At 59.6% G+C, this 57671-nt stretch carries 45 protein-coding genes; 26 read left to right on the forward strand and 19 right to left on the reverse strand.

The window, feature by feature from the left end; translation table 11 throughout:
• The first annotated feature begins 1781 nt into the window (after nucleotides 1-1781).
• The 15 genes from ACIOZM_RS06895 to ACIOZM_RS06965 all read left to right on the forward strand — a co-directional run bounded on the left by ACIOZM_RS06895 (nucleotide 1782) and on the right by ACIOZM_RS06965 (nucleotide 16648).
• Nucleotides 1782-2144 carry a c-type cytochrome gene (locus tag ACIOZM_RS06895; protein ID WP_401211104.1) on the forward strand — a complete coding sequence of 121 codons (363 nt, stop codon included), beginning with the start codon at nucleotides 1782-1784 and terminating at the stop codon, nucleotides 2142-2144.
• Between the two features lie 83 nt (nucleotides 2145-2227).
• Complete coding sequence (locus ACIOZM_RS06900) at nucleotides 2228-3556, forward strand: D-arabinono-1,4-lactone oxidase (RefSeq protein ID WP_401211414.1); 1329 nt, start codon at nucleotides 2228-2230, stop codon at nucleotides 3554-3556.
• 74 nt (nucleotides 3557-3630) lie between these two features.
• The gene (locus ACIOZM_RS06905) at nucleotides 3631-4839 is read left to right on the forward strand and encodes a DSD1 family PLP-dependent enzyme (protein ID WP_401211416.1); all 1209 of its coding nucleotides are present in this window, start codon (nucleotides 3631-3633) and stop codon (nucleotides 4837-4839) included.
• A gap of 232 nt (nucleotides 4840-5071) precedes the next feature.
• Nucleotides 5072-5485, forward strand: coding sequence for a hypothetical protein (locus ACIOZM_RS06910; RefSeq protein ID WP_401211106.1), 414 nt, complete (start codon nucleotides 5072-5074; stop codon nucleotides 5483-5485).
• A 274-nt stretch (nucleotides 5486-5759) separates the two neighbouring features.
• Nucleotides 5760-6386 carry a transposase gene (locus tag ACIOZM_RS06915; protein ID WP_401211109.1) on the forward strand — a complete coding sequence of 209 codons (627 nt, stop codon included), beginning with the start codon at nucleotides 5760-5762 and terminating at the stop codon, nucleotides 6384-6386.
• Nucleotides 6387-6439: 53 nt separating this feature from the next.
• On the forward strand, nucleotides 6440-8035 hold the full coding sequence (locus ACIOZM_RS06920) for a ShlB/FhaC/HecB family hemolysin secretion/activation protein (RefSeq protein ID WP_401211112.1): 1596 nt from the start codon (nucleotides 6440-6442) through the stop codon (nucleotides 8033-8035).
• Nucleotides 8036-8047: 12 nt separating this feature from the next.
• Nucleotides 8048-9847 (forward strand): DUF2341 domain-containing protein, encoded by a 1800-nt coding sequence (locus tag ACIOZM_RS06925; RefSeq protein WP_401211114.1) that lies wholly within the window; start codon nucleotides 8048-8050, stop codon nucleotides 9845-9847.
• 11 nt (nucleotides 9848-9858) lie between these two features.
• The gene (locus tag ACIOZM_RS06930; RefSeq protein ID WP_401211117.1) at nucleotides 9859-10284 is read left to right on the forward strand and encodes an ExbD/TolR family protein; all 426 of its coding nucleotides are present in this window, start codon (nucleotides 9859-9861) and stop codon (nucleotides 10282-10284) included.
• A gap of 2 nt (nucleotides 10285-10286) precedes the next feature.
• Nucleotides 10287-10991: an energy transducer TonB gene (locus ACIOZM_RS06935; RefSeq protein ID WP_401211119.1), complete on the forward strand. Its 705-nt coding sequence runs from the start codon at nucleotides 10287-10289 to the stop codon at nucleotides 10989-10991.
• 39 nt (nucleotides 10992-11030) lie between these two features.
• Nucleotides 11031-12728: a putative porin gene (locus tag ACIOZM_RS06940; RefSeq protein WP_401211121.1), complete on the forward strand. Its 1698-nt coding sequence runs from the start codon at nucleotides 11031-11033 to the stop codon at nucleotides 12726-12728.
• A gap of 17 nt (nucleotides 12729-12745) precedes the next feature.
• Nucleotides 12746-13375 carry a DNA repair protein gene (locus ACIOZM_RS06945; RefSeq protein ID WP_401211123.1) on the forward strand — a complete coding sequence of 210 codons (630 nt, stop codon included), beginning with the start codon at nucleotides 12746-12748 and terminating at the stop codon, nucleotides 13373-13375.
• 17 nt (nucleotides 13376-13392) lie between these two features.
• The gene (locus ACIOZM_RS06950) at nucleotides 13393-13866 is read left to right on the forward strand and encodes a YbjN domain-containing protein (RefSeq protein WP_201226102.1); all 474 of its coding nucleotides are present in this window, start codon (nucleotides 13393-13395) and stop codon (nucleotides 13864-13866) included.
• A complete protein-coding gene (locus ACIOZM_RS06955) occupies nucleotides 13863-14807 on the forward strand; it encodes a peptidylprolyl isomerase (protein WP_401211127.1) in 945 nt (314 codons plus the stop codon). The genes ACIOZM_RS06950 and ACIOZM_RS06955 overlap by 4 nt, the downstream gene beginning before the upstream one ends.
• Nucleotides 14808-14975: 168 nt before the next feature.
• Nucleotides 14976-15956: a LysR substrate-binding domain-containing protein gene (locus tag ACIOZM_RS06960; RefSeq protein ID WP_401211129.1), complete on the forward strand. Its 981-nt coding sequence runs from the start codon at nucleotides 14976-14978 to the stop codon at nucleotides 15954-15956.
• Between the two features lie 173 nt (nucleotides 15957-16129).
• Entirely contained in the window at nucleotides 16130-16648 is a 519-nt protein-coding gene (locus ACIOZM_RS06965) for a GNAT family N-acetyltransferase (RefSeq protein ID WP_401211132.1), read from the forward strand.
• A gap of 1 nt (nucleotide 16649) precedes the next feature.
• Here ACIOZM_RS06965 and ACIOZM_RS06970 read toward each other — a convergent pair whose 3' ends face one another.
• Nucleotides 16650-17342, reverse strand: coding sequence for an aspartate/glutamate racemase family protein (locus ACIOZM_RS06970; RefSeq protein WP_401211134.1), 693 nt, complete (start codon nucleotides 17340-17342; stop codon nucleotides 16650-16652).
• A 174-nt stretch (nucleotides 17343-17516) separates the two neighbouring features.
• Between ACIOZM_RS06970 and ACIOZM_RS06975 the strand changes: the two genes are divergently transcribed.
• Nucleotides 17517-18008, forward strand: coding sequence for a hypothetical protein (locus ACIOZM_RS06975; RefSeq protein ID WP_401211135.1), 492 nt, complete (start codon nucleotides 17517-17519; stop codon nucleotides 18006-18008).
• 117 nt (nucleotides 18009-18125) lie between these two features.
• Here ACIOZM_RS06975 and ACIOZM_RS06980 read toward each other — a convergent pair whose 3' ends face one another.
• Both ACIOZM_RS06980 and ccoN read right to left on the reverse strand, forming a co-directional pair.
• Complete coding sequence (locus ACIOZM_RS06980) at nucleotides 18126-18347, reverse strand: cbb3-type cytochrome c oxidase subunit 3 (RefSeq protein WP_401211138.1); 222 nt, start codon at nucleotides 18345-18347, stop codon at nucleotides 18126-18128.
• Between the two features lie 15 nt (nucleotides 18348-18362).
• Complete coding sequence (gene ccoN / locus ACIOZM_RS06985) at nucleotides 18363-19790, reverse strand: cytochrome-c oxidase, cbb3-type subunit I (RefSeq protein ID WP_401211140.1); 1428 nt, start codon at nucleotides 19788-19790, stop codon at nucleotides 18363-18365.
• A gap of 346 nt (nucleotides 19791-20136) precedes the next feature.
• On the opposite strand from ccoN, the gene ACIOZM_RS06990 reads away from it, so the two are divergent.
• The 3 genes from ACIOZM_RS06990 (at nucleotide 20137) to ACIOZM_RS07000 (ending at nucleotide 23419) form a co-directional block, all read left to right on the forward strand.
• Entirely contained in the window at nucleotides 20137-21810 is a 1674-nt protein-coding gene (locus ACIOZM_RS06990) for a nitrite/sulfite reductase (protein ID WP_401211143.1), read from the forward strand.
• On the forward strand, nucleotides 21807-22286 hold the full coding sequence (locus ACIOZM_RS06995) for a DUF934 domain-containing protein (RefSeq protein WP_401211145.1): 480 nt from the start codon (nucleotides 21807-21809) through the stop codon (nucleotides 22284-22286). The genes ACIOZM_RS06990 and ACIOZM_RS06995 overlap by 4 nt, the downstream gene beginning before the upstream one ends.
• Nucleotides 22287-22444: 158 nt before the next feature.
• Nucleotides 22445-23419 carry a hypothetical protein gene (locus ACIOZM_RS07000; RefSeq protein WP_401211148.1) on the forward strand — a complete coding sequence of 325 codons (975 nt, stop codon included), beginning with the start codon at nucleotides 22445-22447 and terminating at the stop codon, nucleotides 23417-23419.
• Nucleotides 23420-23543: 124 nt separating this feature from the next.
• Here ACIOZM_RS07000 and ACIOZM_RS07005 read toward each other — a convergent pair whose 3' ends face one another.
• Nucleotides 23544-25910: a multiheme c-type cytochrome gene (locus ACIOZM_RS07005; RefSeq protein ID WP_401211150.1), complete on the reverse strand. Its 2367-nt coding sequence runs from the start codon at nucleotides 25908-25910 to the stop codon at nucleotides 23544-23546.
• 216 nt (nucleotides 25911-26126) lie between these two features.
• Between ACIOZM_RS07005 and ACIOZM_RS07010 the strand changes: the two genes are divergently transcribed.
• Nucleotides 26127-26798, forward strand: a complete 672-nt coding sequence (locus tag ACIOZM_RS07010) for a DUF3313 domain-containing protein (RefSeq protein WP_401211152.1) — start codon at nucleotides 26127-26129, stop codon at nucleotides 26796-26798.
• Between the two features lie 116 nt (nucleotides 26799-26914).
• Here ACIOZM_RS07010 and ACIOZM_RS07015 read toward each other — a convergent pair whose 3' ends face one another.
• The 15 genes from ACIOZM_RS07015 to ACIOZM_RS07085 form a co-directional block, all read right to left on the reverse strand.
• The gene (locus tag ACIOZM_RS07015) at nucleotides 26915-29419 is read right to left on the reverse strand and encodes a fused MFS/spermidine synthase (protein ID WP_401211155.1); all 2505 of its coding nucleotides are present in this window, start codon (nucleotides 29417-29419) and stop codon (nucleotides 26915-26917) included.
• 190 nt (nucleotides 29420-29609) lie between these two features.
• On the reverse strand, nucleotides 29610-31199 hold the full coding sequence (locus ACIOZM_RS07020; RefSeq protein ID WP_401211157.1) for an arylsulfatase: 1590 nt from the start codon (nucleotides 31197-31199) through the stop codon (nucleotides 29610-29612).
• 75 nt (nucleotides 31200-31274) lie between these two features.
• The gene (locus ACIOZM_RS07025) at nucleotides 31275-32297 is read right to left on the reverse strand and encodes an HAD family hydrolase (protein WP_401211159.1); all 1023 of its coding nucleotides are present in this window, start codon (nucleotides 32295-32297) and stop codon (nucleotides 31275-31277) included.
• A complete protein-coding gene (locus ACIOZM_RS07030; RefSeq protein ID WP_401211162.1) occupies nucleotides 32294-33712 on the reverse strand; it encodes a hypothetical protein in 1419 nt (472 codons plus the stop codon). Before ACIOZM_RS07030 ends, ACIOZM_RS07025 begins: the two co-directional genes overlap by 4 nt.
• A complete protein-coding gene (locus tag ACIOZM_RS07035) occupies nucleotides 33709-35289 on the reverse strand; it encodes a VWA domain-containing protein (protein WP_401211165.1) in 1581 nt (526 codons plus the stop codon). Before ACIOZM_RS07035 ends, ACIOZM_RS07030 begins: the two co-directional genes overlap by 4 nt.
• A 1-nt stretch (nucleotide 35290) precedes the next feature.
• Nucleotides 35291-36283: a vWA domain-containing protein gene (locus ACIOZM_RS07040; protein WP_401211167.1), complete on the reverse strand. Its 993-nt coding sequence runs from the start codon at nucleotides 36281-36283 to the stop codon at nucleotides 35291-35293.
• Nucleotides 36270-36872, reverse strand: a complete 603-nt coding sequence (locus tag ACIOZM_RS07045) for a DUF4381 domain-containing protein (RefSeq protein WP_401211169.1) — start codon at nucleotides 36870-36872, stop codon at nucleotides 36270-36272. Before ACIOZM_RS07045 ends, ACIOZM_RS07040 begins: the two co-directional genes overlap by 14 nt.
• The gene (locus ACIOZM_RS07050; protein ID WP_401211172.1) at nucleotides 36869-37804 is read right to left on the reverse strand and encodes a DUF58 domain-containing protein; all 936 of its coding nucleotides are present in this window, start codon (nucleotides 37802-37804) and stop codon (nucleotides 36869-36871) included. The genes ACIOZM_RS07045 and ACIOZM_RS07050 overlap by 4 nt, the downstream gene beginning before the upstream one ends.
• The gene (locus ACIOZM_RS07055) at nucleotides 37801-38781 is read right to left on the reverse strand and encodes an AAA family ATPase (RefSeq protein WP_401211175.1); all 981 of its coding nucleotides are present in this window, start codon (nucleotides 38779-38781) and stop codon (nucleotides 37801-37803) included. The genes ACIOZM_RS07050 and ACIOZM_RS07055 overlap by 4 nt, the downstream gene beginning before the upstream one ends.
• Before the next feature lie 16 nt (nucleotides 38782-38797).
• The gene (locus tag ACIOZM_RS07060; protein WP_401211177.1) at nucleotides 38798-39841 is read right to left on the reverse strand and encodes a hypothetical protein; all 1044 of its coding nucleotides are present in this window, start codon (nucleotides 39839-39841) and stop codon (nucleotides 38798-38800) included.
• Between the two features lie 12 nt (nucleotides 39842-39853).
• Nucleotides 39854-40804: a transporter gene (locus ACIOZM_RS07065; protein WP_401211180.1), complete on the reverse strand. Its 951-nt coding sequence runs from the start codon at nucleotides 40802-40804 to the stop codon at nucleotides 39854-39856.
• 12 nt (nucleotides 40805-40816) lie between these two features.
• Nucleotides 40817-42220, reverse strand: coding sequence for a DUF1254 domain-containing protein (locus tag ACIOZM_RS07070; RefSeq protein WP_401211183.1), 1404 nt, complete (start codon nucleotides 42218-42220; stop codon nucleotides 40817-40819).
• 13 nt (nucleotides 42221-42233) lie between these two features.
• On the reverse strand, nucleotides 42234-43685 hold the full coding sequence (locus ACIOZM_RS07075; protein ID WP_401211186.1) for a DUF1254 domain-containing protein: 1452 nt from the start codon (nucleotides 43683-43685) through the stop codon (nucleotides 42234-42236).
• Nucleotides 43686-43695: 10 nt separating this feature from the next.
• Complete coding sequence (locus tag ACIOZM_RS07080; protein WP_401211189.1) at nucleotides 43696-44487, reverse strand: hypothetical protein; 792 nt, start codon at nucleotides 44485-44487, stop codon at nucleotides 43696-43698.
• A gap of 292 nt (nucleotides 44488-44779) precedes the next feature.
• A complete protein-coding gene (locus ACIOZM_RS07085) occupies nucleotides 44780-45208 on the reverse strand; it encodes a YciI family protein (RefSeq protein ID WP_401211191.1) in 429 nt (142 codons plus the stop codon).
• Nucleotides 45209-45437: 229 nt separating this feature from the next.
• On the opposite strand from ACIOZM_RS07085, the gene tpx reads away from it, so the two are divergent.
• From tpx to ACIOZM_RS07115, 6 genes are all read left to right on the forward strand, one after another.
• On the forward strand, nucleotides 45438-45938 hold the full coding sequence (tpx, locus tag ACIOZM_RS07090; RefSeq protein ID WP_075945110.1) for a thiol peroxidase: 501 nt from the start codon (nucleotides 45438-45440) through the stop codon (nucleotides 45936-45938).
• A 188-nt stretch (nucleotides 45939-46126) separates the two neighbouring features.
• Entirely contained in the window at nucleotides 46127-47434 is a 1308-nt protein-coding gene (locus ACIOZM_RS07095) for an MdtA/MuxA family multidrug efflux RND transporter periplasmic adaptor subunit (RefSeq protein WP_401211193.1), read from the forward strand.
• Nucleotides 47431-50526, forward strand: a complete 3096-nt coding sequence (locus tag ACIOZM_RS07100) for an MdtB/MuxB family multidrug efflux RND transporter permease subunit (protein ID WP_401211195.1) — start codon at nucleotides 47431-47433, stop codon at nucleotides 50524-50526. Before ACIOZM_RS07095 ends, ACIOZM_RS07100 begins: the two co-directional genes overlap by 4 nt.
• A 142-nt stretch (nucleotides 50527-50668) precedes the next feature.
• Complete coding sequence (locus tag ACIOZM_RS07105) at nucleotides 50669-53776, forward strand: efflux RND transporter permease subunit (protein ID WP_401211197.1); 3108 nt, start codon at nucleotides 50669-50671, stop codon at nucleotides 53774-53776.
• Nucleotides 53773-55233, forward strand: coding sequence for an efflux transporter outer membrane subunit (locus ACIOZM_RS07110; protein WP_401211198.1), 1461 nt, complete (start codon nucleotides 53773-53775; stop codon nucleotides 55231-55233). The genes ACIOZM_RS07105 and ACIOZM_RS07110 overlap by 4 nt, the downstream gene beginning before the upstream one ends.
• A 271-nt stretch (nucleotides 55234-55504) precedes the next feature.
• Complete coding sequence (locus ACIOZM_RS07115) at nucleotides 55505-57586, forward strand: putative bifunctional diguanylate cyclase/phosphodiesterase (protein WP_401211199.1); 2082 nt, start codon at nucleotides 55505-55507, stop codon at nucleotides 57584-57586.
• Nucleotides 57587-57671: the final 85 nt, after the last annotated feature.

Here is a 57671-nt window from a genome sequence, read left to right on the forward strand (position 1 = left end):
TCGTCTTAGTCGATACATCTGACGCCTGTCACTCCGCTATCGCTGGCAGGCCAGCTCCCACAGGATTTTGTGGTTGCTTACAGATTTGTGCCTCACCGCAGACACTGTGGGAGCGGGCTTGCCCGCGAAGGCGTCGCATCAGTCAATAAATCCGGCAACTGACCCACCGCTATCGCTGGCAAGCCAGCTCCCACAGGATTTTGGGTTGCTTACCGATTTGTGCCTCACCGCAGACACTGTGGGAACGGGCTTGCCCACGAAGGCGTCGTCTCAGCCGATACATCAGGCGCATGTCACTCCGCTATCGCTGGCAGGCCAGCTCCCACAGGAGCTTGGGTTGCTTACAGATTTGTGCCTCACCGCAGACACTGTGGGAGCGGGCTTGCCCGCGAAGGCGTCGTCTCAGTCGATACATCTGGCGCCTGACCCACCGCTATCGCTGGCAGGCCAGCTCCCACAGGATTTTGGGTTGCTCACAGATTTGTGCCTCACCGCAGACACTGTGGGAGCTGGCTTGCCCGCGAAGGCGTCGTATCAGTCGATATATCTGGTGCCTGTCACACCACTATCGCTGGCAGGCCAGCTCCCACAGGATTTGGGTTGCTTACCGATTTGTGCCTCACCGCAGACACTGTGGGAGCGGGCTTGCCCGCGAAGGCGTCGTCTCACTCGATACATCTGGCGCCTGACCCACCGCTATCGCTGGCAGGCCAGCTCCCACAGGATTTTGGGTTGCTCACAGATTTGTGCCTCACCGCAGACACTGTGGGAGCTGGCTTGCCCGCGAAGGCGTCGTATCAGTCGATATATCTGGTGCCTGTCACACCACTATCGCTGGCAGGCCAGCTCCCACAGGATTTGGGTTGCTTACCGATTTGTGCCTCACCGCAGACACTGTGGGAGCGGGCTTGCCCGCGAAGGCGTCGTCTCACTCGATACATCTGGCGCCTGACCCACCGCTATCGCTGGCAGGCCAGCTCCCACAGGATTTTGGGTTGCTCACAGATTTGTGCCTCACCGCAGACACTGTGGGAGCGGGCTTGCCCGCGAAGGCGTCGTCTCACTCGATACATCTGGCGCCTGACACACAGCTATCGCTGGCAGGCCAGCTCCCACAGGATTCTGGGTTGCTTACCGATTTGTGCCTCACCGCAGACACTGTGGGAGCGGGCTTGCCCGCGAAGGCGTCGTCTCAGCCGATACATCTGGCGCCTGTCACTCCGCTATCGCTGGCAGGCCAGCTCCCACAGGAGCTTGGGTTGCTTACAGATTTGTGCCTCACCGCAGACACTGTGGGAGCGGGCTTGCCCGCGAATGCGTCGTCTCAGTCGATACATCTGGCGCCTGACCCACCGCTATCGCTGGCAGGCCAGCTCCCACAGGATTTTGTGGTTGCTTACCGATTTGTGCCTCACCGCAGACACTGTGGGAGCGGGCTTGCCCGCGAAGGCGTCGTCTCAGTCGATACATCTGGTGCCTGACACACCGCTATCGCTGGCAAGCCATCTCCCACAGGATTTTGTGGTTGCTTACCGATTTGTGCCTCACCGCAGACACTGTGGGAACGGGCTTGCCCACGAAGGCGTCGTCACAGTCGATACATCTGGCGCCTGTCACTCCGCTATCGCTGGCAGGCCAGCTCCCACAGGTTTTGTGGTGTGACAGGTTCTTGAACTGTCCCCGGATGCCCCCTTCACTGGCCTGCAATGCCCTCAAGCCTCTGCCGTCGCTGCCTTACTGTGTGATCACAACAATAAGCGGCATCCCACGCGAGGATTGTTATGCGGGCCATCCGAATCTCTTTACTGCTGGCATTGGCCATGGCGTTGCCCGGTTGTGGCGACGAAGCCAAACCGGCGGCCGCCAACAGCAACGCCAGCCATGCCGTTCCTGAAGACCCGGCACTGGCGCAGATCTACGCCAACAGTTGCCAGCTCTGTCACGCCAATCCCGCTGCCAACGCACCGCTGACCGGTGATCGCAAGGCCTGGGAACCGCGCATCCAGCAGGGCACCGACACGCTGCTCGACCACGCCATCAACGGCTACAACGGCATGCCGCCGATGGGCCAGTGCGTGGAGTGCTCCGAAGAGCAATTCCTGCAACTGATCGGCTTCATGGCCGACCAACCCCTCCCACAATAAAAACAACAGGTGCTTGCATGACGATGGATCTGACACGGCGTCAGTTGTTGCAACGGGCCAGTATCGTCGGCGCATTCAGCGCGCTGGCGAGTAACCCGGCGTTGGGCCAATTGATGCGAGCGCCTCGGCTGATTCCGTGGCGCAACTGGTCGGGCGCGCAGAGCTGCCTGCCAGCGGCACGGTTGGCGCCGAAGGACCTCGATGAATTGACCCAGGTTATCCGCCAGGCCGAAGGCAAAATCCGTCCGGTCGGTTCGGCGCATTCATTCAGCGCATTGGTGCCTACCGACGGCACGCTGCTGTCGCTGAGCTATTTCACCGGGCTGCTCGACCACGACCCGAAAACCCTGCAAGCCGAATTTGCCGCTGGCACACCGATGTCGCGAATGGGCGTACCGCTGAAAGACGTCGGCCAAGCCCTGCAAAACATGGCCGACATCGATTACCAAACCCTCGCCGGCGCAATCTCGACTTCGACCCACGGCACCGGCAAAACCTTCCAGTCCTATTCCGCCCTAGTCTGCGGCATGCAACTGGTGACCGCCAGCGGCGAAGTGCTGGACTGCGACAGCCAGCGCCATCCAGAAGTGTTCAACGCGGCCCGCGTCTCCCTCGGTGCTCTCGGCGTGGCGACCAAGATCCGCCTGCAAAACCGCCCGGCCTATCGTCTGCGTGAGCGTCAGTGGATCGCCAAGACCGAAGAACTGCTCGAAGACATCGACAAAAACACCCGCGAAAACCAGCACTGGGAAATGCTCGTCGTCACCCATTCCGACTACGCCTTGTCCATCGCCCTCAACGAAACCGAGGACCCGGCCACACCGCCGATTCCGCCTGAAGAGGAGGGTGGCAACGAGTTCGTGACCCTGATCGAAAAGATCGACAAATACGGCAGTGATTTCCCTGACCTACGCAGTTCTTTGCTCAACAGCCTGCGCCATCTGGCGAATTTCGATGACCGCGTTGGCGACTCTTTCGACATCTACGCCAACGTGCGCACCGTACGTTTCAACGAGATGGAATATTCGGTGCCAGCGGAACACGGGCCGGCGTGCCTGCGTGAAATTCTTAAGCTGATCCGCGACAAGGATCTGCGCACCTGGTTTCCCATCGAATACCGCTACGTCAAGGCTGACGATATTCCGCTGAGCATGTTCGAGGGCCGCGATACCTGTTCGATCTCGGTGCATCAGCATTACCAAATGGATCACCACAACTTTTTCGCTGCCGTCGAGCCAATCTTCTGGAAGTACAACGGCCGGCCGCACTGGGGCAAGTTGCACACGCTGAACGCGAAAAACCTGCAACCGCTGTACCCGCGCTGGCGCGAATTTGTCGATGTGCGCCAGGCGCTCGACCCCAGCGGCAAGTTTTTGAATGCGCATCTGGCATCGATTCTGGGGGTGAACTGATGGCGGTCAATCGACGCAATTTCATGCTCGGCACACTGGGTGTCGGAGTCTTGCTGGCGGGGGTTGGCGCGTGGCTGCGACCGGGTGATCGCGGTGGGCCGTACAGTGATTATTTCCGGGCGCTGAATCGCGAACTGAAGGAGCACGGGCCGATGCGCCCGGTGCTGCTGATCGATCTGGATCGCCTCGATCGCAACATCGACGTTGTGGTGCAGTCGGTCAAACGCGGCGGCAAGCATCTGCGGCTGGTGGAGAAGTCCCTGCCGGCGCCGGGGCTGCTCAGTTACATCGGCCAGCGTGCCGGGACACAGCGTTTGATGTCGTTTCACCAGCCGTTTCTCAATCACGATGCGCAGGTTTATCCGCAATCCGACATCTTGCTCGGCAAGCCGCTGCCGGTTCGATCTGCGGAACTTTTCTACCAAACCCACAAAGGCCCGTTCGATCCGACGAAACAGCTGCAATGGCTGCTCGACGGTCCCGAGCGTTTGCAGCAATACCTGGCGCTGGCTCATGGGTTGAACACGCGGATGCGGGTCAACATCGAGCTGGATGTCGGCCTGCATCGCGGTGGCGTCATTGATTTACAGGTGCTGGGGCAGATGCTCACGCTGATCGGCGCCAACCCGCAGCATCTGGAGTTCGCCGGGTTCATGGGTTACGACCCGTTCGTGGGCATGGGCGTGCCGGGGATTCTCGGTTCGCCCGAAGAGCTGTTCGGCAAAGTGATGGTGATTTATCAGCGCTGCGTCGACTTCACCCGCCAGCAGTTTCCGGGTTTGTGGCACGAAGGCTTGTGCCTGAACACGGCGGGTAGCCCGAGCTATCGGATGCATGAAAACGAAAAACTGAGCACGGAAGTCTCGGTGGGCACGGCGATGCTCAAGCCGACTCACTATGACCTGCCGTCGCTGGTCGACCACGTTCCCGCGACCTACATCGCCACACCGGTATTGAAGAGCACGGGCGCGGTGAATATTCCGGCGCTGGATGACAAGTCGAAGCTGTTTTCGTGGTGGGACACCAATCAACGCCAGACGTTTTTCATCTACGGCGGCAACTGGATGGCCGAGTTCGAATCGCCGCCGGGGTTGCAGAGCAACGGGGTGTATGGCCGCAGCTCGAATCAGGAAATGGTCAACGGCTCGAATGCCGTTGGCCTGACCATCGAAGATCAGGTCTTCCTGCGCCCGACCCAGACCGAAGCGGTACTCCTGCAATTTGGCGACTTGCTGGCGGTGCGCGGCGGCAAAATCGTCGATACCTGGCCGGTTTACTCCTGAGGCTTAATCTTTACGATCAATTAAGTCATTCCATAATAAATGCCCAGCGCGAAGCCCAAGTTACCTCTTTGTCTACTGTCAGGTCTGACAGTAGACGGAGTAATTCTGGTAAGCGTAAAACATGCATTGATGTCGTGATATACGTCTCTGTCAATTGGATGTATTGCACGCTGTCAATGGGCTCTTTCAAGTTTGATTGATAGATGCAATCTATACAAAAAGGACTAGGCTAATGGCAAGTAACGCGAAAGTTAATACTGAAGGTACTTTTAAAGTAAAAACTGATCCTGGTGGAGCTCTGAGAGCTGACACTATCTCCTTTAAAACTGCCGGTTATGGGTTCGAGGTTTCTGTTGCCGAGGGGCGGGGTGGAAACATGGAGCCGAAAAAGTATTTTCGGTTGGTTTTCCCGAAAAGGGTTTCAGGAACCTACAAAGCTCAAGATTTAGAGGGTACCAAACTTCTGGATTACTCGGAAATTCACAGTTATGAATATGTTCCTGTATCCGGTTCTGTAGAAGTAACGTACGTAGATTCACCTGAGCGAACTCAAGGGAACTTCAACATGGAAATGAGGAATATCGGCGAACCCTCTGGTCCATCTGTGTTAAAAGTTGAAGGTTCTTTTGATTTGAAAAACGACTAGTTACCGTTGTTAAAGCTTGTTTTGGTTGCTATGTCGTTTTGTTCTAACAGGCGTCAGTTCGGACAATTTCCAAATTACCGGACGGCGCCTACACCAACACCCTCGTATTGCACCCGACCCAGCGTCACAGTTCAATCCTCGCTTAATCTTACATGAAGCTTTCATGACAAAAGTTCGGTAGCACATCGCCAGTCCGGTCATGCCTATGTAACGCGCTTGAGGGGCCTTTCGGGGCGCTTTTCACAAGCCGAGGCGGGACGCCGGGAGTGAGGCAATGGGGACTATGGAACGCTACTCGAAAGTGGGCATGCAGGAACTCGATCAGCGCCTGTCGAAGATCGTTGAAGCCGCGCGCAAGAAGCCGGTTTCGGTCTATCGCTATGGCGCGCCGTGGGTGTGGATCGTCTCGCAGGACGATTGGCAAGGCGCCTTGAAAGAGGTCTCCAGCTACATTCCGCCGGGCCACTCGCTGGTATTGCTGCGCCCGCAGATCGACGATTTGCTCGACGACCACCGCGACCTCCTGCGCGACCTCAATGCCGAGCCCGGCATGCTGATCCCTGCGCAAACGGTGATGCACATCCTGCTGTTGCAGCTTCTGTATTCAGTGCCCAGTGAGCAGCAACTGTTTGAACAGCTCAATTACAACCTGCTGTTTCGCTGGTTCGTCGGCCTGGGCCTGAATCAGAAAGTCTGGAGTTACAACGTCCTCAGTCGCGACATCGCCACGCTGCTGAATAACCCGCAGGCGGTGCAGTTGATTCAAAAAATCATCGGCGAAGTGTTCTGCGGTGCCTTGCTGCAAATGCCCGAGTTCTCCTTGAACTTCGCGTTGCTGCACACCTGGCTGGGCAAGCACGCCGGCTGCCTCGAAAACCAACCATCGACAGCCAGCAATTGACGCAAAAAACCGGCGCAGTGCGCCAACAGGTCATCGCGAATTCAGGGGGTAGTGTGGAGCATATTTTCACGTCACGGCTGGCGCTGTGGGGCTGGCTGCTGGTGACGGCGGGCGCGCAGCCGGCATTGGCCGAAGAGGCCGAAACCGCAGCGACGCAGCGTCTGGTGGACGTCAACGAATACTTCGTGCGCGGTAACACCGTGCTCGATGCGCGCGCCATTGAAGAGGCGGTGTACCCGTTTCTCGGCCCGCAAAAAGGCATGAATGATATCGAAGGCGCGCGAGACGCCTTGCAGAAGGTCTATCAGGCACGCGGCTATCAATCGGTGTTCGTCGAACTGCCGGAGCAAGCGGTCGCTGACGGCATCGTCTACCTGCAAGTCAGCGAAACCAAGGTCGGTCGGGTGCGTGTGGTCGGCGCCAAACACTATTCGCCGCTGGACATCCGCGACGAGGTCCCGGCATTGAAGGAAGGCGAGGTGCCGGACTTCGCCAAGGTTCAGGGTGAGCTGGCGCAACTGAACAAGACCCCGGGCCGCCAGGTCATGCCGCTGGTTCGCGAAGGTCAGCGCCCCGGCACCATGGACGTCGATTTGCAGGTCGAAGACCAGAATCCGTGGACTGCCAGCGTCGGCCTCAACAACGACTACAGCGCCGACACCGAAAAGCTGCGCGCCGTCACCAGCCTTGGCTACAACAACCTTTGGCAGCTTGGGCACAGCGTCAATCTGACCTTCTTTACCGCGCCGCAAGACACCGACAACGCCAAGGTCTGGTCGGGTTCCTACACTGCGCCGCTGACCGATCGCTGGAGCGTGCAGTTCTCCGGTTACCAGTCCGACAGCAACGTCGCGACCATCGGCGGCAGCAACGTGTTGGGCAAGGGGCATTCCTACGGGGTTTCGGCGATTTACACGATTCCGTCCAGCGGCAACTGGTCGAACTCGCTGTCGGCAGGTATCGACTTCAAGGACTTCGACGAGCGCCTGACCCTGTCCGGCGAGAGCGACAAGGTCCCGCTCAAGTACGCGCCGTTCACCTTCGCCTACAACGGCTTTCGCTACAGCGAAAAGAGCCAGCTCGGCCTCGGCCTGAGTCTGGTCGCTGCAACGCGCAGCATCTTCGGTTACGGCAGTTCCGACGAAGACTTCGACTACAAACGCTACCGCGCCAACCCGAGTTTCGCCGTGCTCAAGGGCGACAGCAATTACACCTGGACCTTCGACAGCGACTGGCAGAGCGCGAGCAAAGCCGCGTTCCAACTGGCGTCCGGGCCACTGGTTTCCAACGAACAGTTTTCCGCCGGCGGCGCGACTTCGGTACGCGGCTATCTGGCGGCCGAACGCACAGGTGATGACGGCTTGTTGCTGAGTCAGGAAGTGCGCACGCCATCGCTGGCCAAGTACGCCGGCAGCTGGATGCAGGACTGGCGTTTCTACGCCTTTGCCGAAGGCGCGCAACTGTATCTGCGCGACGAACTGCCGGATCAGGACGCCAATTACGCTCTGGCCAGTGTTGGCCTCGGCACCCGCGCCAGCCTTAGTAAATGGCTGTCCGGCAGTCTCGACTGGGGCTACCCGCTACTCGAAGGGCCGAACACCTCGAAGCAGGAATCGCGCCTGCACTTCAACCTTCAAGCCACTTTTTAAAGGAGCACGTACATGCAGCGCCTCTTCCTTTCGTTGTTGATCTGCCTGGGCTTCGTGCTCCCGGCCACGGCTCAGGCCTGGTGGCAGGACGACTGGCATTACCGCAAACAGATCTCCGTCGACACCACGCCACAAGGCGCCGGAATCAATCAGCCCCTGGGCCGCACCGCATTGCTGGTGCGCCTGCACACTGGCAACTTCACCTTTGATGGTGTGAAAGAGGACGGCGCGGACCTGCGCTTTGTCGCCGCCGATGACAAAACCGTGCTCAACCACCAGATCGAAAGCTTCGATGCGCTGATGGGCATGGCGCTGATCTGGGTGGATGTGCCGAATGTCGAGGGCGGCCAGCGTCAAGACATCTGGATGTATTACGGCAACCAGAAAGCCCCGGCGACCGGCAACGGCCAACTGACGTTCGACCCGAATTACACCGCGCTGTATCACTTCGACGGCGCCACCGGCACCCCGGCCAAAGACACCACCGCCTATGGCAACACCGCGCAAAGTGCGACTGGCGCGGCGATTGAAGGTGTGGTCGGCAAAGCCTTGCAGTTCAGCGGTCAGCCGTTGCTGCTACCCGCCAGCCCTTCGTTGCAACACAACGCTGGCAGCGCGTTCACCTTCAGTGCCTGGCTGCGTCTGGATCAGGCGAATGGCGAGCAACTGATTCTGGCCCGCCGCGAAGGCGCCAACAGCTTGCTGGTCGGCGTCAATCAAGGCGTACCGTTCGTGGAAATCGATGGCCAGCGCGCCGTCGCCACCCAACCGTTGAATCCCGGGCAATGGCAGCATCTGGCACTGACCGCTGAAGGCAACAAGGTCACGTTGTATGTCGCCGGTCGTGAAAGCGCCACGCTGGCAGTGGCCATGCCGGCATTCAACTCGGTCATGGCGATTGGCGCCGACCTGCACGAAAGCCCATTCCAGCCGTTTGCCGGCTCCATCGACGAATTGCGCCTGTCGAAGGTTGCACGCCCGGCACCGCTGTTGCTGGCCGACGCAACTTCGCAGGGCGCCGAATCGAAACTGGTGGCTTACGGCGTCGACGAAGAACAGTCCGGTTACGGTTTCGGCAGCCTCGGTTTTCTGCTTAACGCAGTGCCGGTGGACGCCTGGGTGATCATCGCGGTGCTGGTGCTGATGATGTTCCAGTCGTGGGTCATCATGCTGCGCAAGAACCGCACGCTCAGTCGTGTCAGTAAGGCCAACGAAGATTTCCGGGTGCAGTTCGCCAAGGTTGGCACACGCCTGGAAATGTTCGCCGACGACACGCAACTCGCTCAGCGTTTGCAGTATTCGCCGCTGTGGCGCCTGTATTCGGTGGCGGTGAAGGAAATCCGCACCCGCCGCGAGCAGGGCGCTGATACCTCTTCGGTTTCCGCCGCAACCATCGAAGCGATTCGTTGCTCGATGGACGGCGTGCGTACCCGGGAAAATCAGCAGCTCAGTTCGAAACTCTCGACCCTGTCCAACGCCATCGCGGGTGGCCCGTACATCGGCCTGCTCGGCACCGTGCTGGGGATCATGGTGGTGTTTTTGGGCACCGCGATGGCCGGTGACGTCAACATCAACGCAATCGCTCCGGGCATGGCCGCCGCGTTGCTCGCCACCGCCATGGGCCTGTTCGTCGCGATCCCGGCGCTGTTTGGCTACAACCGCCTGATCACCCGTAACAAGGAAGTCAGCGCCGACATGCGCGTGTTCGTCGACGAGTTCATCACCCGTCTGGCGGAGATGCACGGCGAGAGCCAGTTCAGTGAGTCGTCGCACCAGCGCGGCCACCATGCCAACCACTCCGTACCGGCCTGAGGAGCACTGACATGGCGTCCGTAAATACCTCCCACGACGATGACGAAGATGCAGCGGTGGACAGCATCAACATCACGCCACTGGTGGACGTGCTGATGGTAGTGCTGGTGATGTTCATCCTCACCGCCACCGCGCAGGTCTCCGGCATCCAGATCAACCTGCCCAAGGCCAGCGCTTCGGTGTCGTTGTCCGAGGCCAAGACCAAGGCGATTTCGGTCAATGACGGCGGCCAAGTGTTCCTCGATGCCTACCCGGTGACGCTTGCCGAACTTGAAGAACGCCTGCGCATCGATAAAGCGCAGAGTCCGGATTTCCCGGTGATCGTGCGCGGCGACGCGACGGTGCAGTACCAGAAAGTGATTGAGGTGCTGGATCTGTTGCGCCGGCTCGAACTGTCTCAAGTCGGTCTGGTGACCGGCAAACCGACGCAGGGCTGACCATGACTGCACAACTTCCAGTCGAGCCAGTGCCGGTCAGACAGTCACCGCTGCGCTTTGTGAAGTGGGGCGCCGGGTTGCTGATCGGCGCGCTCGCGGCCTGGTTTCTGTGGCAGTGGGCCAACGACATGAGCGGCGTGCGCCGTGAAGCGCCGAAGGTGCCGACGATCATTCCGTTGCCGCCACCGCCACCTCCGCCGCCGGAAAAACCGCCAGAGCCGGAAACCCCGGTGGAAGAAAAAATCGTCGAACCGGAACCGACGCCGGAGCCGCAAGAGGTCAAGCCTGAAGAAGAGGCACCGCCATCCCCGGCGGACGATCTGGCCAACCCGATGCAAATGGACGGCGACGCGCAGAGCGGCAACGACGCTTTCAACATCGGCGCGGGCAAGGGCGGCGGCATGGCCGGTGCCGGAGGCGGGCGCTTGGGTACCGGCACTTACAGCCAGTTTCTTGCGTTCACTTTTCAGCGCTTGCTGCGGGAGAACCCTGACCTGCGCAACCTGGCGTTTTCGCTACAGGCCGATGTGTGGCTGAGCAGTGTCGGCGAGATCACCCGCGTCGAGCTGATCAAGTCCAGCGGCAATCCCGAGATCGATACCCAGGTGCTGGCCGCGTTGCGTGCTGCGCCGCATTTAAGCGAACGGCCTCCGGCCTCCATGACTTTGCCTGTGCGCCTGTCCCTGCAAGGGCGGCGTCCGGGTTAACCGCATTTTTCAGATTTTGCCAAAAGGAGTTGTGTGCAGATGATTTCCAACGTGAATCGATTGTCCCTGGCGGTCGGCATGGTCATCGCGACCCTCGTCGGTCAGGCCGCGGCAGCGCCTGCGCCCTCGGAGAACGCCACGATCAATCTGATCCGCTTGCTGGTCGAGCAGGGCATTTTGAAACAGGACAAGGCCGACGCGCTGATCGCTCAGGCGCAGAATGAGGCGGCACAAGCCAAACAGTCCGCCGCATCCACCGCCGTCGCGGCCGGGCCGGTCGCGGCGCCGGGTGATGTGCGCGTGCAATACGTGCCGGCAGCGGTGCGCGACCAGATCCGCGATCAAGTCAAAGCTGAAGTCATGGCCACCGCCAAGCAGGAAAACTGGGCGGCGCCCAATACCTTTCCCGATTGGGCCTCGCGCATCAGCTTCGATGGAGACATTCGCCTGCGTGACGAATCGCGCTACTACTCGGACAGCAACAGCAACGAGATCGTCGACTTCGCCAAGCTCAACAACAATGGCCCGTACGACGTAAACCCCAACAGCAGCACCAGTCTGCCGCCGTTGCTCAACACCCGCGAAGACCGCACAAATCTGTTCCGCCTGCGCGCTCGCCTGGGCATGAAAGCGGAAATCGCGCCTGAATGGACCGCCGGCATTCGCATCGGCACCGGTTCCGACAACAACCCGGTGTCGACCACGCAGAACCTCGGCGGCGGCTTTGCCAAGAAAGACATCTGGCTCGATCAGGGTTACCTGAACTGGAAACCAACGGATGAGCTGACCTTGACCGGTGGCCGCTTCGCCAACCCGTTCATGTCCACCGACATGCTCTATTCCAACGACCTGAACTTCGACGGTGTGGCAGCCATTTTCGACCACAAGCTCAATCGTGATTGGGGCGTGTTCGGTACGGTCGGCGCGTTCCCGGTGGATTACACCAACGACACTGCCAGCAGCAACGGCTTCGACAAGGAAGAAAGCGACAACAAGTGGCTGTACGGCGCGCAGATCGGCGCCAAATGGGCGATCAACAGCAACAACCGCTTGAAGGGTGCGTTGGCCTATTACCGTTTCGACGACATTCAGGGCCAGCGTTCCAGTCCTTGCGAACCGTGGGCCGGCGCGCCGGGTTGCGACAGCGATGGCTCGCGTGTGGCGTTCATGCAGAAGGGCAACAGCGTGTTCCTGTTGCGCGACATCACGCCGAACCCGCTCAACCCGACGACCACGCCGCAGCCGCAATTCGTCGGCCTCGCCTCGGAGTTCAATCTGCTGGACCTCAACCTGGTGTGGGACGCCGATCTGCCGGAAGACTTCAAGTTGCGCAGTCAGGGTAACTACATCCACAACCTTGGTTACGACGAAGGCGATATGCGCAAACGCGCCGAGGGCCAGCTCGTCAACAACCTCGACAGTAACGGCAACATCGAAAGCGGCGCCAATGCCTGGATGGTCCAGTTCACCCTCGGCAACGCGCTGGAACTCAAGCGCAAGGGCGACTGGAATATGTTCGCCGGCTACAAATACATCCAGCCGGATGCCTTGCCGGACGGCTTCAACGACTCCTCGTTCCACCTCGGCGGCACCAACGCCAAGGGCTATTTCCTCGGCGGCAACTACGGTCTGGCGAAGAACGTTTACGCGACCGGTCGCTGGATGAGCACCGAAGCGGTGTACGGCGCACCATTCGACATCGACGTCTTGCAGCTTGAGATCAACACGCGCTTCTAAAGCGCCGGGAGAGGCTTATGAAAACGCGTTTTGTTTTGCTGGGACTCGGGATGTTGATCGCCACCGGGGCGAGCGCCGAAGGCATGGAAGAGCGCCTGCGCACCCAGTTGCGCAGCACCACGCAACAGTTGCAGGCCCTGCAAAGTCAGCAGGCTCAGGCCAGCGCCGCGCAACTGGCGGCGCAGAACGAGGCCAAGGCTGCGCAGGCGCAGATCAAGCAATTGACCGCCGAACTGGCCAGGGTCAAAGGCACCGCCGAGCAACTGGCGGGCCAGCAGCAAAGCCTGCACAGCCAGGCTCAGGCGCAAGTCGCGGCCAGCAACGAGCAGACCGGCAAGTTCAAAAAGGCCTATGACGAGCTGTTGGTGATGGCCCGTGCCAAAGAGGCAGAACGGTCTAAGCTTCAGGCGCAATTGGCTGAACGTGACACACAAGTGCAGCAATGTTCAGTCAAGAATCAGCAGATGTACGGCGTCGCCAAAGAGATTCTCACCGCCTACGAAAACATCGATGTGGCCGAGGTGATGAAAATCCGCCAGCCCTTCGCGGGCAGCGCCCGGGTCAAGTTCGACGAACTGGCCCAGGGTTTTGGCGACGACCTCTACAAGACCCAATTCGATGCGCCACAAGCGGCGCTCGCACACTGATGAACAAGGAAGAAGTCATGACTCAATTGATCAGCCACGTTTCCCCGCAATCCCTGACCGAAGTCCTGCAAGCGGCCGGTTATCGCGTCAATCAGACCGAGCAGAACGGCATCGTGCAGTTGCTCAGCGCCAGTCAGGGCATCGGTTACGCCGTGCGTTTCGGCAACCCGGCGGTGGAGCAGGGCAGCTACGTTGATTTCACGTTCAGTTGCGCACTGCGGGTGCAGGGCGAGTTGCCTGAAGGTGTCGCCGAGCGCTGGAATGCTTCGCGGCGTTTTGCGCGGTTGTCGTTGCAGGGCGAGTTTCTGGTGATGGAAATGGACGTAGTGGTCGCAGCTGGCGTCAGCAACGATCACCTGCGCGGCAACCTCGAATTGTGGGATCGTTTGTTGCAGGAATTCATCGTCTATCTGCGCGACTTCGCCCAGAACGGTGCAGCGGCACAAACGGCCAAAGTCGCCGTGACCGAGCAAGAGGAAGTCGCGCTGTGAAAAAGCCTGCCATGGTGATCAGCGCTGCCGCGGTAGCGCTGTTGGTGGTGACCGTGGAGCTGGTGGTGCGACCGGGTAATGACCCGGTCGCCGCCCAGCAATCGTCGGTGGCGACGATTGCTGCGGGGCCGGCGGTGGCGCGGTTGGGTAATCAGCAGGTTTCGCCTGAAGAGTTGCAGGCATTGCTGGCGACGGTGCCGGAGCAAACCCGCGAGCAACTACGCAGCAATCGTGAGGCGCTGGAGCGCTGGATTCGCGCACGTCTGGCGGAGAAAGCGGTGCTGGAGCAGGCCGACGCGCAAGGTTGGGCGCAGCGCCCGGAAGTGCTGCGTCAGACCCGTGCGGCAACCGAGCAGATTGTCTTTCGCGATTATTTGCAGTCGGTCAGTCAGGTGCCAGCAGACTATCCGGGTGCGGCTGATTTGCAGCAGGCGTATGACGCCGGCAAATCCAACTGGGTGACGCCGGCGCTGTATCGGGTCAGCCAGATTTTCTTGGCGGTGCCGGATGCGCAGAGTCTGGAAACCGTACGCAAACAAGCGACCGAACTGAGCAAGAAAGCGCAGGCGGCGCCGGGGGAGTTTGCCGCATTGGCGACCCAGTATTCGCAGGATCGCGTGACAGCCGAGCGTGGCGGCGATAGCGGTCTGCAACCGTTGCAACAGTTGGTGCCGCAAGTGCGCGGCGCGGTGGCGCGACTGAAGGTGGGGGCGGTTTCGGAGCCGCTGCAAAGTCCTGCCGGGTTTCATGTGATCAAACTGACTGAGCAACAACCGGCGCGCACAGCGACCCTCGATGAATTGCGCGATCAGTTGACGCAAGCCTTGCGCGGCCAGCGTCAGGAACAGATTGCCCAGGCGTATCTGGACGGCATGCTCACTACCGCAACGCTGAGCATCGACGGTGCCGAACTGAACAAGGCCCTGGAAACCAATAAATAACCCTGTGGGAGCTGGCTTGCCAGCGATAGCGGAGTGTCAGGCAGCAGATAAGTTGAACGTGACTGCCTCATCGCTGGCAAGCCAGCTCCCACAGGTTCTGCATTGGGTTCAGAAGATTTTCAAAGTGCTGGAAGCCACCAAACAACAAAGATCGACAGGGAGTCATCGATGTCATTCACCGAACCCGCAGGACGACCGGGCAATCCCGATTACCGCTGGCCGCAAGACAAGCCCGAACCCTGGCTGGCGCAGGCCGTCGCACTCGACGATGAGGTGGCGCAATATTTTCTGGTCAGCGCCCGTTGTGGCTGTTTCATGCAGGCCGCGCGCAGCCTCAATGTGCGTTCGACCTTGCTGCGCAAACAACTGGCGCTGCTGGAGCAACAGCTGGAGCATGCGCTGTTCAGCTTTCAGGGTAGCGCCTTGAGCCTGACCCGCGAAGGTCAGCAATTGCAGGCAAAACTGGTCGCGCTGGCGCATGAACGCAAACTGCCGGTGGTCGAACAACCGCTGATTCGCTTGGCGGTCGCCGAATCGATCCTGCACGACATCCTCGGTCGCGACCTGATCGCGCTGTTGCGCCGCAATGCCAGCGTGCGCCTGGAAATCATCGCCCTCGACAGTGAACTGGCTCTGCAAAGCATCAGTGCCGACGTCGTACTGTGGCTGGCTCACGGTGAAACTCCCAATCCCGGCCCGGCGTTTGCCACCAGCCAACCGCAGCGACTGGCGCGTCTGGATTATCTGCCACACATCGCCAAACGCTATTCCCGCGTCACTGCACGCCCGGACACCCCTGACGACCTCGCCGACTTCATGCTGGTGCAATGGCAACACGACCGGCAGATCGACAGCTTTCGTCCGTGGAACAACCTCGTCGAACAACGCCTGGCCGGGGTGGTGCAGATGCAGTCCTACGAGCTGATGCTGGAGATGATCCGTTGCAGCGCTTGCATCGGGTTGCTGCCGGCGTACATGAGTCGCTATGACCGGGGATTGGTGGCGTTGCCGGGTTTGTTCGATGAGCCGATGCAGCTACAGGCCTGGCTGGCGGTTAATACCGATTCGCAGGACATCGCCGAAGTGCAGACCCTGACCGAACTCATCCACCGCACCTTCAACGAACGCCAGGAATGGTTTCAGACCTGACCCGATCTTCCCTGTGGGAGCTAGCCTGCTAGCGATGACGATACCTTTTCCGACATCATTTGCGTCTGATAAACCGCAATCGCCAGCAGGCTGGCTCCCACATTTGATACTCGCCAGACGCATGGACAGCGGTTTAGAGTGGGCGGCCACACAACGATCACGGACGAATCGCCATGCCTGACCACGACCCCGCCATTCATCTCGAACGCTTCAGTGAAACCCATGTTGAAGGCGTTGCCGCACTCTACAACGACCCGGCCGTGACCCGGCAGGTGTTGCAGATGCCGTTTCAGTCCACTGAAGTCTGGCGGCAAAGATTGATGGCCGACAATGAGCGTGCGCTGAAACTGGTGGCGCTGCATCAGGGCGTAGTTATTGGCCAACTGGGTCTGGAGGCCTATTCGCGAGTTCGCCGTAGCCATGCGGGCAATCTCGGCATGGGTGTCGCGGTGGCTTGGCAGGGCAAAGGTGTGGGTTCGAAGCTGTTGGCGGCGGCGCTGGATGTTGCCGATAACTGGATGAATCTGCATCGCGTCGAACTCAGCGTGTACGCCGATAACGAGGCGGCCATCGGTCTCTATCGCAAGTTCGGTTTCGAGACCGAAGGCCTGTTTCGCGACTACGCGGTGCGTGACGGGCAATGGGTGGACACCCTGAGCATGGCCCGTCTGCGCAACCGCTCCAACGCCTGATTCAGTCGCCCAGAGCGAACGCCACCGCAGCCTGCGCATGCAGCTCGGTGGTGTCGAGCAGGGGCAGAGCGCTGTGCTCAGGTTTGACCAGCATGCCGATTTCCGTGCAGCCCAGAATCACCGCCTGCGCGCCACGTGCGGTCAGGGATTCGATCACTCGTTGATAGATCTTTCGTGATTCTTCGCTGATCAACCCGACACACAGTTCGTCGTAGATGATCCGGTGCACGTCCTTGCGCTCGGCGTCGTCCGGCACCAGCACCGTCAGGCCCTGAGCGATCAAGCGTTCCTTGAGAAAATCCTGCTCCATGGTGAATGCGGTGCCCAGCAGGCCGACCGTACGTGCATCAATCGCCAACGCTGCCTGCGCGGCAGGTTCGGCAATATGCAAAAACGGAATGCTGATCGCTGCCTGAATCTGCGCGGCGACTTTGTGCATGGTGTTGGTACACAGCACCACACATTCGGCACCACCGGCTTCAAGCCTGCGTGCGGCGTCCACCAGGATTGCCGCTGCATCGTCCCAGCGCCCGGCGTGCTGGGCCTGTTCGACCGGGCCGAAATCGACGCTGTACATCAAGATTTGCGCCGAGCGCAGCGGCCCGAGGCGGTCGCGCACTTGTTGGTTGATCAGGCGATAGTATTCGGCGCTGGACTCCCAGCTCATGCCGCCGATTAGGCCGATGGTACGCATGCGTTGCTCCTGTTGCTGTCGCGGGCTTTGTCCGGAGTATCGCGTGGCTTCTCCGTTCGATCTATCAATAAATCCGCCCGTGACCCAGGTCAGTACCGTTCGCGCTTTTAGTCGTACGCCCGGCGCCTGCATCTGCCATGCTCGATGTCCGCAGTACCTTCAGGGAATACCGCTATGGACGACGTACAACAGCTGGGCGAGATGCTTCGTCACTACGCCGAGAGTGAAGCGCACAAGAAGCAATTGTTCGAAACCCAGTCGCAAGCATGGGCGACCCGGATTACCGCGCTGTTCGCCGATATTCAGCAATGGCTGGAACCGGTGCAGGCACCGAATCTGTTGGAGGTCAGCCGTGAAGCGTACGTTGCGTTCGGGCCGAGCGCGCCGGTTGAAACCTCGACCTTCAAGACCGAAAAACTGAGCATTGTGATCGCCGGAAAACCGGTGGAGTTCGTACCGGATGTGATGGGCAATGCCGGGCAGATCTCGCTGGCGGTGATGGGCCTGACGGCGGCGCGTTATGGCAGCATTTCGCTGGTCGGGCTACCGGGCGGAGAGTGGCAGTGGCGCAAAACCAATGGTTTGAAAGATCCTGATACGTTTGTCTTTGATGCGAATTTCCTGGCGCAGCAGTTGCAGAGCCTGATCCCCCGAGATCGCGCCTGACCTGAACGCGGTCCCTTGGTAGGAGCTGCGGCACGCTGCGATTTTTTGACGTTGTTTTTAAAGACAAGATCAAAAGATCGCAGCGTGCCGCAGCTCCTACATGGGGAGTGTGGGGTTTTACATATCGAGGTTGATCCAGCCTCGTTTGGCTTGCTCCGGTGCAACTGCCTTCACAGTTTTTCCCGTCGCCAGCTCCACCCGCCGTGCCACCTCCGGATCATCGGCAAACGGCACCATGCTCGCGTCATCCAGGCTTTGCGATGTCTCATGCCGCAGGCAGTACTCGACCGCCAGCCACAGAAACACCACGCCCAACACATTCAAGAAAATATCGAACATGAGCGGCTCCCTACCTCAGGCGATCTGTGCTTCACGGCTGGCCATAGCGACGTCCGCAACCCGCACGGTGCGCCATACGTTGTAAGCCATCAGCAACATGCCTGTGAGGAAGAACACCCCGCCGGCAAAGCGCACGATGAACCCCGGATGACTGGCCTGCAGCGCCTCGACGAACGAGTAGGTCAGCGTGCCGTCTTCGTTGATCGCCCGCCACATCAGGCCCTGGGTGATGCCGTTGACCCACATCGAAGCGATATAAAGCACGGTGCCGATAGTTGCCAGCCAGAAGTGCAGGTTGATCAGCGGCGTGCTGTACATCTGCTCGCGGCCAAACACTTTGGGCACCATGTGATAAGTCGCGCCAAACGTGATCATCGCTACCCAGCCAAGAGCGCCGGCGTGTACGTGGCCGATGGTCCAGTCGGTGTAGTGGGAGAGGGCGTTGACGGTCTTGATCGCCATCATCGGGCCTTCGAACGTCGACATCCCGTAGAACGCCAGCGACAGCACCAGGAAGCGCAAAATCGGGTCGGTGCGCAACTTATGCCAGGCACCGGACAAGGTCATCATCCCGTTGATCATCCCGCCCCAGCTTGGCGCCAGCAGGATCAGCGACATCGCCATGCCCAGTGACTGCGCCCAGTCCGGCAGCGCGGTGTAGTGCAGGTGATGCGGGCCGGCCCAGATGTACAGGGTGATCAGCGCCCAGAAGTGCACGATCGACAACCGATACGAGTACACGGGGCGATTGACCTGTTTCGGCACGAAGTAATACATCATCCCGAGGAACCCGGTGGTCAGGAAGAAACCCACGGCGTTGTGGCCGTACCACCACTGCACCATGGCATCGGTCGCCCCGGCGTACACCGGATAGGACTTGAACCAGTCCACCGGGATCGACAGGTGATTGACCACATGCAGCATGGCGATCACCACGATGAACGCGCCGAAAAACCAGTTGCCGACGTAGATGTGTTTGGTCTTGCGTTGCACCACAGTGGTGAAAAACACCACGGCGTACGCGACCCAGACCACGGCCATCCACACCGCGCCGGAGAATTCGATCTCGGCGTATTCCTTGGTGGTGGTGTAGCCCATCGGCAAGGTGATCAGCATGATCACGATCACCGATTGCCAGCCCCAGAAAGTGAACGCGGCGAGGGTGTCCGAGTACAGCCGCACCTGGCAGGTGCGCTGTACCGCGTAGTAACTGGCGGCGAATTGCGCACTGCCGGCGAAACCGAAAATCACCAGGCTGGTGTGCAGCGGGCGCAAACGACCGAACGTGGTCCATGGCAGGTCGAGGTTCATCTCGGGCCACACCAGTTGCGAGGCGATCAGAACCCCCATCGCCATGCCCACGACACCCCAGAAAATCGTCGCGATAACGAATTGGCGGACGACCTTGTAGTTATAAGCCTGTCCGATTGTTGCTGTACTCATGGTCAGTTCATCCACGGTTGCAAAGTCTTGCCAGGCCACCCGGTCTGGCATGGGCTGCACTGTAGGAACCCCACCGAAAACAAAACAGGCTCAGGAATATTTCATTTATGCGGATCAGATTTATCTGCTGCCTGCGGCCATCTGCCGCGCCCTGATACGGTTTTTAACGTTTCAGGTGAATCTGTAACGTGCTGCGCCGTTGTCGCATAGTCACAAAATCCTGTGGGAGCGAGCTTGCTCGCGAATGCGGGGTGTCAGGAAACATCAAAGTTGACTGACACACCGCATTCGCGAGCAAGCTCGCTCCCACAGTTTTGTCCTGCGCACAATCCTGATGAGGTGGCTGATGTACCAGTACGACGATTACGACCGGGCCTTGGTCTTCGAGCGCGTTGCGCAGTTTCGCGATCAGGTCGAGCGTTTCATGGCCGGGGAATTGAGCGAAGAAGAGTTCCTGCCGCTGCGTCTGCAAAACGGCCTGTACATGCAAAAACATGCGTACATGCTGCGCGTCGCGATCCCTTACGGCACGTTGAGCGCCGATCAGATGCGCACGCTGGCGAGCATTGCCAGCGATTACGACCGCGGTTATGGACACTTCACCACCCGACAAAACATGCAGTTCAACTGGATCGAACTGGCCCAGGTGCCGGACATCCTCGAACGCCTGGCGCAGGTCAACATGCATGCGATCCAGACCTCCGGCAACTGCGTGCGCAACATCACTACCGAAGCCTTTGCCGGGGTCGCGGCGGACGAAATGATCGACCCGCGTCCGTTGGCGGAGATCCTGCGGCAGTGGTCGACGATCAACCCGGAATTTCTGTTTCTGCCGCGTAAATTCAAGATCGCCATTTGCTCGGCGAAGCAGGACCGTGCGGCGATCATGATGCATGACATCGGCCTCTACCTTTATCCGGGACGCGATGGGCAAATGCTCCTGCGGGTGATCGTCGGCGGAGGTCTTGGGCGTACGCCGATCCTCGGTTTGCAGATCCGTGAAGGCTTGCCGTGGCAGCATTTGCTGTCCTACGTCGAGGCAGTGCTGCGCGTGTATAACCGGCATGGCCGGCGCGACAACAAGTACAAGGCGCGGATCAAGATTCTGGTCAAGGCTCTGGGCATCGAAGCGTTTGCCAAGGAAGTCGAAGAAGAATGGCAGCACCTCAAGGACGGCCCGGCGCAATTGACCGAGACCGAATACCAACGGGTCGCCAGCGCGTTTGTGCCGCCGATCTATCACACCCTGGCTGACACTGATCTGGACTTCGGCACACGTCTGGCCGAGAGCCCGGCCTTCGCTCGCTGGGTTGCGCGCAATGTTCAGCCGCACAAAAAACCGGGTTACACCAGCGTGGTGCTGTCGACCAAACCGGGGCTGGCCTCACCGCCGGGAGACGTGACCGGTTTGCAAATGATGGCGGTTGCGGAGTGGTCGGAGCGCTTCGGTTTTGGCGAGATTCGCATCGCCCATGAGCAAAACATCGTACTGCCGGATGTGCCCAAGTCCGAGCTGTATGCGCTGTGGCAAGAGGCGAGCGAGCGAGGGCTGGGTTGCGCCAACGTCGGCCTGCTGACCGATATCATCGCCTGCCCGGGCGGCGATTTCTGCGCGTTGGCCAATGCCAAGTCGATCCCGATTGCCCAAGCGATTCAGGCACGTTTCGACAACCTCGACTACCTGCATGACCTGGGCGATATCAGCCTGAACATCTCCGGTTGTATGAACGCCTGCGGCCACCACCATATTGGCAATATCGGCATTCTCGGCGTCGATAAGAACGGCAGCGAGTGGTACCAGATCACTCTCGGCGGCTCACAAGGCAAGAACAGTGCGCTGGGTAAGGTCATCGGCCCGTCGTTCAGCGCAGCCGAGGTGCCGCAGGTGATCGAACGGATCATCGGCACCTTCGTGCGTTATCGCGAGAGTGAGGAGTTGTTTGTCGATACGGTGACGCGCATCGGCCTGGAGCCATTCAAGGAAAGGGTTTATCCGAAAGTGCTGGAGGTCTCGGCATGAATAATCTGCTGCGGCTGGAAGAGGGCGTGGCGCGCATCGTGGCGGATGATCCATGGACGCTGCTGCGCGAGCCTGAGTCGCCAAGACCGGTAGGGATGCTGATTTTGCCGCTGGCGTACTGGCTCGAATCGCCTTCGACTGATGCGGTATGGCTGGGGCCGGACGATGAGGTTGAAAGTCTGCTGCCGTGGCTGACATCGTTGCCGCTGATTGCTTTGGATTTCCCGAGTTTTCGCGATGGCCGCGCCTACAGTCAGGCCTATCTGCTGCGTAGCCGATTCGGTTGGGCAGGGGAGTTACGGGCGATTGGCGACGTGCTGCGCGATCAGCTCAGCCATATGCGCCAGTGCGGTTTTGACAGCTTTGCCGTGCGCGAAGACAAGTCCGCCGAAGACGCACTCAAGGGGCTTGCGGGGATGAGCGTGTTGTATGGCCGCTCAGTCATCGAGCCGCGCCCATTATTCCGCCGACGCTGAGGCCCCTCATCACGAAAGATCCCATGACATGCAAGGGAAACCCCTAGAACCCGGCCCAATCGGGGATTTTTCCTTGGGTCACTGATGGCCTTTTGGTAAAGTCCCCGACGCCAGCGGGTTTTCGGCTGGACGACGGAGCGAAGAAGGGAGTCTGGTCAGTGAGTGTGGGTAAAAAAATCTTGGGTCTCACCGCGTTGCTATTGATGGTGGCGCTGTGGGCCAGTTACTTCTATGTGTTCAAGGAAAACCGCGACGGTCAGCTCGGCGGTGCCGGCGAAAGCACGGCCTGGTGCGGCACTCCGCCGTCCAGCGAAGCGGCGTTGCTGGGCAAGGATCAACTGACCTTGCGCGTCACCAACAACCTGCGCGGCGAGTTCATGCTCAGCGGTTCGCTGTTGGTGTCTGAACGCACCTTCAACCGCTACGACCTCGGTCGCAACGAGTTGCGCCTGCGTCTGGAACCCTTGCAGTGGTCGTACGGCGTGACGCCGATCTTCCTCGAACAAGTGAAGGTTCAGCCGCTTAGCCGCAACCTCGCATCGCCGAACAAAAGCGCCTATGCCGAACTGGAACCACGGCCGATTGGTGTTCAGGGTCAGGTTGCCGAGTTTCCGTTCGACACCTACCGCTACGGTTACAAACCGGTGCTGTATTACCTCAAGGGTAGCGAGCGCATCGATCTGCGCTTCAAGAACATCACCACGCTGATGGAGATGTCCAACACCTTCACGCCGATCCAGAAGTACAACCGCGTCGATTACATCAACGAGAAAAACTCGATGATCCGCGACGAAGACTACAAAGCCTACGGTCCCCACGAATGCGCGTTCAGCGTCGAGCGCAAAGGCTCGTTCAAGGTCGTGGTGCTGTTGTTTCTGCTGGTGATTTGCCTGCCGTTGCTGCTGGTGTTCTACCGGGATGAGCCGGGGATCGATTTCCTCGCGACGCTGGTGGCGATTGCCGTGGCACGGGTGCTGCTGGTGGGGCCGGTGCAGGACTTCCAGCTCTACAACATCGACTTCCTGTTCGGTGCGGCGATCTTGCTGGTGGGGTCGGTGTCGCTGATCAAGGCGATGCGTGCGAACAGTCGGCGAGAGATGGCGTTGAAGACCGGGGCGACGTCTTCCTGGTGAATTGATCCAGATATTACGTTGGCGTCACTGACGTCTTCGCGGGCAAGCCCGCTCCCACAAGGTCACTGATGAACCTGTGGGAGCGGGCTTGCCCGCGAAGGGGTCTTTGAATTGTTACCCCGGATTATTTCAGCGCCGGATCACCCATGTTCATCTTCTTCCAGCCCTGCAACAGCACCTGCGCCTTGGGCTCCTGATTGTTTTCCAGGTAGTACTGGATAAGCGACAACCGTGCATTGCGGTTCGCCGGTTGTACTTTCAGCAAGCGCTCCAGCTCTTCACACGCCTCAGCCACCTTGCCACTTTCATGCAGCGCCACGGCGTACACATAGCCGTATTGCGCATTCTGCGGTTCCAGTTGCGCGGCTTTGCGCAGCGGCGCCATGGCTTCGGCGGACTTGCTCGCACGAATCAGCGATAAACCTCGGGTGTGCTGCAACAGTGCCGCATCCGGGTGTGCTTTGAGGTTGTCGTCCAGCAACGTCTGCGCTTCCTGGCCGCGCCCATTGGCCTCGAGCCATTGCACCAGCGTCACCAGCGCCGGATAGAAGTCCGGATCGCGTTTGAGCGCTATACGCAGCAAAGGCTCAACCTCGGAACTGCGACCACTTGCCTGATAGAGCATGGCCAGATTCAGATTGGCCTCGGCACGCTCCGCCAGACTTTTCTGCACATCCTCATACTCGGCGATGGCCGCGTCCCAATTGGCTTGCGCTGCGCCCATGCCATTGCGCGCCACACTCAGCAGATCGCGGGCGGCAACGATGCGCACGGCTTTCACCGGATCACCCAGCAGCGGCGTCAACAGCGGCGCTCGCTCTGGTGGCGGGAGGAACGCGCTGATCGCTCGGACCGCGCTTTCGCGAACCTGCGGTGCAGGATTTTTCAGGTCTTGAGTCGCCAGTTTCAGCGCCTGTTCACTCGGATACAGCGGCAATTCTGCCAGCAATGTCGCGCGCTGAATCGCCGGCAAATTACTGCGCTGCAACTGCTCATACAGCGCGTTTGCCGCGCCGGGCTGGCCGTTGCGGATCAGCCACAGACTCTCGTCATAACGCGGCGCCTGCGGCTCGGTCGAAGCACTCCACAGCTTGAATTGCGCAATGACCTTGTCGCCAGCCTTGCCCTGATGGCAAGTCAGGCAAGCGTCCGGTGTGCCGAGTTTCTGCGCACGTTCCGGGTTGGGGATGCTGAAGCTGTGGTCATGGCGGAAGTCATTGCCCATGTAGAACTTGCCGGGCATGTGGCAATCCACGCATTGCGAACCGGGCTGGCCCATGGTGTGGCGGGTGTGCTCGATGGAGTCGTAGTTCTTCGCTTGCAGGCCTTTGCCATCGACGCCTTCGACCGAGGTCTTGCCGGCGGTGTTGTGGCATTGCAGGCACACCGCGTTGCCCGGTGCTTTCAGTTCGGTACTGTGCGGATTGTGGCAGTTGCTGCAACGCACACCCTTGTCGAACATCTTGCTTTGCAGGAACGAGCCGTGTTCGAACACCTCATCTTTGATCTTGCCGTCCAGCGCATACAGTTCGCGGGTGAGGGTGCTCGGCAGGTAGTCGTCCATCAGCCGTTTGCCAACGGTATAACCATCACCCAGCGGGGCGCGGCGCGCATGGCAACGGGCGCAAGTCTCGATTTCGACGGTGGCGTTCTTGTCCTTGAGATCGACGGCGAAACCGGCATGGATCAAATCGGTTTTCTTTGCCGTCCATTCCAGGTGATTGGACGCCGGACCATGGCAGGCCTGGCAACCGACGCCGAGGCTGTTCCAGTGGCTGGCGAAGCTGTTGGTCTGCGCATCGAAGTTGCGCTTGAAACCGGTAGTGTGGCACTCGACGCACATGAAGTTGGCGTTCTGGCTTGGCTTGCTCCAGTGCAGCGGATTCTTGAAGTTCACACCCTGGCCGGGATAGAGGTGAAACCAGCGATGCTTCTCGGTATCCCACGCCACGCCGAGCGCCTGCAAGCGACCGTCGCCGACCTCGATCAGGTATTGCTGCAATGGCGCGATGCCAAAGGTGTAAGCCACTTTGAAGTCAGCATTCTTGCCGTCGATCCCCGGGGTGTTGACCCAGAAATCGTCGCCCTTGCGCGAGAAACGCGTGGTCTCGTTTTCTGCTTTGAAAGTGATGTTATTGAAGTCGCCGAGCATGGTTTCAGCGTTCGCCGCCTGCATTGCCAACTGGTGATGCGAGCCTTGCCAGTCTTTGACCTGCTCGCTGTGGCAGCCCTGACATTGCTGTTCATCAACCATCGTCGCAGGTTTGCTTGCGACCACTGGAAGTGCGGGTTGCGCAGCCGGCGCGGCAGGTGAACTGACGGGCGCAGTTTTTACCGGCGCGGTTGTCGGGGCAGGGCTGAACAGAAACCAGCCGATGCCCGCCACGGCTGCCAGCAGCAGGCCGATAGTGACAGGAAAAAAGTAGCGTGAAATTGGAGATTTAGACGAATCAGGGTCGGTTTGTACTGCTTTATTTTTATGCTTGGGCATTGCGACTTCCGTGGTCCATGTGCATTTGCCGTAAGGCGTGCGTTCAAGCTCGGTGCAGCTTTGCCGGATGGCCGGCGTCTGTCAAATGGCGGCTGTGATCAACCGCTCAGCCTTGTGTGAATCTTGTATGTATTGATCGCAATTCCCGGCTTATTGGCTATAACTGTAACTCCTTCCCAATCAAAACGTTTTTGGTCTTCTGACAGGAGTTACCGCATGAAGCTTGCACTAATGATGAGCACCCTTTGCATTGCCACGCTTGGCGTTGCGGGATGTTCCAGTAAAGTCGTGGAGCCTGACCAGTACTCCGGTTTTCTCAAGGACTACAGTCAACTCAAGCAAGCCAAATCGCCATCGGGTGCCGAGGTCATGCGTTGGGTCGATCCGAAGATCGATGTCAGCAAATTCACCAGCGTTTATGTCGAACCGACCCAGCTCTATCCCAAGCCACAACCGACTGTGAAAATCCCCCAGCAGACCCTCAACGGCATCACCGGCTATTACGATCAGGCGCTCAAGCGTGAAATCAGTAAATCGCTGCCGCTGGCCACCGGCCCTGGTCCGGGCGTGATCGTGGTGCGTGCGGCAATCACCGCTGTCAGCAGCAAGACCGAAGGCCTCAAACCTTACGAAGTGATCCCGATTGCACTGGTCGCCGCAGCGGTCAGCACCGCCAGCGGTATCCGCGATCAGGAAACCGATCTTTCCACTGAAGCGGTGTTCCTCGACGGCGGCACCAACAAAGTGGTTGCTCAAGTAGTGCGCAAAGGCACTGGCAAACCACTGGAAAACGATACTCAAGTGATGAAGGCCGATGACGTCAAAGCCGTGATTGATGGCTGGGCTTCGGATATGCATCAGTCGTATCTGAAACTGAAATCCAAGTAATGCGTTGAGGCTAATGGCCTTATCGCCAGCAGGCTGGCTCCCACAGGTGAAATGTGGCGTACACAAATCCAATGTGGGAGCTAGCCTGCTAGCGATGGCGGTGTATCAAGCCCCCATCACTGCCCGACAAACCAACGGAAATACGGGTTCGCCCGATCCCCCTGCATCACCTCGCGAATATCCCGCCCCCAAGCATCACGATCACCGTCATAGGCATGCAGACTCGCCCGATAAAACTGCATCAGGCGTTGACGGTTCGCCTCCATCCGCTCATTGAATCCAGCGTCGGCATTTACCAGCGGCGGAGCCTTGTACAGGTCCAGCAACGCTGGCAACACGCGGCTGATCTCCTTGGCTCGCACCCACGGCGCATACTCGATTCGCGGCTGGTCGTCGGTCACGGCGGGCGCATTGGCAGCGAAGGTTTCGAGACCGTCGCGGTCAGTCACCCACGTAGACAGCAACGCCGCCGCCGAGCCGATCCCGACATCCTGTAAAGTACTGCGCACACTGTCCTGCTGGAAGCGCTCGGTGATTTTCGCCGCATCCAGTGCAATCGGCTGCATCGAACCTACCAACAGCATCTCGTGAAATTCGCTGGTCCAGAGGTTGGCGTAAGGGAAGACATCAAGAAAGCTGCGCACCAGCGAACGCGAGTCATCAATGTTCTGCGTTGGCAGCGGCAGCCACTGTGCGACCAGACCGTTTTGCTGGAGACGGCTGGCGGCCAACTGGTAGAAGTCTCGCGAGTACAGATTGACCACACCGGCAGCGGAGGGCGGTGGGGGTTCGAGGGTAATCAAGTCGTAGGTTTGCGGACTGCGCAGCAACTCCTGACGGCCGTCACGCAGACGCACGTCCACGCCCGGATCGCTGGCCGCGTTGAAGTTGCCCTTGAACAACGGCGCGGCTTTGACCACCGACGGCAGCAACTCGGCAACCACTCGATGTTCCAGCCCCGGATAACGCAGCAACGCCCCGGCGGTGATGCCGGTGCCGAAGCCGATCACCAGCGCCGAACGCGGCTCGCCGTTGTGAATCAATAGCGGCAGCAGCGCCTGAATGCGCATGTAGCGCAGCGACGGCATGGCATCGCCGGTATTCGAAACGCCCTGAATGTATAGGCGATGAAAGAGGTTCTGGCCCTTGCCCTGCGCAACCACCGCCACCGTGCCGCCGCGACCTTCTTCATAGAACGCCAGTGTGCCGTTGCGCGCACCGGGCAACAGGCTGGCGAACTTGTCGGCAGGCGTCAGCACCGCAAGCGCAACAGACAACAAACCGAGCGCAACCACAACCTGGCGTCGGCCTTTCTTGACGTGATGGCCCTTGCGCACGGCGAAGTAGCCGATGCCAGCGGCAATAATCGCCAACAGACCGAGCGTGCGAACCAATCCGAGCAGCGGGATCAGCAGGAAACCGCAGAGCATTACGCCGATGATCCCGCCCAGCGTATTGAACGCCACGACCGCGCCGACATCGCGGCCGATCCGCTCATGGCCGACACTCAGGCGCAAGGCCAACGGAAACGCCGCACCCAGCAACAAGGTCGGTACAAACACGATGCTCAACGCTGCCACGGCGAAACGCGCGCTCATGCCGGCGAGTTCACTGGCGCCCATCGCCAGCAACCAGGTTTCGGCCTGACTTTGTGCGATCACCAGCCAGCGGCCGAGGACTGCGACTTCCAGCAGCGCAATCAAACCGGCACCGGCGATCAGCAAACCGAACACGCCCCACGGATCACGAATCCGGTCTACACGCCGCGCGAGCAGGGCGCTGCCGATGAACAGCCCGGTCAGGTAGGTCGCCAGCACCACGGCAAACGCATAGGTGCGCGTACTCATGAACTGCACGATCGATTGCGACCAGACCACTTCGTAGCCGAGGGCCACGCCACCGGCAATTGAGTACAACCACAGCGCTGTGCGATCCGGAGCTTTTTCGCTGTGATGTTTAACCGGGACTGCAACCGGTGTCGGCTGCTGACGCTGCAACCACAACGCCCCGGCGGCGGCCAACAGGTTGAGCATCGCCGCAGCCAACGCACTGCCGCGCACACCGAGGGTGGCGATCAGGACGAAGGCCGCGAGCAGAGTGCCGATAATCGCGCCAAGAGTATTCGCGGCATACAGCTGACCACCGGCCTTGCCCGGATCAGCCGCCAGCGAGCGCACCAGCACCGGCAGGGTGCCGCCCATCAATACCGCAGGGATGCCAACCAGAAGAAACGGCAGCAGCCAGGCGAGCAGGCCGACGTGATCCTGCAACCAGGCGAAAGGACTCGCCGCCAGGCTCATGGCAAACGTCGCACCGACACCCAGCACAGCCACCAGCACTTCCATCCCGGCGTAGAGCAACACCGGTTGCTGCAGGCGATCAGCCCAACGTCCGAACAGCCAGCCACCCAGCGCCAGACCCGCGAAAAACGCGCTGATACCGGTGGTGATCGCATACACCTCGACCCCGACCACCAGCGACAGTTGCTTGATCCACAGCACTTGATACACCAAAGCCGCAGCGCCGGAAATACACAGCAGCAGGGCAGGGATCAGCAACGCCGGGCTGGCGGCTTGTTGGACGGGTATGGCCGACGACTTGCTGGCGACTCGTGTGGACATGCAGAGGGGCCTTATACAAAATTTCAACAGAACACCGAACACTGTAGGAGCTGCCGAAGGCTGCGATCTTTTGACTTTGACTCTAGAAGCAAGATCAAAAGATCGCAGCCTTCGGCAGCTCCTACATGGATCGGTGTTCGATTCTGAATAGAGCCGCCCGCCAATGAAGGCGGGCGGCGGTCCAGCGGTCTTACTGTGCAGCCGGTGCAGCTTTCATTTTTTCAGCGATTTTCGCGTCAACCGCAGCACGGATCTGGTCGATGCTGAAGCTTGCCGGTTTCTGGCTTGGCGGATATTCGATGAAGGTCTGCAGGAACGCTGCAGATTTTTGTACCGCTTGAGCGGCGAGGTAGACGTTCTTGGTTTGCCAATCGTAATACTGATCGGAAACCACGTCGGCGCGTTCGTACGGGTCCATTCTCAGGTTGAGAATTTTCGGTACGCGCAGGCAGACGAACGGTTCGCTCCAGACCCGGAAACCGCCCGGTTCACGCTGTTCGCAGAACACCACTTTCCAGTTATCGAAACGCATCGACACCAGCACGCCGTCGTCGTTGAAGTAGTAAAACTCCTTGCGCTCGCCTTTAGGCTGTTGGCCGGTCAGGTATGGCAGTTGGTTGAAACCGTCCAGATGCACCTTGAAGTTGGTGCCGCCGGAAGTCGGCGCCCAGCCTTTGAGCAACTTGCCTTTGACGTCGGCATCACCTGCCGCTGCCAGCAAGGTCGGGAACCAGTCCATGCCCGAGAACAGCTCGTTGGACACTTCGCCAGCCTTGATCTTGCCCGGCCAGCGGATGATTGCCGGCACGCGATAAGCGCCTTCCCAGTTGGAGTTCTTCTCGTTACGGAACGGCGTGGTCGCCGCGTCCGGCCAGGAGAACTGGTTCGGGCCGTTGTCGGTGGTGTAGACGACAATGGTGTTATCGGTGATTTTCAGATCATCGAGGGTCTTGAGCAGTTTGCCGACGTCACCGTCGTGCTCAAGCATGCCGTCGGCGTATTCGTTGCCGGGCATGCCGCTCTGGCCCTTCATCGAATCGCGTACGTGGGTGAACACGTGCATGCGCGTGGTGTTCATCCAGACGAAGAACGGTTTGTCCGCCTTGGCCTGTTTCTCGATGAACGCCTGTGCAGCGGCAGTGGTTTCGTCGTCGATGGTTTCCATGCGCTTGGTGGTCAACGCGCCGGTATCTTCGATCTTGCCGTCAGCGAAGCTGTGGATCACGCCACGCGGAGTGTTGGCCTTGACGAATTCAGCATCGTCTTTTGGCCAGTACGGACGCTCTGGCTCCTCTTCGGCGTTGAGGTGATACAGGTTGCCGAAGAACTCGTCGAAACCGTGGTTGGTCGGCAGGTATTCATCCTTGTCGCCCAAGTGGTTCTTGCCGAATTGACCGGTTGCATAGCCCTGGCTTTTGAGGGCCTGGGCGATGGTGATGTCACGCTTTTGCAGGCCGACCGGAGCGCCGGGGATACCGACCTTCGACAGCCCGGTGCGCAACGGCGTCTGGCCGGTGATGAACGAGGAGCGTCCGGCAGTGCAGCTGTTCTCCGCATAGTAGTCGGTGAACATCATGCCTTCCTTGGCAATCCGGTCGATGTTCGGCGTTTTATAGCCGACCACACCCATCGAATAGGCACTGATGTTGGTCTGGCCGATGTCGTCTCCGAAGATCACCAGAATGTTGGGTTTTTCGGCAGCTGTGGCGGTTGCCGACAGTGCCATTACCGAGGTCGCCACGAGCGCGAGCTTCGGTAGCCACTTGCGTATGCGAGTCATCTGACTTGCTCCTTTTGCGCGGGGGTGTCGCTTGGTGCGACTTACGTTTGTTGCAGTCCTGCTTCACGCTTCTTTTTATTGCACTTGCTCGGGTAACGGGGCATCGAACGGGTAGATCCGGCGCCATTCGGTCGCCATGTCCACTACCGTCCAGCCACGGGAATTCGCTTCGTCGAGGGCTTTGTCCAGCTTGCCTATCTGAGATTTTCGGTCGTACGCCCATTCGCGTTTGGCGTCGGTGTGATGCACCAGCCCCATGAATCGTTTGCCGGCGCCGGCAGCGGTCCATTGCAGCATCTGCAAATCGCCATCGGAGTTGCCGAACGCGAGGATCGGTCGGCGACCGATCACCGCATCAATACTTTCCGGTTTGCCCGGACCATCGTCGTTGTGGGCCAGTTTCGGTGTGCGCAGGATCGAGGCCTTGCCGTCCTTGAACTGAAACGCGGTGACGAAAGTGGTGCCGATCACCTGCTCCGGTGGAATACCGTAGACCTTCTCGGCGAAGGCGCGCATGAACGCGGTGTCGCCACCGGAAACGATGTAGGTCTTGAATTGCTGGCTGCGCAGGTAATCGAGCATCTCCAGCATCGGCTGGAAGATCATCTCGGTGTAGGGCTTGCCGGTTTTCGGGTGCCGGGCCTGAGTCAGCCAGGTTTTCGCGTAATCATCGAAGGCTTCGGTGGTCATCCCGGTGTGAGTCGCGCCGAATATCTTCAGGATGCCGTCCATGCCGGATTCGGCCAGCGCCTTGTGATCGTTTTCGATCACCGCTTTGAATGGCTGGGTGGTTTTCCATTCCGGGTGTTGCGGCGCGTTGCGCTTGATCTCGTCGAAGGCGAACAACAGTTCGAAATACGCCGGTTGCTCGCTCCACAAGGTGCCATCGTTGTCGAAAACGGCGATACGCTCAGCCGGTTTGACGAAGTCCTTGCTGGTCTGGTCGGTCACGGCCTGAACAAATTCGATGATGCTCTTTTTCGCCGGCCCGTCGTTCCAGGACGGCAGCGGCTCGTTGGCCTGGGCCAGCAGTGGCAGCGCAAGCCCGAACAACAGGGCCAGGCCGAAACGTTGGCGATGCAGCATCGGATTGATCATGGGAAATCCTTCTCGTGAACGGGGTTGAGCGGGCGCAATGCCGGGGTCTTGATTGCGGCACGCGTCTGGGCCTGACTGTGCAGCGTAGTCAAGGATTGGCGCAGTTGGTCCAGCGCTTGATCTTCGGTCGGTTCGCGGCCGTAACAGGCGCGCAACAGTGTTTGCAGGCGCGGGCCGAGGCTGGCCAGTTTCAGGCCTGAGCCGCTGCGTTTGAGCCACAGGTACACGGCGCTCAACTGCGCGGGTCGGCTGGTCAGTTGTGGCGGGATTTGTTGCCAGGCGTAATCGGAGGATTGCAGCCAGGCATTGTGTCGGGCTTGTTTTTGCGTTTGCCATTGATGGCGGGCACGCAGGAAATACGGGCGGCCGAGGTAACCCAGCACAAGCGCCGCGCCCAGCACGAATAACCACACCAGCCATTGCGTGGAGAAGCGCAGTCGATTGTTCTGGCCGAGCTGTTTCAGGTCTTCGGCGATGGAGAACACTGGTTTGTAGGCGCTGTTGGCTGCAGCAGTGAAGGTCACGGCCGGCACTTGTGCGGTGCGGGTTTGCTGAGTGCGCGAATCCCACCATTTCACGTCGATGGCCGGCAGGGTGTACGAGCCGGAGTTATCGATGCGGTAGCTGACGGCATCGATACGCTGTCCGCCGAGCAGGTTGCCGCGACCGTCATCGAGGTTGCTGACCTGCGGGGTTTTCGGATAACGGCTAAGGCCCTCTATATCACCGAGTGTCGGGATTGGCAGTGCCATGGCTAGGGCGCCATCGACCTGCAAGGTCAGTTGACGGGTGATGCTGTCGCCAACTTTCAGGGATGTCGAGGAGTTGGTCACTGTCTGGTTGAAACGCACTGCACTAGCCACCAACGGCGTCTCGCCTGGTTTGAAGCCGGCCGGCCGGGTGGCGCTGAATTGCAACGGTGGGCTCTGCGCACTGAGTTCGCCAGTGGCTTGCGCGGGCGTGGCTTTTACCGTCAACGGCGGAATGTTGAAACCCTGGGCGACGTTCGGGGTGATCAGGTAGCTGTAGCGCATGCCGTTGAAGTCTTGGCCGTCGAGCGTCTGGTTCAGGTGTTGGGCCTGGCCGTCAGGCGGGGTGACCAATGCGCCGTCGAGTTTCAGATCGGGCAGGGTGGGGGCACTGGTGAACCATGTGTCGGTGAGGACATCGATTTGCAGTTCGACAAGGCCGCCGACCATGGCACCGCTGGCGGGTTGCAGGTGGGCCTGGATCTTCAGTTGAGGTTCGGCGGCAAAGGCCTGGATGGTGAACAGGCAACTGAGCAGCAGGGTGCCGAGTTTTGTGCTGAGTAAATAGGCGCCATCGCCAGCAGGCTGGCTCCCACAAGGTACTTGTGGCGTTTGCGAATTCCCTGTGGGAGCTAGCCTGCTAGCGATGGCCGTAACTCGGTTCATGGCTTGCCCCCCGCCTGATCCTGCAAGCTGAACTTCTGCTTGAGGAATTTCGCCGGTGAGGTCGTGAGGTTTTGCAGCCACAGCTCATCCGACGCCGCTTGTTCGGTCTGCACCGGTTTGCTCTGGCCCTTGCCCGGTGCCTTGTCCATCTTGATTTCGTCAGGCTTGACCTTGGGCGCATTCTTTTCGGCGCTGTCGGTGTCTTTTTGTAAGGCCAGCGCCAGCGCCAGATTGGCCGTAGCTTCGGGGAACTGTGGTTGCAGTTTCAACGCCTGGGTATAGGCCGCAATTGCTTGATCGAACTTGAAGCGGCGCACGTAAATGTTGCCCAGATAGAAATACGCCTGCGGTGTGTCCAGCCGCGCGAACGTGGCCAGCGCCAGGTCGTAATCGGCGGCGTGATAGGCGGCAACGCCTTTCCAGTACGGATCGACAAACAGTGCCGCCGCTTGCGGGTAGTGCTCATGCTCGAAGGCCCAGCGGCCTTGCTGATCACGGGTGAAGAAAGCGTCGGTCAGACTGTTTGCGTGCGCCGGTGCGGGCATCCCGCCGAGGCCCACCGCCAGCAACAGGCCGGCCATCCAGTTGACGCTCCAGCCCTTGCGCACGCTGACCAGCGCCAACAACAGCAGCGGCCAGCACAGCCAGTAACCGGCATCTTTCCAATGCAGTTCGCGCTGTTCGGCGCTGGCGCTCTGGAAGTGTTGCTGCGCGTGCAGTTCGACCCAGTCCAGATCGTCGTTATTCAGGGTCAGGCTGCCCAGTGGCGCATCGACGGCGGAGGCCAATTGCTTGAGCGCGGCCTGATCAAAACTGCCGAGCACCGGACGGCCGTTGGAGTCGGTGCGCGGTTGGCCGCCGACATCGTGAATGATCCCGCCGTCCTCGCTGCCGACCGCCAGCACCAGCACTTGCAACTGGCTGCCATCGAGTTGCTTGTCGAGGCCGGCGAGTTGATCGATATCGGCACCGTCGGTGATCAGCAGCAGGCTGCCCGGGACTTGCTCGGCACTGAGCAGGCGTTTGGCCTGATCGATCACCGCACTGACGTTCTTGCCCGGTTTGTCGATCAGGCCGGTGCCCAATGCCTGAATGAACGTGTCGAGGAGCGCCGGATCATCGGTCGGTGGCAACACCAGATGCGCAGTGCCGGCGTAGGCGATCAGTGCGGTGCGCGCGCCGGCACGCCGCTGAATCAGGTCGTGCAATTTGTGTTTGGCCGCTTCCAGTCGGGTTGGCTGGACGTCATCGGCATCCATCGACGGCGAAAGATCGATGGCCACGATCAGCGGCGCGCGGTTTTCCAGGAAGTCCGGGCGATCCTGCTCCCAGGTCGGACCGGCCGCCGCGATGGCGCCGAGAATCAGCGCTGCGCAAAGTAGATGTACCGGACGCAGACGCTGATGATCCTGCGGAGTGACCAACAGATGCGGCAGCAGATGCTCGGCAATGTTGCCGCGCAGACGGCGTTGCAGGTCACGACCCCGGCGCCAGATCAGCGGTAACAAGGCGCCGAACACCGCCAGCAGCAGCCACAGCGGGCGCAGGAAGTGGAAGTCGCTGAGGTTTATTTCCATCTCAGGCCTCCTGCCGCTGGCGAGCAATTGCCAAACGTGGCCGCAACATCGCGCCGAGGTGATACAGCGCCAACAACACCAGCGCCGCGCCCAATGGCCAGTAGAACAACTCGCGCTGCGGCTGGTGGCTGAGGGTTTTCACTTGATGTGGCGTGAGACGGTCGAGAGTGCTGTAGACCTGATCCAGCGCGTTGCGGTCTTCGGCGCGGAAGAACTGGCCGCCAGTGGTTTTGGCAATCTGTTCAAGCCCCGGCAAGTTGACCTTGGCTTCACCGGAGGCCGTCGGGTCGCCGATGCCGATGGTGTGAACTACCACGCCTTTGGCGGCGGCCATCGCGGCGGCGTGATCCGGGGTGATCGCGCTGCTGGTGTCGTTGCCGTCGGTGAGCAGGATCAGCACTTTTTCCTGTTCATGCGCCTTGTCCAGCAGTTTCAGGCTGAGGCCGATGGCATCGCCGATGGCGGTGTTGGGCCCGGCCATGCCGATGCCGGTATCGTCGAGCAACAGCGACAGGCTGGCATGGTCGAGGGTTAGCGGTGCCTGCGGATAGGCGCCGCTGCCGAACACGATCAGGCCGAGTCGGTCGTCCTTGCGCTTGTCGATGAACCCCTGGACCACTTCTTTTACCGCCGCCAGACGATTGATTTTCTGGCCACTGGCGTTAGCGAAGTCTTCGGTTTCCATCGATTGCGATATATCGATGGCGAGCATCAGGTCGCGCACCGGTTGTTGGCGTTCGATTGGTTTTTCGACAAACACCGGGCGCGCAACGGCGAGCAGGATCAGCACCCAGACCAGCAAGTTCAGCAGCAGTTGCCAGTTGTTGTGACGATTGCCGGCACGCGTGGGTTCTTGACCGACAGCACGGCTCATGGCGCTGAAAAACGGTACACGCACGGCACTGCGAGCTTCCTGATATACGGGCAGATAGCGGTAAGCCAACCATGGCAGCGGCAGCAGGAGTAACAGCCATGGGTAATCAAGCTGCCACATGATGATGCTCCACCCAGTGTTGGCAGGTGTCGAACAACGTCTGGCGTTGCTGAGCGGGCAGGGCGCGCAGGGTTTCGTCGGGGGCGTAGGCGAGTTGGCCCAGTTGCTGGCTGAAATCGTTGGGGAGCGGCTTTTTGCTGTGCTGCTGCAGGAAGATCTGCCAATCCTCTCCACCCAACGCAGCCGGACCCTGTGGGAGCTGGCTTGCCAGCGATGGCGTCCTGTCAGACAGCTCAGGTGTTGGATGTGATGGCCTCATCGCGGGCAAGCCCGCTCCCACAGGTTTTGTGTCCCATCTGTGAGTTTTGTTTACGGGCATTGAAAGGGCTACGCGTTTCAGTAGCTCCGGCAATTCGCGCAGCGCATTCAGGTCATCACTGCGGCTGCGCAGTTGCGCCAGGCGGACCAGCGCCTCGCGCCGATATTGATCACGTTGCCATTGCAGATAACGTCGTACACCCACCACCAGCGCTATAACGATCAATATCGCGAGCAACGCCCACCAACCCCAGGTCTGCGGTGCATAACTGACCGGCGCAGGCAGGCCCAACTCCTGAAGTTGATCGATGCTCGGAATATTCGGATTCATCGCCGTGCGCCGGCGGATTTGCCAAGTTCGGCACGCAATTGTGCGTGCGCCTCGTCGGCAGTGCTGAACATCATCAGCGGCACCTGGCTACGCCGCAGCAAAGTCGCGACGTCCTTGAGCCGACCGCCTAAATAGTCACCCAGCGGCTGATGCACGCTGCGTTTCTCAACGGCCAGTTCGACCTGTAATTGACCCTGAGTCACCAACAGCCGGCCATTGCTCGGCAACTTCAGCGCCAGCGGGTCATAGACTTGCAGGGCGATCACATCGTTGTGCGCCGCCAGTTGCCGCATCAATTGCAAGGTGCGTTCGCCGGCCCCGGCAAAGTCACTGACGATGCAGATCAAATGGTCATGTCCGGCCAGTGCGACGCAGCGTTGCAGCGCCTTGTCCAGTTGATCCTCATCTTCGGCGTCGGGATTGGCGGCGTTCAGCGCCTGATTCTGCTCAACGATCCGGCTGAATAACGCTTCAACCCGCTTGCGACTGCGCAAAGGTGCGATGCAATCGATCCGTTGGTCGTTGAACACCAGACCTCCGACCCGGTCGCCAGCGTTGAATACCATCCAGGCAGTCAGCGCCGCCAGTTCGGCGGCAACGGCGGACTTGAAGCTGCGTTGCGAGCCGAAGAACATCGACATCCGCTGATCAACCACGATCAGCGCTGGCCGGTCACGCTCTTCGGTGAAGGTGCGCACCACCGGTTTGCCGGTACGCAATGAGGCGCGCCAGTCGAGGTGGCGCAGATCGTCACCCGGTTGATAGCGGCGCAGTTCATCAAAGTTCAACCCGCGACCCCGCAAACGCGAGGCATGGTTGCCGGCAAGGATGCTGCCGCGCGGTTGGCGAGCCATAAAACTCAGGTCACGGGCCTTGAACTCCAGCGCCATCAATTGCGCGAGAGATACGTAGACCAGACCGTCACTGTTCATGCGGGAATCGCCACTTTATCGAGCAAGCGGTCGAGCACTTGATCAGCGGTGACGCCATCAGCCACCGCGTCGTAGCTCAGATGCAGGCGATGACGCAGCACTGGATGCACCACCGCGCGCACGTTGTCCGGCGAAACAAAATCCTGACCCTGCAACCACGCATCGGCGCGGGCGCAACGATCCAGACCGATGCCGCCACGCGGACTGGCGCCGATGTCGATCCAGCGTCCGAGGTCTTCGTCGTAATCCGCCGGATGGCGGGTGGCGTTGATCAAGTCGATCAGATAGCGGTCGATGGCTGGCGAGACATGCACCGCGCTGACTTCCTTGCGGGCGGCGAAAATCACTTCCTGCGAAAGGCTGAAACCCTTGGTCGGTGCGGTGCTCGCACTCTGGGCAAACTCTTCGGTGCGCAACATGCGCAGCACCTGGCTTTCATTGTCGGCGCTGGGGTAATCGAGCAGGACCTTCATCAGGAACCGGTCCATCTGCGCTTCGGGCAGCGGATAGGTGCCTTCCTGTTCAATCGGGTTTTGCGTGGCAACTACGATGAACAATTCAGGCAAGGCATGGCTGACGCCGGCCACGGTGATCTGCCGTTCTTCCATGGCTTCGAGCAGTGCCGCCTGCACCTTGGCCGGGGCGCGGTTGATCTCGTCGGCGAGGATCAGGTTGCCGAACAGCGGCCCCTGCTGGAAGCGGATTTCGTTTTGCCCCGCGACCTGATGCAGCACTTCAGCGCCGGTGATGTCCGACGGCAGCAGATCCGGGGTGAACTGAATCCGGCTCATCTTCGCATCGAGGTGTTTGGCCAGCGCCTTGACGGTGCGGGTCTTGGCCAGCCCCGGCAAGCTTTCCAGCAACAGGTGCCCGTTGGCCAGCAGGCCGAGCAGGATCTGTCGGATCACCTGATCCTGACCGAGTACCGCTTCGGCGATGCTGGCTTGCAGGGCGTTGAGGTCGCTGAGTGCTGTCATGGCTTGTGCTTCCTTCTCAAAACATGAAAGTCGGGATGACCGGAATGAACGACAGGCGGAAATTCCAGCGGCTGCTGATCAAGTCTTCCGGGTGAATGGCCGAATACTGGATCTCTCCGGAAATGCGCACCGGCAACTTGCCAAAGTTGAAGATCCGCCCGGCGCCGAGGCCGATAGGGAAGGTGACCTTGTTACCGCCCTCGGCTTTCCAGTTGACGGTGACGTTCGGGGTCATGCCGATCCGCCATTGCTCCGGCCCGGGAATGGCGCGCTGGATGAAGTACTGCACGTTGGTCAGGCTGACGTCTTTGCGTTTGCTGTCACCGCCGACTGACCACCAGTGCTGCGGGAACACGCCAAGCGTCCAGTCAGGGCCGAGGTAAGCGGCGACGAACGCCGGGCCCAGCGAATATTTGCCAGTGCCGAGCACGTCTTCTTCGGCGGTGGGGAACATCGCGGTCGGGCCGAAGCCCCAGACCATTTTGCCGCCGCCATCAAAACGGATCGGCTCCTTGGGTGAGAACACGCCGACATAGGCCAGGTCGCCAAAACCGCTGGTACGGTCGAACGGGTCCTGAACCACCGAGGCAAAATCGCCGCGATCATGCAGCAACTCGTTGGGACCCATGCCGATCAGGTTGCCGGCCTTGTGATTGACCGGCGCACTGACGTAGCTGATCGGCAGACGGTTGATCAGGTTCCAGTCTTCACCGATGGAAATCGGAAAGGTCGGCATGAAACTGTATTTGCCGAGCATCCGCGTGCCGTTGCTGTTCGGGCCCTTGAGCGCGGTGTAGTCGTATTGATTGAACAGCAGCACCAGATTGCCGACCGGGTTATCCATCAGCTTGGCGATCTGTTCGGTGGAGGGATCGCAACCGGCGGCGACGACTTTTTTCAGGTCGATGTCGAAATCCTGTTGCAGGCGCTGGCAGGTTTCCGGGTCACCCTTGATGACGTTGGACGTGGGCGTGCTGCCCAGCGTCGGCAAATCGCCGGCAGCACAAGCCAGACCGCTGAAAAGCGCACTGCATAGGGTCAAGCGATGTGCGATGGCCATCCCTGGCTCCTATTAGAAAAATGCCAGGGTCATGTTGACGCTGATGCCGCTGCCTTCAGGGCGATTCTTGGTGTCGAACTCCGGCACCCAGCGCGCACTAATATTGGCCTGGGAATCAGCAAACTTGCCGGCCCAGCCAATCACCGGTCCGGCGCCTACTGAACGGCCGCGAAAGCCATTCAGTGCATCAGCGGTATCGCCTTTATCGTCGGTGATTTGCTGGATGTAACCGGCTGCCAGACCGGCGCTCCAACCATTGCCAAAACCGTGGGTCCACAGGGCGTCGAGGGTAAAGATATTGCCGTTGCGATAATCGGTGGCGGTGTTCTCGGTGTAGAACTCAAGACCGCTGGACAGGGTGAATTCGCCACCCTTGCCATCCAGATGGGTGAAGGCCACGGTCGGCATGAACGTGTAGTTGTTCTGCCCGGGGTTGGCCAGACGATTCTCATTGTAAGCACCGGTAGGCACGTAGATCGGTAGGGAGAACGCGATATGGTTCAACTCGTCGAAGTGGTAACCGGCGGCAATCGGCGTGATCAGGGCGTCGGCAAACTGGGTGCCTGAGTCACTGGTGCCGAGGGTGCGTCCACGCGGTCCGGTCACCGCAGCATCGATGTCGGTGTACTGCAACGGAATGCCGATGGCGGACGCGTAGTTCCAAGGACCTTTGCCGGTGTCCCAGATGTGCGTCAGGTTGGTCATGGTGTAAGAGACTTTCATGTCGATCCCGGCGCTGACTTCACCGGAAATCGGCGCGCCGCGACTGCCTTTCAGCGAGCCGTCGTACCAGATGCTGGTCACCGAAACCACCCAGCCCGGTTCCGGCGGAATGATCCCGGCATTCGAATACACCTGCTGGCCGGTAATCGGTCGGCCAACGCCGCCCTCGGCCGCATACAACAGCGGACTGCCGATCATGCACAGCGCCAGCAGAGGGCGCACAACGTAAGGCTTGACCATCACAAACTCCGCTTATTGTTTTGAGTTGACCGGGGTCAGCAACGGCATTTTCCACTCGCCGCTGGCCACTTCCGGTTTTGGCAGATATAGACGCAGCACCCCGTAGAACGGCCCGTTTGGCGCAGGTAGCCAGTTGGCTTGCTTATCCTTGCCGGGATTTTTTTGTTGCACGTACAAGGTCAGGCCGCCGTCGGCATCGAGCTTCAGATCCGGCAGCATCCGTGAGTTGATCAAGTAGCGGTTGAGCGGGTTGGCCACCAGCAACTTGTTTTTGCCGTCGTACATAGTCAGTGACCAGAACGCGTCGGCCGGGGGCAGGGCGCCCTTGTCGAAGTGCAGGGTGTAATCGTGTTTCGAGGCATCGACTGGCTGGCCATCCTTGTCGACGAAATAACCGATGTAGTTCGCCTCTTCGGCGGAGTTGCCGAAAATCCCCATGTTGGCGCCGGCGTAGCGGTACAGGTAATTGCCCTTGAGGCGGTCGCGGGTGCCGAACAGGTCGCCACTGCTGACTTCGTGGCTATCGACCTTGTCCTTCTTGAACGCGGCAAATTCGGCCTTGGCATCGCTGATACCGTCTTCGAGGGCCTTGCGCTGTTCGGTGCTGAGCTTTTTCAGATCGAACGGCTGACCGGCGCCGATGCCGATTTTTGCAAAGCGAGCCAGCAAGTCTTTCTCTACATCCTGCGGCGGAGTGAAAGCCATCATGAAGTTCAGGTAGCGGAACAGGTCTGGTGTTTCGCTCATGGTTGGCGTCGGTTTCGGCCAGCTGACTTTCGGCGCCGGTGCCGGGGCTTTCTGCTTGACGTAGTGGCTCAGCGTTTCGACTTTGTAGCCTTTCTGGATCTGCTTGACCTTGCCCAGGTCTTTCTCGTCGAACAGTTGCGTGCGGTATAGCGCGTAAGCGATGTTGCTTTCACTGCGCAGCAGGCGGTCGATTTCAACCGGTTGCTGCCCCTGCCAGTCTGGCCCGGCAATCATGAAGTGACCGCCGTTGTTGCCGGTGCTGCGGGTACCCAGATAAGCAAAGTTTTGCGTATAGGCGTCGATCAATTGCACCGAGTAGTAACGGTGTTCCTCGATTGGCGGCAGGGTCAGCACCAGCGGTTCGCTACGCAGGTCCATCCAGATGAACGAGTAGGGTGTGTCGGCGTTTGGCGTAACGAACGCGGTGTCCTTGGCAGTGAAAGCCTTGGCGGTGTTGCCGATCTGGTTGAACGGCGCCTTGTAGTTCGGGCTCTTGCTGTCGACGGCCTGGGTGTAGAGGGTCTTGTACATCTCGACCACCGGAAAACCGTACAGATAGGCTTCCTTGGCGATACCGCGGGCCTCTTCGGGGCTGGCGCTGAAATCTGCCCAGGCACTGGTGCTCAGGGCAAGCGTCAGGCTGGTCAGCAACAAATTGCGTGTATTCATGAGGCGTCCTTGATCACTGTACGACGGTGATATCGTCGAGTTTCCAGCTCTTGTCGAAATAGGCTTCGGTCGGCGCATACAACCGGAAGTAACTGAACCAGTGTTTGCCCGGCAGGGTTTGCACCCAGTTGTTCTCGAAGCCTTTGGGCGCGGTCGGACCGAAATACAGATCGACTGAACCATCAGCGTTTTTCTTCAGATCCTGGCGTGACGACAGGTCGGCCTTGCGCTGCGGATTGTCGATCAGGCAACGGCTGTCGATGTCGTAAACGGTCATCGACCAGAACTGTTTAGCCGGCGGCGGGGTGCCGACGTGCAGGCGATAAGTCTTGCCGCCATCGAGCCAGTCACCCTTGGCGTCGGTGTAGGCGCCCAGATAGGTCTGGCCCAGCCCCGGCGTCTTGGAAACCATGCCTTTGGTGTTGGTGACCGCTTCGTAGAACCACGCGCTGCGCTCCCAGAGCTGGTCGTAATAAGCGACGCGTTGTGACGGCTCGGCGATGTTCAGTACCGTGTCCCAATGACGGTCAGGCCAGTACTGGGCATCAGGGAAACGCTTGGCGAAGGTGTTGGCCTTGGCAATCAACTCGCCGATCTGCGCGCCTTGCTCCAGTGCCTGACGTTGCTGGGAGTTGGGGTTGAAGGGTTTGTCCTTCTCGATGCCGAGGCTGGCGAGCATCGCCATATAGAAGCGGTCACGTTCGTTGACCGGTTCTTTCTGGATGATCTGATGCAGGCGTTCCCAATAAGCAATGCCGCGTGGCTGGGTGCCCGACCACGGTTTACCACCGGGCGACAGCAGCCGGGTGGTGCTCGGTTCGTTGCGTTTGGCATACGGATACATCTTGAATTTTTCGACCAGCGCCTTGCCCTTGGCCGGATCAGGATCAAGCACCCGGAAGCCCACCAGCACGTTCATGGTTTCCGACTTTGCCAGATAATATTTACCGGCATCTGCCGGAGGCTCGGCGCCCGGTGGCAGTATCAGATACTTGCCACCCTGGCCCTTGTCCGGGCCGGTCTGGCCCATGTCGATGATTGCTCGTTGCCAGAAATCACCGATGCCGCCGGCAGTCGGCCCTGGCGGCAGTTCGATCACCAGCGGCCCGGTTTCGCTCAGGTCGACGAAACCGAGGATGTAAGGCGTGGTGGCGTTGGCGGTGATCACGCCGAGTTTGTCTTCGTAACTGTTGAGTACCATCAGATCGCCGCTGCGTGCGCCGAGCTTGTCGCGAAATTCTTCCTGCCACTGCGCGTAGGACACCAGCGGCAATGCCCACAGATAGCTTTGGGTCGCCTGCTGGAAATCCAGCTCAGCGTAGAGTTTGGCAATCGATTCGTGGGCCGGCAGTTCACCTTCCATCGCAATCTTGCCGATGCGTGTATCCAGGTCCTGAGCGCCGACACCGCAACTGGCAAACAGGGCCATCAGGCTGAAACCGGCTGCGCGAAGAGCAATGTGCATGGGAATGTCCTTATTTTCCGAAGGTGACGTTGATGCCGGCGAACAGGGTGAATTGCGGTACACCGTCGCCTTTGCGCTCGACCGTCCACTGCGGCTCGACGAAGGCGTTGAGGATGTTGCTGCCGGACTTCCAGACCTTGCCCGCACCCAGACCGATCGGGATGTAGTGGGTGTCGTTTTTCAGGTCGAACGTCCAGGTGCCGGTGGAGCGCAGATACCAGCCTTTGGGCAGGTTATGAATGATGAAGGGTTGCATCGTCGCGGTTTCGACGTGGGCGCGATCATGGTCGCCGGCAAACGAGCTCTGGTACTGCACCAGTGCGCCGAGCAATCCACGCGGGGATGAGTCAATCGCAATCGCGGCCAGGCCGGCCTGCCATTTGCCGGTGCCCAGCTCATCTTCGGCAGCCGTTGGCGCGGTGATTTGCGGGCCGATGCCCAACTGCACGCCGTCGGTCTTGAGCAGGAAAATATCGAAAAGATTAAGGTCGCCAATGCCGGTGCTATAGCCGCCATGCGGATCGGGACGGGTGCTGATCGGCATGGTTGCACGGAGCAATTGCGGCACACCGATGAAATCGTTGGGTGCTACTGGCAGCGTTCCGCGCAGCAGGGCGTCGTTGGTGTGGACGTTACTGTCGAACAGCTTGGGCGTGTAGTAATCCTGGAGGTTGGCGCCGGGGGCAAGGTTGAGCGGGTTGTTACTTTTGTTGGCCGTCTCGGCGTTATCGGCCTGCGCACAAAACACAGGCGCCAGCGCGCTCGCCAGCAAAAAGGCGTGAATCCCCGTTTTTTTCAACATGTTCCCCGATTCCCTGGTGGCTTATTGGACGACTCGGCACTTGATGGCCGTTACGCGTAATTCCTTTCTTTTCAAGCCTGTAGGACACGTCTGATTGACGCTAGCAGCTTATCCGCAGTTAGCCAGTCGAATGTATTAATTCTTTGGTTTTGTGTACGAGTGCACACTTAATGTGTGTACTGAAAAGTTAATGATCAGCGCAAAAGATGTAGGAGCTGCGGAACGCTGCGATCTTTTGATTCTGTTTTTCAAGATCAAGAGATCGCAGCGTGCCGCAGCTCCTACACGGGGATCAGGCGTTTTTCCTGGCTTGTTCGCGGATGCGTTCTTCTTGTTCGCGGGCTTCAGGGGTGAACTCGGCGCCGAAGTCTTCTGGCGAGAATATCTGGCGGATTTCAATCTCGGCCTCAGTGCCTGGCATCGGATTGGGGCAGCGTTTGACCCATTCGATGGCTTCCTCTTTCGATTTCACCTCCCAGATCCAGTAACCGGCGACCAGTTCCTTGGTTTCAATAAAGGGCCCATCGATCACCGTGCGCTTGTCACCGGAAAATCTCACGCGCGCACCTTTGCTGCTGGGATGCAGGCCGTCGGCGTCGATAAGGATGCCGGCCTTGACCAGTTCTTCGTTGAAATTACCCATCTCGGTGATCAGTGCTTCGCTGGGCATGATGCCGGCTTCGGAGTCGGCGCTGGCTTTTACAAGGATCATGAATCGCATGGTGATATCTCCGTTGAATTGTGGATGATTCACTGGATAGTCGAACGAGCGTTCCCTGAATCGACAATAGCGTTGAAAAGGCTTTCATTCCTGTAGTAACGGTTTTGTATACAATTTTTTTGGTCGGCACCTGACAATTTCAGTTCAGGCATAGGTCGTAGGACAATTTCGTGGTTAACTTCGGCCTCTTGCATGCTTTCCAATCAAAACGTTCAGAAGGACTCAAGTCATGGCTCAAGTCACCCTTAAAGGCAATCCGGTTCAAGTCAACGGCCAGTTGCCACAAGCCGGTTCCAAGGCGCCAGCCTTTTCCCTGGTTGCCGGCAACCTGTCGGACGTCACCCTGAAAGACTTCGCCGGCAAGCGCAAAGTGCTGAACATCTTCCCAAGCGTCGACACTCCGACCTGCGCTACCTCGGTGCGCAAGTTCAACGCTCAGGCCAACGACATCAGCAACACCGTCGTTCTGTGCATCTCCGCTGACCTGCCGTTCGCCCAGGCACGTTTCTGCGGCGCCGAAGGTCTGGAAAACGTTCAGAACCTGTCGACCCTGCGTGGCGCAGAGTTCATCGAAAACTACGGCGTGGCCATCGCTGACGGCCCGCTGAAAGGCCTGACCGCTCGTGCGGTCGTTGTCCTGGACGAAAACGACAACGTTCTGCACAGCGAACTGGTCAAGGAAATCGCGGAAGAGCCGAACTACGAAGCAGCTCTGGCTGTTCTGAAGTAATCGATTCACAAAGCGCTTTTACAATTGTTAACGGCCTGGCTCTGTCCAGGCCGTTTTCATTTGTGTATCAGTGTCTTGCCACACACCTTGAAACGTAAGTTGAAAGTAAATAGCCGGTAAAGCTGCTTTGCTTAATCTCCATCAGTGCTTATCGTTCAGCCTCCCGTAAAAAGAAGCCCACGCGCCCAATGGTTAATCAATCCATGCAATCGTCCTCTCGTAACTCCCGTCGCTGGCTGTTGAGCCTGCTTGTGCTGCTGATCATTGCCGGCCTGTGCTGGAAATTCTGGCCTGCCAGCTCAGCCCACAAGGATGCCGCCGCGAAGGCGCAGGCCGGGCACGCCGGGCGTTCGGGCATGATGCGTCCGGGCTTTGGCGGGGCGGCGGGGCCGATACCGGTTCGTGTGGCGCCAGCGGTCACGGGCGACTTCCCGCTGTATTACAAGGCGCTGGGCACGGTCACTGCGCTCAATACCATCAATGTGCGCAGCCGGGTGGGCGGCGAACTGGTGAAGATCAATTTCGAAGAAGGGCAGATGGTCAAGGCAGGCGACTTGCTCGCGGAGATTGACCCGCGTCCTTACCAGAATGCTTTGCTTCAAGCCGAAGGCACCTTGCTGCAGAACCAGGCGCAACTGAAAAACGCCCAGGTTGATGTCGAGCGTTATCGTGGTCTGTTCAAGGAAGACAGCATCGCCAAACAGACGCTGGACACTGCCGAGGCGCTGGTCGGCCAATATCTGGGCACGGTCAAGACCAATCAGGCAGCGGTCAACGATGCCAAGCTCAATCTTGAGTTCACGAAGATCCGCGCACCGCTTGCCGGTCGCGTCGGCCTGCGTCAGCTTGATGTCGGCAACCTTGTGGCGGCAAACGACACCACGTTCCTCGCGGTGATCACCCAGACTCAACCGATCAGCGTCGCTTTTACATTGCCGGAAAATAGCCTCGAAACCGTGCTCGCCCGTTATCGCAGCGGCGCCAAACTGCCGGCTGAAGCGTGGGATCGCGGCGACACCAAACTGCAAGCCACCGGCGTACTGCAAAGCCTCGACAACCAGATCGACGTCGCCACCGGCACCCTGAAGTTCAAGGCACGCTACGAAAACCGCGATCAATCGCTGTTCCCCAATCAGTTCGTCAACGTTCACTTGCTGGCCGACACCCTGAAAGGCGTGGTTCTGGCACCGTCGGCAGCCATTCAGTTCGGCACCAATGGCACCTTCGTCTATGCGCTGGACGGCGACAAGAAAGTCACCATCCGCCAGTTGAAGATTGGCGCCAGTGACGGCAACAACACCGTAATCACCGAAGGCCTGGCTGCCGGCGACCGCGTGGTGCTGGAAGGCACCGACCGCTTGAAAGAAGGCAGTGAAGTCGAGGTGGTCAACGACAGCAACGCCGTACCGACTACGCCGACCGAACACCTGCAAGGCAAGTCCGCCGCCAGCGCGCCAGATGCCCCAGCCACTGAAAAGGCCAAGAAGGGCGCATGAACATTTCGCGGCTGTTCATCCTCCGTCCGGTAGCCACTACCCTGAGCATGCTGGCCATTGTCCTGGCCGGCCTGATCGCTTATCGCCTGTTGCCGGTATCGGCCTTGCCTCAGGTCGACTACCCGACCATCCGCGTCATGACGCTGTACCCCGGCGCCAGCCCGGACGTGATGACCAGCGCGGTCACCGCGCCGCTTGAACGCCAGTTCGGACAGATGCCCGGCCTGACGCAAATGGCTTCGACCAGTTCCGGTGGCGCTTCGGTGCTGACCCTGCGTTTCAGCCTCGACATCAATATGGACGTCGCCGAACAACAGGTGCAGGCCGCGATCAACGCCGCGACCAATCTGTTGCCGACCGACTTGCCGGCACCGCCGGTGTACAACAAGGTCAACCCGGCTGACACCCCGGTGCTGACGTTGGCGATCACCTCGAAAACCATGCTCCTGCCCAAGCTCAACGACCTGGTCGATACGCGCATGGCGCAGAAAATCGCCCAGATCAGCGGCGTCGGTATGGTCAGCATCGCCGGTGGCCAGCGGCAGGCCGTGCGGATCAAGGTCAACCCTGAGGCACTGGCCGCCAACAGTCTGAACTTGTCGGACGTGCGCACCTTGATCGCAGCTTCCAACGTCAACCAGCCAAAAGGCAACTTCGACGGCCCGACCCGGGTGTCGATGCTCGATGCCAACGATCAACTGACGTCGCCCAAGGACTACGCCAACCTGATCCTCGCCTACAAGAATGGCGCGCCGTTGCGGCTCAAGGATGTGGCAGAAATCGTCGATGGTGCCGAGAACGAGCGCCTCGCCGCATGGGCCAATGAAAACCAGGCAGTGTTGCTGAATATTCAGCGTCAGCCGGGCGCCAACGTGATTGAAGTGGTCGACCGGATCAAGGCATTGCTGCCGAGCATCACCGATAACCTGCCGGCAGGTCTCGAAGTCACCGTGCTGACCGACCGTACCCAGACTATCCGTGCCTCGGTGACCGATGTTCAGCACGAACTGCTGATCGCCATCGCACTGGTGGTGATGGTGACATTTCTGTTCCTGCGTCGCGCCAGCGCCACGATTATTCCGTCGGTTGCCGTGCCGCTCTCGCTGATCGGCACCTTTGGGGTGATGTACCTCGCCGGGTTTTCGGTCAACAACCTGACGCTGATGGCATTGACCATCGCCACCGGATTTGTGGTCGACGATGCGATTGTGATGCTGGAAAACATCGCGCGCTTCATCGAGGAGGGCGATAGTCCGATGCAGGCCGCGCTCAAGGGCGCCAAGCAAATCGGTTTCACCCTGATTTCCCTGACCCTGTCGCTGATTGCCGTACTGATTCCGCTGCTGTTCATGGCGGACGTGGTCGGGCGGTTGTTCCGCGAATTCGCCATCACTCTGGCGGTGGCGATCCTGATTTCTCTTGTGGTCTCACTGACTCTGACGCCGATGATGTGCGCTCGCTTGCTTAAACGTGAGCCGGAAGCACACGAGCAGGGCCGCTTCTATCGGGCCAGCGGCGCCTGCATTGACTGGATGATCGCCAAATACGGACGTGGATTGCAGTGGGTGCTCAAGCACCAGCCGCTGACGTTGCTGGTCGCCCTCGGAACGCTGGCACTGACGGTTTTCCTTTATATGATCGTGCCCAAGGGCTTCTTTCCGGTGCAGGACACCGGGGTGATCCAGGGCATTTCCGAAGCGCCACAGTCGATCTCCTTCGCGGCCATGGGCGAGCGTCAGCAAGAACTGGCCAAGATCATTCTGCAAGACCCAGCGGTGCAAAGCCTGTCGTCTTACATCGGCGTCGATGGTGACAACGCCACGCTCAACAGCGGCCGCCTGCTGATCAACCTCAAACCCCATGGCGATCGTGATCTGAGCGCGACGCAGGTGATTGCACGCCTGCAACCGCAACTGAACAAACTGGTCGGTATTCGTCTGTACATGCAGCCGGTGCAGGACCTGACCATCGAAGATCGGGTCAGCCGTACCCAGTACCAGTTCAGCATGTCTTCTCCGGACTCCGAGTTGTTGAGTCAATGGAGCGGCCGTCTGGTCGAGGCACTGGCCCAGCGCCCGGAACTGACCGACGTCGCCAGTGATTTGCAGGACAAGGGTTTGCAGGTCTATTTGGTGATCGACCGTGATGCGGCTTCACGCCTTGGCGTCTCGGTGGCGAATATTACCGACGCGCTGTATGACGCCTTTGGTCAGCGACAGATTTCGACGATCTACACCCAGGCCAGCCAATACCGCGTGGTATTGCAGGCTCAGGCCGGAGAGAAGATCGGCCCGCAGGCGCTGGATCAGATTCACGTCAAGACCACGGACGGCGCTCAGGTGCGCCTGTCGAGTCTGGCGCATGTCGAAGAACGTCAGGCTCAACTGGCGATCACCCATATTGGCCAGTTTCCGGCAGTGATGATGTCGTTCAACCTTGCACCCGGCGTAGCGCTGGGGCATGCGGTGGACGTTATCGAGCAAGTGCAGAAAGACATCGGCATGCCGGTTGGCGTGCAGACACAGTTCCAGGGCGCGGCCGAAGCATTCCAGGCCTCGCTGTCGAGCACCTTGCTGCTGATTCTGGCGGCGGTGGTGACCATGTACATCGTGCTTGGAGTGCTTTACGAGAGTTACATCCACCCGATCACCATTCTGTCGACGTTGCCATCGGCGGCGGTCGGCGCGTTGCTGGCGTTGCTGCTGAGCGGTAATGACCTGGGGATGATCGCGATCATCGGCATCATTCTGCTGATCGGTATCGTCAAGAAGAACGCGATCATGATGATCGACTTCGCCCTCGACGCCGAACGTACGCAAGGCATGGCACCGGAGCAGGCGATTTATCAGGCGGCGCTGCTGCGCTTCCGGCCGATTCTGATGACCACGCTGGCGGCGTTGTTTGGTGCAATACCCTTGATGCTCGCCACCGGTTCCGGCGCAGAGTTGCGCCAGCCGCTGGGTCTGGTGATGGTCGGTGGTTTGCTGGTCAGCCAGGTGTTGACCTTGTTCACCACGCCAGTGATCTACCTGTACTTCGACCGCCTCGGTCGGCGCTGGGGCAAGGCCGAAGCCAAAGTGGTGGAAGCATGATTTTGATGCACCTCAATCCCTGTGGGAGCGAGCCTGCTCGCGATAGGGCAGGCACAGGCAACATCAATGCAAGCAGACACTCCGCTATCGCCAGCAGGCTAGCTCCCACAGAAGTGTGGCGTGGTGCCGGGGGCTGCGGTCAATGAACCTGTCCGGTCCTTTCATCAAGCGCCCGGTCGCGACCATGCTCCTGAGCCTGGCGATCATGCTGCTGGGTGGTGTCAGCTTCGGTTTGCTGCCGGTGTCGCCGCTGCCGCAAATGGATTTCCCGGTGATCGTGGTGCAGGCGAGCCTGCCCGGTGCAAGCCCGGAGGTCATGGCGTCCACCGTGGCTACGCCGCTGGAACGATCCTTCGGCGCTATCGCCGGGGTCAACACCATGAGCAGCCGGTCCAGCCAGGGTTCGACCCGGGTGATTCTGCAGTTCGACCTCGACCGCGACATCAACGGCGCGGCGCGGGAGGTGCAAGCGGCGATCAATGCTTCACGCAATCTGCTGCCGAGCGGGATGCGCAGCATGCCGACCTACAAAAAGGTCAACCCGTCGCAGGCGCCGATCATGGTGCTGTCGCTGACCTCGGATGTGCTGGAAAAGGGTCAGCTCTACGATCTGGCCTCGACCATCCTGTCCCAGAGCCTGTCCCAGGTGCAGGGTGTCGGTGAAGTGCAGATCGGCGGCAGTTCGCTGCCGGCAGTCCGCATCGAACTCGAACCTCAGACACTGAATCAATACGGTGTGGCGCTGGACGATGTGCGCAAGACCATTGCCGATGCCAACGTACGCCGGCCCAAGGGCTCGGTCGAAGACGGCGAGCGCTTGTGGCAGATCCAGGCCAACGACCAGTTGGAGAAAGCCAAGGATTACGAATCGCTGATCATCCACTACGCCAACGGCGCCGCACTGCGCCTCAAGGATGTAGCCAAGGTCAGCGATGGCGTCGAAGACCGCTACAACAGCGGTTTCTTCAATGACGATGCGGCGGTGTTGCTGGTGATCAACCGGCAGGCCGGCGCCAACATCATCGAAACAGTCAACGAGATCAAGGCGCAGTTGCCGGCGTTGCAAGCAGTGCTGCCAGCCAGCGTCAAACTGAATCTGGCGATGGATCGTTCACCGGTGATCAAGGCCACGCTGCATGAAGCGGAAATGACCTTGCTGATCGCCGTGGCGCTGGTGATTCTGGTGGTGTTCCTGTTTCTCGGTAACTTCCGTGCTTCGCTGATCCCGACTCTCGCGGTACCGGTTTCGCTGGTCGGCACCTTTGCCGTGATGTACCTGTACGGATTTTCGCTGAATAACCTGTCGCTGATGGCGCTGATTCTCGCCACTGGTCTGGTGGTGGACGATGCCATCGTGGTGCTGGAGAACATCTCCCGGCACATCGACGAAGGCGTCGAACCGATGAAGGCCGCCTATCTTGGGGCCAAGGAAGTCGGATTTACCCTGCTGTCGATGAACGTTTCGCTGGTGGCGGTGTTCCTGTCGATCCTGTTTATGGGCGGGATTATCGAGAGCCTGTTCCGCGAGTTCTCCATCACCCTGGCCGCAGCAATCGTGGTGTCACTGGTTGTTTCGCTGACGCTTACACCCATGCTTTGCGCTCGATGGCTCAAGCCGCACACGCCGGGCGAGGAAAACCGTCTGCAACACTGGAGCCGCCGCACCAACGAGTGGATGGTCGCCAAATATGCGACCAGCCTTGATTGGGTATTACGTCATCGACGCCTGACGCTGCTGAGCCTGTTCGTCACTGTCGGCGTCAACGTCGCACTGTACGTGGTGGTGCCGAAAACCTTCATGCCGCAACAGGACACCGGCCAGTTGATCGGTTTTGTGCGGGGGGACGATGGCCTGTCGTTCAGCGTGATGCAGCCGAAGATGGAAATCTTCCGCCGCGCTGTACTGAAGGACGAAGCGGTGGAAAGCGTCGCCGGTTTCATTGGAGGCACCAACGGCACCAATAACGCCTTCATGCTGGTGCGTTTGAAACCGATCAAAGAGCGCCAGATGTCGGCGCAGAAGGTCATCGAACGCCTGCGCAAGGAAATGCCCAAGGTGCCCGGCGCGCAATTGATGCTGATGGCGGATCAGGATCTGCAATTTGGCGGTGGCCGTGAGCAGACGACTTCGCAGTACAGCTACATTCTGCAAAGCGGTGACCTCGGCTCGTTGCGCGAGTGGTATCCAAAAGTGGTCGCCGCGCTGCGGGCCTTGCCTGAGCTGACGGCCATTGATGCCCGCGAAGGTCGCGGCGCGCAACAGGTGACGCTGATTGTCGACCGTGATCAGGCCAAGCGTCTGGGCGTGGACATGAACATGGTCACCTCGGTGCTGAACAACGCCTACAGCCAGCGGCAGATTTCGACGATTTACGACAGCCTCAACCAGTATCAAGTGGTTATGGAGGTCAATCCGAAGTATGCGCAAGACCCGGTAACGCTCAAGCAGGTTCAGGTGATTACCGCCGACGGTGCGCGGATTCCGCTGTCGACCATCGCGCACTATGAAAGCAGCCTCGAAGATGACCGCGTCAGCCATGAAGGCCAGTTTGCTTCGGAAGATATTTCTTTCGACATGGCTGAAGGCGTGACCGTGGAGCAGGGCAGTGCCGCTATCGAGCGGGCGATTGCCAAAGTCGGTCTGCCGGAAGATGTGATCGCGAAAATGGCCGGCACCGCCGACGCCTTCGCCGCGACCCAGAAGAGTCAGCCGTTCATGATTCTTGGCGCACTGCTGGCGGTGTATCTGGTGCTGGGTGTGCTGTATGAAAGCTATATTCACCCGCTGACGATTCTTTCGACCCTGCCATCGGCCGGCGTCGGCGCGTTGCTGTCGATCTATGCGCTCGGCGGTGAATTCAGCCTGATTTCGTTGCTCGGTCTGTTCTTGCTGATCGGCGTGGTGAAGAAAAACGCGATTCTGATGATCGATCTGGCGCTGCAACTCGAGCGTCATCAGGGCATGACTCCACTGGAATCGATCCGCAGTGCCTGTCTGCAACGCTTGCGACCGATCCTGATGACCACGCTGGCGGCGATTCTCGGTGCCTTGCCGCTGCTGCTCAGCCGTGCCGAGGGCGCCGAAATGCGTCAGCCGTTGGGTCTGACCATCATTGGCGGCCTGATCTTCAGTCAGGTGCTGACCCTTTACACCACTCCGGTGGTTTACCTCTATCTCGACAAACTGCGCCATCGCTTCAATAAATGGCGTGGCGTACGTACCGATGCAGCTCTGGAAACTCCGCTATGACTGACCGTTCGCTTATCAATCTGGCCACTGTTCGGGGCTCGCGTTTGTTGAGCCTGTCACTGTGCGTGGCGATGCTCAGTGCCTGCGCCGTCGGCCCGGACTACCAGCGCCCGCAAACCACTGAAATTGCCCAGTACAAAGAGGCCGAAGGCTGGCGTCAGGCCAGCCCGAGCGACTCGCTGGCGCGTGGCGCCTGGTGGGAGTTGTACGGCGATCAGCAACTCAACGGGCTGATCGAGAAGCTCAACAGCTCGAACCAGACCGTCGCCCAGTCCGAAGCCCAGTTCCGGCAGGCGCAGGCTCTGGTGCGCAGCGCGCGGGGAGCGTTTTTCCCGAGTGCCGACCTCAGCGTGGGCAAGACCCGCTCCAGTCAGGGCACCGGCAGCAGCAGTTCGAGCCTGAGCAGTTCCTCCAGCGGTATTCGTGATACCTACAACGCGCAAGTCGGCGTCAGTTGGGAAGCGGATGTTTGGGGCAAACTGCGCCGTGGACTTGAGGCCAACGAGGCCAGCGCTCAGGCAAGCTTTGCCGATCTGGCGGCGATGCGCCTGAGCCAACAGTCGGAACTGGTGCAGAACTACCTGCAACTGCGGGTGATCGATCAGCAGAAGCGGTTGCTTGAGTCGACGGTGACGGCTTACCAACGCTCGTTGCAGATGACTCAGAACCAGTACCGCGCCGGAATCTCCGGACGTGATGCTGTGGCGCAGGCACAGACGCAATTGAAGTCGACCCAGGGCGATCTGGTCGATCTGATCTGGCAGCGCGCTCAGTTCGAAAACGCTATCGCCGTGCTGACCGGTCAGGCACCGGCTGAGTTCAACATCGCCGAAATCCAGACCATTCCGAACCTGCCACAGATTCCGCTGAGCCTGCCGTCGCAATTGCTGGAGCGTCGGCCGGACATTGCTTCGGCAGAGCGCTCGGTAATCGCCGCCAACGCCAATATCGGCGTGGCCAAAGCGGCCTACTACCCGGACTTTTCCCTGAGTCTGAGCGGCGGTTACAGCAGCAGTACCTCAAAAGACCTGATCAGCCTGCCGAACCGCTTCTGGTCGGTCGGGCCGAAGCTCGATCTGCCGCTGTTCGATGGCGGCCAACGCTCGGCAGAAGTCGATCGCAATGAAGCGCTGTATGACCAGACCGTAGCCAAATACCGACAGACCGTGCTCGATGGTTTCCGCGAAGTGGAAAACTATCTGGTGCAGTTGAAGGTGTATGAAGACGAAGCCGCTGTTCGCCAGGAAGCACTGGACGCCGCTCGCGATTCGTTACGGTTGACGCAGAACCAGTACAAGGCCGGGCTGATCGCCTATATCGACGTGGTGGTGGTGCAAGCCACAGCCCTGAACAACGAACGAACCGTGCTGAATATCCTGCAAAGCCGCTTGATCGCCAGCGTGCAATTAATCGCGGCACTGGGCGGTGGCTGGGATGGAAATCTGCCCACCGAATAATCGGTAGGAACTGCGGCACGCTGCGATCTTTTGATCTTGAACTTTGAAAGAACAATCAAAAGATCGCAGCGTGCCGCAGCTCCTACAGTGGGATTTTCGCAGGCTGTGAGGGGCGGGTTAGAGCCTTGTAGGGCGATCAAACAAGCGTTTCATCGGGTTGATGGCAATTTGCTTACTTTGTCAGTGCGTTCTTCTGCACAATCAGTACAATCGCCGCATTTTCCCCTACCGAGAACGGAAGCAGTACGGTGGGGTGGCCTCGAGAATTCCCATGCTCACTGGTAGTTATTCCTTCACCCTGGTTTTCATTTCGCTGTGTGTGGCGATCCTCGCGTCCTATACCGCACTCGACCTCACCGGGCGCATCGCCACGGCCAGAGGTCGGGCGGTGCATTTCTGGACGGCGGGTGGCGCATTGGCCATGGGTGTTGGTGTCTGGTCGATGCACTTCATCGGCATGCTGGCGTTCAAACTGCCGATTGATCTGGGCTATGACATCGCAATCACCGCGTTGTCATTGTTGATCGCGGTTCTGTCCTGCGGTTTTGCCCTGTGGCTGGTGAGTCAGCCGAAGCTGCCGGTGTTCCAATTGGCTTTCGGCGCGTTGATCATGGGGGCCGGCATCAGTGCGATGCACTACACCGGCATGGCTGCCATGCGCATGACCCCGGGGATTGATTACGATCCGACACTGTTTGGCGCTTCATTGCTGATCGCTGTGGGTGCCTCGGCCGCCGCCTTGTGGATCGCTTTCCGTCTGCGTCAGCATTCACCCTATGTCCGGCTGATTCGCGGCGGTGCAGCGGTGATCATGGGCATCGCGATTGTCGGCATGCATTACACCGGCATGGCGGCGGCGCAATTTCCCGAGGGCAGTTTTTGCGGCGCGACGCTCAACGGCCTCAAGGGTAACGGCCTCGACAGCCTGGTATTGATCACCACGCTGGCAGTGCTGTCGATTGCCTTGCTGACCTCGATTCTCGACGCCCGTCTCGAAGCGCGCACCGCCGATCTCGCGCACTCGCTGACGCTGGCCAACCGTGAACTGACCCAACTGGCACTGCACGACACCCTGACCGGTCTGCCGAACCGCATGCTGCTGGACGACCGAATCAATCAGGCGATGAAAAAGGTGCATGAGCAGGGCGGCTGTTTTGCGCTGATGTTCATCGATCTGGATGGTTTCAAACCGGTCAACGATGCCTTTGGCCATCACATGGGCGATCAGTTGCTGCGCGAGGTCGGGCTGCGTCTGCGTGAAGACTTGCGCAGTCAGGACACGCTGGCGCGTATCGGCGGCGACGAGTTCGTGTTGCTGGTGCGCCTGACTGAGCCTGATGATGCGCTGGGACTGGCTGCGCGCCAGGTTGGTCTGATCGCTCGTCCGTTCCGCGTGGCTGAACATGATTTGCAGATCTCCGCCAGCGTCGGCATCGCGGTGTATCCGGGCAATGGTGAAGGCGCCCAGGAACTGCTGATGAACGCCGATGCGGCGATGTATCACGCCAAGGGCGGCGGCAAAAACGGCTACAGTTTTTTCGATGTATCGATGAACAACAACGCTCGCAAGCAACTGCAACTGTTACAGGATTTGCGTGCGGCGCTGGAACACAGCCAGTTCAGCCTGTATTACCAACCCAAGTTCGACGCCGCCAATGGTCGTCCGGTCGGTGCCGAAGCGCTGTTGCGCTGGCAGCACCCGACGCAAGGCATGTTGTTGCCGGACAAGTTCATCGATCTGGCGGAGAAGACCGGGCTGATCATCGCCATCGGCGACTGGGTGCTCAACGAAGCCTGCCGGCAGATGCGCGAGTGGTACGTGCTGGGTTACACCGATTGGCGTATTGCGGTGAATCTGTCGGCGTTGCAGTTCTGCCACACCGGGCTGGTGCAAAGTGTCGCCAAAGCGCTGGCGACGCATCATTTGCCGGCCAACAGCCTGACACTGGAAATCACCGAAACCACCGCCATGAGCGACGCCGATGCGAGCATGACAGTGTTGCAAGAGTTGTCGGACATGGGCGTTGACCTGTCGATTGATGACTTCGGTACCGGTTATTCGAGCCTGATGTACCTCAAGCGATTGCCGGCCAACGAGCTGAAGATTGACCGTGGTTTTGTGCGCGATCTGGAGCATGACAGCGACGATGCGGCGATTGTTTCAGCGATTGTCGCGCTGGGGCAGGCGCTGGGTTTGCGCATTGTCGCTGAAGGCGTGGAGACCGGCGTGCAGCAGGATTTCCTGACCCAGTTGGGTTGTGATTCGTTGCAGGGTTATCTGCTGGGGCATCCGATGCCGGCGGACAAGTTCATGCTCGACATCGTGCGCGGCGAGAAACTCGCTGCGGTGTGACAGCGCTGGATACAGCCTCACCACAGTTAAGTGTTTTGATCAGGGATCTGATCAGATCGCAAACAACTCAGCCCATGCAAAACCC

The sequence above is a fragment of the Pseudomonas sp. NPDC087346 genome (genome assembly GCF_044744235.1).
Classification (GTDB): domain Bacteria; phylum Pseudomonadota; class Gammaproteobacteria; order Pseudomonadales; family Pseudomonadaceae; genus Aquipseudomonas.

Bases quoted from the DNA above. Each gene is read 5' to 3' on its own strand.
- ACIOZM_RS06975 (WP_401211135.1), top strand. From the start codon at position 17,517: ATGGACGACGTACAACAGCTGGGCGAGATGCTTCGTCACTACGCCGAG.
- ACIOZM_RS06915 (WP_401211109.1), top strand. From the start codon at position 5,760: ATGGGGACTATGGAACGCTACTCGAAAGTGGGCATGCAGGAACTCGAT.
- tpx (WP_075945110.1), top strand. From the start codon at position 45,438: ATGGCTCAAGTCACCCTTAAAGGCAATCCGGTTCAAGTCAACGGCCAG.
- ACIOZM_RS07110 (WP_401211198.1), top strand. From the start codon at position 53,773: ATGACTGACCGTTCGCTTATCAATCTGGCCACTGTTCGGGGCTCGCGT.
- ACIOZM_RS06945 (WP_401211123.1), top strand. From the start codon at position 12,746: ATGAAAACGCGTTTTGTTTTGCTGGGACTCGGGATGTTGATCGCCACC.
- ACIOZM_RS06960 (WP_401211129.1), top strand. From the start codon at position 14,976: ATGTCATTCACCGAACCCGCAGGACGACCGGGCAATCCCGATTACCGC.
- ACIOZM_RS07030 (WP_401211162.1), bottom strand. From the start codon at position 33,712: ATGAACCGAGTTACGGCCATCGCTAGCAGGCTAGCTCCCACAGGGAAT.
- ACIOZM_RS07020 (WP_401211157.1), bottom strand. From the start codon at position 31,199: ATGACTCGCATACGCAAGTGGCTACCGAAGCTCGCGCTCGTGGCGACC.
- ACIOZM_RS07010 (WP_401211152.1), top strand. From the start codon at position 26,127: ATGAAGCTTGCACTAATGATGAGCACCCTTTGCATTGCCACGCTTGGC.
- ACIOZM_RS07025 (WP_401211159.1), bottom strand. From the start codon at position 32,297: ATGATCAATCCGATGCTGCATCGCCAACGTTTCGGCCTGGCCCTGTTG.
- ACIOZM_RS06925 (WP_401211114.1), top strand. From the start codon at position 8,048: ATGCAGCGCCTCTTCCTTTCGTTGTTGATCTGCCTGGGCTTCGTGCTC.
- ccoN (WP_401211140.1), bottom strand. From the start codon at position 19,790: ATGAGTACAGCAACAATCGGACAGGCTTATAACTACAAGGTCGTCCGC.
- ACIOZM_RS07115 (WP_401211199.1), top strand. From the start codon at position 55,505: ATGCTCACTGGTAGTTATTCCTTCACCCTGGTTTTCATTTCGCTGTGT.
- ACIOZM_RS07095 (WP_401211193.1), top strand. From the start codon at position 46,127: ATGGTTAATCAATCCATGCAATCGTCCTCTCGTAACTCCCGTCGCTGG.
- ACIOZM_RS07075 (WP_401211186.1), bottom strand. From the start codon at position 43,685: ATGCACATTGCTCTTCGCGCAGCCGGTTTCAGCCTGATGGCCCTGTTT.
- ACIOZM_RS06965 (WP_401211132.1), top strand. From the start codon at position 16,130: ATGCCTGACCACGACCCCGCCATTCATCTCGAACGCTTCAGTGAAACC.
- ACIOZM_RS06895 (WP_401211104.1), top strand. From the start codon at position 1,782: ATGCGGGCCATCCGAATCTCTTTACTGCTGGCATTGGCCATGGCGTTG.
- ACIOZM_RS07105 (WP_401211197.1), top strand. From the start codon at position 50,669: ATGAACCTGTCCGGTCCTTTCATCAAGCGCCCGGTCGCGACCATGCTC.
- ACIOZM_RS07080 (WP_401211189.1), bottom strand. From the start codon at position 44,487: ATGTTGAAAAAAACGGGGATTCACGCCTTTTTGCTGGCGAGCGCGCTG.
- ACIOZM_RS07050 (WP_401211172.1), bottom strand. From the start codon at position 37,804: ATGAACAGTGACGGTCTGGTCTACGTATCTCTCGCGCAATTGATGGCG.
- ACIOZM_RS06940 (WP_401211121.1), top strand. From the start codon at position 11,031: ATGATTTCCAACGTGAATCGATTGTCCCTGGCGGTCGGCATGGTCATC.
- ACIOZM_RS07100 (WP_401211195.1), top strand. From the start codon at position 47,431: ATGAACATTTCGCGGCTGTTCATCCTCCGTCCGGTAGCCACTACCCTG.
- ACIOZM_RS07015 (WP_401211155.1), bottom strand. From the start codon at position 29,419: ATGTCCACACGAGTCGCCAGCAAGTCGTCGGCCATACCCGTCCAACAA.
- ACIOZM_RS06970 (WP_401211134.1), bottom strand. From the start codon at position 17,342: ATGCGTACCATCGGCCTAATCGGCGGCATGAGCTGGGAGTCCAGCGCC.
- ACIOZM_RS07085 (WP_401211191.1), bottom strand. From the start codon at position 45,208: ATGCGATTCATGATCCTTGTAAAAGCCAGCGCCGACTCCGAAGCCGGC.
- ACIOZM_RS07035 (WP_401211165.1), bottom strand. From the start codon at position 35,289: ATGGAAATAAACCTCAGCGACTTCCACTTCCTGCGCCCGCTGTGGCTG.
- ACIOZM_RS07005 (WP_401211150.1), bottom strand. From the start codon at position 25,910: ATGCCCAAGCATAAAAATAAAGCAGTACAAACCGACCCTGATTCGTCT.
- ACIOZM_RS06935 (WP_401211119.1), top strand. From the start codon at position 10,287: ATGACTGCACAACTTCCAGTCGAGCCAGTGCCGGTCAGACAGTCACCG.
- ACIOZM_RS07045 (WP_401211169.1), bottom strand. From the start codon at position 36,872: ATGAATCCGAATATTCCGAGCATCGATCAACTTCAGGAGTTGGGCCTG.
- ACIOZM_RS06995 (WP_401211145.1), top strand. From the start codon at position 21,807: ATGAATAATCTGCTGCGGCTGGAAGAGGGCGTGGCGCGCATCGTGGCG.
- ACIOZM_RS07065 (WP_401211180.1), bottom strand. From the start codon at position 40,804: ATGGTCAAGCCTTACGTTGTGCGCCCTCTGCTGGCGCTGTGCATGATC.
- ACIOZM_RS07070 (WP_401211183.1), bottom strand. From the start codon at position 42,220: ATGAATACACGCAATTTGTTGCTGACCAGCCTGACGCTTGCCCTGAGC.
- ACIOZM_RS06990 (WP_401211143.1), top strand. From the start codon at position 20,137: ATGTACCAGTACGACGATTACGACCGGGCCTTGGTCTTCGAGCGCGTT.
- ACIOZM_RS06910 (WP_401211106.1), top strand. From the start codon at position 5,072: ATGGCAAGTAACGCGAAAGTTAATACTGAAGGTACTTTTAAAGTAAAA.
- ACIOZM_RS06930 (WP_401211117.1), top strand. From the start codon at position 9,859: ATGGCGTCCGTAAATACCTCCCACGACGATGACGAAGATGCAGCGGTG.
- ACIOZM_RS06980 (WP_401211138.1), bottom strand. From the start codon at position 18,347: ATGTTCGATATTTTCTTGAATGTGTTGGGCGTGGTGTTTCTGTGGCTG.
- ACIOZM_RS07055 (WP_401211175.1), bottom strand. From the start codon at position 38,781: ATGACAGCACTCAGCGACCTCAACGCCCTGCAAGCCAGCATCGCCGAA.
- ACIOZM_RS07040 (WP_401211167.1), bottom strand. From the start codon at position 36,283: ATGTGGCAGCTTGATTACCCATGGCTGTTACTCCTGCTGCCGCTGCCA.
- ACIOZM_RS06950 (WP_201226102.1), top strand. From the start codon at position 13,393: ATGACTCAATTGATCAGCCACGTTTCCCCGCAATCCCTGACCGAAGTC.
- ACIOZM_RS07060 (WP_401211177.1), bottom strand. From the start codon at position 39,841: ATGGCCATCGCACATCGCTTGACCCTATGCAGTGCGCTTTTCAGCGGT.